The following is a 55,967-nucleotide window of genomic DNA, read 5'->3' as shown; positions in this document are numbered from 1 at the left end:
AAACAGGTAAATTTTCTGTTTTTATTTTTGCTGCTATGTTCCATTACATAATCTTTTAAATGATCCTGTATCTCACTAATACATCTTTCTGTAATTTTGCTAATCATAAATAACCCCCTAATTACTTTTGTGCGGCTTAGATCACTAAGCATTATCTCTAGGATAAATCCCTGAAAAATAACAAGAATTGTGTTTGGATTACACTTTCAGTAAATATATATGCTCTTGTGATAGGTATTTACAGTAGAATCATAAATTATTACTAATTATTTTTAAAAAATAGTAATGTTGTAAATAAATATGAGATATGTAATTAGCTTAGTTCATTGATTTATAAGGCTTTATAAGTGATTTGCTTATTGAATTACAAAATTATCAGAGGGGGTATATAATAGAGTAGAGTTTTAAAAGTTGGAAAATTATTTATAAAGACAATTTTCATTTTATATTAATAAGGTGTTTTTGTTTTTTTGTAATATATATATATATTTATCTTTCAATGTAGATATCTTAGGGGTTTGCGATAATTACAAGAGGTGGTAATAAATTAAAATAAAGTGTAATGGTAGAAAATCAAAGAACATAGAAGGAGGAGGAATTAGTTATGTTAGGAACACATATCAACTTTTATTATTATTCAGGAACCGGAAATACATTGTTGATAGTTAAAGAGATGATAAAAAACTTTTCCGCAAAAGGAATACAGGTTTCGTTATATAAAATTGAAGATACTGATCCAAAGAAAATAGACATTGCTACTCCTTTCGGGATTGCCTTTCCGGTTGCTTTCCAATCTACATTGCCATTCGTATGGAATTTACTTGAAGCGCTTCCAAGGGCTGAGAAAACACCTGTCTTTATGGTGGATACCATGATGGCTTTCTCCGGTGCTGTTGTAGGTCCACTGAAAAAGGTTTTAACAGAAAAGGGATATAACTGTATCGGGGCTTGTGAGATTGTAATGCCTAATAACTGGCTTCCCAAACAGATAAATGAGGAAGAAAATAGAAAAAAAATAAACAGTGGTCTTAGAAAGGCTAGAGAATATGTAGAGAACCTTATTGAGGGTAATACCTCCTGGGGGCGTATCCCATTTCTTTCTAAAGGACTGTATCATGCCTGCTGCAACAATTTTGTGATGCAACATATAAATCTGGCTGAAGGACGAAAAATTACCGTGGATAAGGGAAAATGCATTAAATGTGGTCTATGCTCTAAATTGTGTCCGGTGAACAACATCAATATGAAAGAGTATCCCCAATGGTACGACTCGTGCGAGTTATGCATGCGATGCTTAAGTTTTTGCCCAGTTAATGCAGTAATCATTCCGGGTAAAAAGTTCAAACAATATCGAGCCGTTAAAGCAAAGGAGCTTACGGAGAAAACACTTGGAGAAAATTAAAATCACAGTAAAATGATAGGAAGTAAAAACTTACAGTTTTTGCTAGAACCTCGGAGGTCATTGCATAGTCGCATAAATTGTAAGCACGTGTTTTCTATAGATGATGAAGTATATGAGCAATTATCTGCATCTTGCTAAGAGTGATTTAAAGTATGCGAATTTTGGTCTTACAAATTGCACAGACGAAGTAGAAATTAATTATGCGTTAGCAAATTAATGTTGCACATAAAATTAGACTTACCCTTTAGGGTAAGTCGTTTACTTATAATATCATTAATATTTTTTATACCTAACTTATTTAAGTCACTCCATTTTTTGTTATAAGCTAGACTTTCTAGCGTCTTCTTCCACCAATAAGATCAAAAATAAATATAATTACAGCGATGACAAGCAACGTGTGTATCATGCCCCCACCAATATTAAGTACAAATCCCAATAACCATAAAATTATCATTATTCCTACTATCGTTCTTAAAAGTCCCATATATATCACCTCCTTTTTTGGTATAATAGCTTTCTATGTTAAATTTATTTAAACTATTAACTTCTTTTTCAAATACGCTCATTCTTTCAAATCTAATATAAGATTAAATATCTTCTTATTGGATTAATTTGTTACACATAAATGCATTGGGCCATCAGAATATTGCCATAGATAATATACAAACAGAATGTTATAATTATAGCATGACTAATTAACGTAATAAGCTATCATTTACGACATAATGCGACAAACATATTAAGGAAATGGTTTTATATTATTCCAATAATTAAGGAGAGGTGTGATGCTATGTATAAATTTAAATTTAAACTTGAAGCAGTGAGAAAACTCAAATGTATGACCCAAAAGAGATTAGCATATTTATCAAATTTATCACAAAGCCATATTAGCGAGTTAGAAACAGCGAAGCAAAGTCCCACATTGAAAACCGTAGAAAACTTAGCGGATGCACTAAAAACACATCCAGATAAATTATTAGAGGTAGATACAAATCATTAATAGAAAAGAGAATTCAATAAATGAATTCCCTTTTAATATATATACATATTTAATTTTAAACTAAGTAGAGTATAGTAATTTATTTTAATATAAGTTATTTTTCTTTGTCTTATCACATATCGTAAAGACCTCTTATTTATAAGCTTTTACTACCCTCTAAAAACTCTGAAGATTTAATTTGATGTATTGGACTATCCCCTTTCTATTAGCGATTATTTTTACTTTATCTAATGAAGGTTAACAGTTAATTATGCTTCTTTGTTTATGAGATAATGATACCATGGTAATCGGTATTTGTAAAGAGTTATTTTTAATTAATAATAAATATTGATAAAAATAAAATTAAAAGAAAAATATGGTATAATACTATTAAGTCAGGCGACAATATATTAAGTAAATATATTACTTCACAGTAGTTTTTAAAAAAGCAATTTCCATATGATTTGAAGATAAATAATAATTTATATAATAGAAACAGCAAAGGAGAGTGTAGTATGATTGAATACAAATTTGATACGCAATTATTAATCGAAGGACATAATCTTTCTGAAGATGCAATAAACGAATATATTACAAATAATTTTAAAGGTGATTGTTTGCTTGCTGTTGGTGACGATGAATTAATTAAAATTCATTTTCACACCAATACACCATGGAAGGTGCTTGAGTATTGTACTTCTTTGGGAGAAATTTATGATATCGTTGTAGAAAACATGGAACGTCAAACCCTGGGGCTCAAAGGTTAAATGCATGTTTTATCTAATTAGATAAAGAGAGGTTGAAAATTGTGACGGCAATTTTTCTAAAATAATTCTTTTACTTTTATATGTGGATTATGGTATCTTTCTTTATTTAATGAATCATTTTTATATTCAATTGCTGTATTTGGACACCAGTGAAGGCACGCCAAGCATTGCTCGCAATGTTGTTTCCATAAAGGTTTTTTGTTTAACATCTCTATATTTTTAACAGGGCATACTTTTATGCAAATTCCACAGTTAGTACATTTTGAGTTCGTCCAAAAACCTTTAGAAAAATCTTTTGGATTGAAATTAAGGTGCATTTTTTCTTCAGAGATCTTATCGTTTATAGTATCTATTTTGGTAATTATATTATTATTAATTTTTGAGACTATAGTTAATGTGATTGATTTTTGATCATTTATTCTATTTATAAAATCTTCCTTTGGGTGTGGATAATACATAAACCACATATTACCTGGCATAGCTATGCTGAAATTTGCAGAAAGTTTTGTACCTTTAGAAATAAGAAGTTCATCTATTTGCTCAAAAGTTAGAGCAGCATAACTTCCAAAGTTAGCAACAGCAAAAATGTATGTTTTAGGATTAACTTCGAGGTTTTTTATAAATTCAGCTACAAGACGCGGAAGTCCCCTATAGTATACGGGAAATACGAATCCTATTTTCTCAGATGATGTGTCACTAGTGATTTTCATGTTCTCATTGCATATACGGATAGTTTTACTGTCAGGTAAGTTATCACTTAAATCTTTAGCTATTTTCAAAGAATTACCTGTTCCACTAAAATAGTAAATAGTTGTACTCATTAAATCAACTCCTGATAAGTAAATTTATTATAGTATCATACTTGTGACACACTTATTCTTTCGGTTGGGCTTATTCCCCAAAATGAGCTTTCGCTACTAGCTGGAGTTAAACTTGATCCCCGTACTAAAGGCGCGTAAAATAATATTATTTAATCATTTTTAAGAAATCTTTTTTTAAAAAATTTTCAATATCATCTGAAGCACAATGAAAATAATCAGGATATTCTTCAATTAATGCTTTCTCTTCTTTATTTTGCTGAGTAATGTGTAATTCTATTAATATTTTAAGATCTTCGACATTTTCATCCAGTATCAATTTTAAGAACCGCTCGTGCTGGTCAATTACATAGTTCACTACTAATACATTCGACAAAGCCATAAATCGAACTCGCCGATAATGACCAGACATATTATCTAATGCTTCCCAGCATAGCATCTTATTAGATGCTCTAAAGAAGACTTCGTGAAATTGATCATCATATTCTAAAAATGATTCCATGTCTTTTTTAGAAATACATTCCTTCTGCTTTTCCAAATTGTCCTTTAGCTCAGCCAAATCTGAATCTGAGTGGCATTTTAAAAATAATAATAATACCTTTTCTTCCACGCACAGTCGTAAAAACCGTTCTTCCTCAACTCTGTTTAAATCTATTTTTGAAATAATAGTCCCTTTTTTTGGTATCGTTGTAATGAGCCCTTCCTTTTGTAATTTAATAAGTGAATCTCGTACTGGAGAACGACTAACCCCCAACTGTTCTGCAATTTCTTTTGTATTAATAGATTCACCAGGTTTTAAATTTAAATACATGATATTCTTTCGTAAACTATAATAAACGCTGTCACCAATTGTAACAGCCCGTTTTTCTTCATAAGACATAAGATACCTCCAAAGTATTTGTTATATGCTAATCTAATATTATACCACATAATATTAGATTATTTCAAATATGCAAATATATATTCTGAAGTTTACTAGAGCATTTATTGATAAAGATTTATCAAAATGTTATTAAAAGTTTTATTGACATAAATATATAACCATGGTAACATACTAATATGCTAACATGTTAGCAAACAAAATAAGAATTTAGTTTTTGATAAATTAAATTAGTTATTTTTTTTGACCAACATGTAATGGTTTACTTATATGTAATAGCTCTTTAAAAAATACAAATATTAGGGGGATTAATATGAATCTAGAAGTGAAAACTCAAGTTGACGCTAAAATGGAAAGAAGAAAGAATTTAATTTTACTGTTATTATTTCTAGCAGGTGTAGTGAATTATCTGGATCGTTCTGCGCTTTCTATATCGGCACCGTTCATTCAGAAAGATTTAGCTTTATCATCAATAGAAATGGGTGCTATTTTCAGCTGCTTTTCTATTGGATATGCGTTATTTAACATAATCGGAGGAATTGCGTCTGATAAATATGGTGCAAAAAAAACATTATTAGTAGCTATGATTGTGTGGTCATCTTTTAGTGGAGCTATTTTCTTTGCAGTAGGTTTTCTTAGTTTGATAATCATAAGGATTTTATTTGGAATGGCTGAAGGTCCATTATCAACTACAACTAACAAAATGATAAACACTTGGTTTCCACCAAATAAGAGAGCTAGTACAATGGGAATTGCTAGTAGTGGAACACCACTTGGCGGTGCAATTTCTGGACCTATTATAGGATTTATCTGTATTAAATATGGTTGGAGAATTTCTTTTATTATTATCATGTCTGTTGGGTTTATTTGGGCTATTGCTTGGTGGAAAATCGCTAAGGAGAAATCAAATAATGAATATCAAGATGTGGAAAGTCAAGAAGAAGTTTCAAAAAATATGCAAATCGAACAAGAAAAGCCTATTAATAAGATAAAAACTTCTTTTTACTTAAAACAGAAAACGATTATATTTACTGCCATCGCATTTTTTTCCTATAACTACATTTTGTTTTTCTTTTTAACTTGGTACCCAAGTTACTTAATTAAAGAGAGAGGATTATCTATAGCAACAATGAGTATTGTAAATATAATTCCATGGACGCTAGGGTTTATAGGATTAGCATTTGGAGGGATTCTTTCTGATAAGTTAGTTAAAAAATTTAAAAATAGACATGTTCTATTTTCTAGGAAAATTATTGTAGTTAGTTGTCTGTTTATTGCCGCGGTTTCTATTATTTTAGCAGGAGTAGTGACAAATACAGTAGGATCTATATCAATGTTAGCAATTGCCGTATTTTTCATGTATTTGACAGGTGCTATATATTGGGGAATTGTAGACGATGTAGTAGATTCTAACAATGTAGGTTCAGTAGGTGGATTTATGCATGCAATTGGGAATTGTGCAGGTATTTTAGGACCTTTGGTAACTGGATTTATAGTGCAATACACAGGTGGGTTCACAATAGCATTTATTTTAGCTGGAGTTATTGCTTTGATCGGTTCTTTAGGAGCATTGAGGTTCGTAAAACCTATTTCGAAAGCGGATTATGAAAATGCTCCAAGAGTTGCTATAAAATAGAATCTTTAATACTTATTCAAATAAAATAATTTAGGAGATGTCAAAATGAAAGCAGTTATGATTAGAAAACCTTACGACTTACAAATTGTAGATATGGATGAACCTGTAATTACAGAGCATGATAATGTATTAATTAAAATGAAAGCGGCTGGTATTTGCGGTTCGGATGTGGGCATTTATCATGGTCAAAATGCAGCAGCTACTTATCCAAGGGTTATTGGACATGAGATGGTTGGAGAAGTAATAGAGATTGGTAATAATTGCACGAAAATTAAAGTTGGTGATAGGGTAATTATAGATCAAGTAGTTAACTGTGGTGAATGTTATGCTTGTAAACATGGGAGAGGAAACGTTTGTGCAAACTTAAAGGTAAGAGGAGTGCATATTCATGGTGGATATCGTGAATATATTGCAGTGCCAGAATCTGATGTATATATATTGCCAGATGATTTATCATATGAGGATGCGGTAATGATTGAACCAGCAACGATTGCAGTACAAAGCTGTTCTAGAGCAGAGCTTTGTAAAGAGGATACTTTACTTATACTTGGATGTGGTGCTTTAGGAAGCAGCATATTAAAGATCGCAAGATTAAGTGGAGCTACAATTATAGCAGTAGATGTAGTAGATGAAAGGATTGAAAGAGCAAAGGAAAATGGTGCAACTTATGGAATAAATATTTTAAAGGAAGATGTGGTGGCAAGGGCTAAAGAATTGACTGAAGGATATGGACCAACAGTTTCTATTGATGCAGCTTGTACGAAAGACTCACTTGCAACATTGTTAGAATTAACAGGAAATGCAGGTAGAGTAATTACAATGGGATTTTCTATAGATCCAACAGTTGTTACTCAATTTAAAATTACTTCAAAAGAACTGGATGTAAGAGGTTCTAGATTACAAAATAAAAAGTTTCAAGAAGTTTTAAATTTAGTTAAAGAAGGAAATTTAGATTTGAAAAATAGTATTTCTCATACATTCAATTATCTAGATGCGCAAAAGGCATTTGACTTTGTAGATAGTAAAGATCCTAGTATTAGAAAGATAGTATTAACTTTTGATAAGTAGTTAAAATTTATATAAAAATAAAACTTTATAATTAGAGGAGAAAAAAATTATGGATATGACATTAAGATGGTTTGGAAAAAAATTTGATTCAGTAACTTTGGAACAAATTAGACAAATACCAGGAGTTACTGGAGTAATTACAACACTATATGATACAAAACCTGGAGAAGTATGGGAAACTGAAAAAATTCGTGAAATTAAAAAAGAAATTGAAGATGCAGGATTACAACTAAAAGGAATTGAAAGTGTAAATATCCATGATTCAATTAAAGTAGGAACACCTGATAGGGATAAATATATTGATAATTACATTAAAACTTTAGAGCGATTGGGACAGGAAAGTGTAGATTTGGTATGTTACAATTTCATGCCTGTATTTGATTGGACGCGTTCAGATCTTGCAAAATTAAGAGAGGATGGGTCTACAGTATTATCCTATGATCAAGAGTTAATTGATGCAATCGATCCAGAAAAAATGATGGATTCTATGGATAAAAAGTCTAATGGTTTTGTGCTTCCAGGATGGGAACCAGAACGCATGGCAAAAATCAAAGAATTATTTAATTTATACAAAGATGTAGATGAAGAAAAATTATTTGCTAATTTAAAATATTTTTTAGAAAGAATTATGCCAACTTGCGAAAAATATGGGATTAAGATGGCAATTCACCCTGATGATCCATCTTGGCCAGTGTTTGGTTTGCCAAGGATTATGACATCAAAAGAAAATTTATTAAAATTAGTAACTATGGTTGATAGTCCTTGTAATGGAGTTACTTTATGTACAGGCTCCCTTGGATCCAATCCAGATAATGATATTCCTGATATTATACGTTCTTTAAAAGGAAAAATTCATTTTGGACATCTTAGAAATATTAGACATCTTGCACCAGGTAAGTTTGATGAAGCTGCACATTTGTCTTCTGATGGTTCTCTTGATATGTTTGAAATAATGAAAGCATTATATGATATTGGATTCGATGGAGTTATTAGGCCAGATCATGGAAGGGCAATTTGGGGAGAGGTAGCGATGCCTGGATATGGCTTGTACGATAGGGCTTTAGGAGCTACGTATTTAAATGGTATTTGGGAAAGTATAAAAAAATGTCTAAGTAAGTAAATTTAAGTGATATATAAGTTGAAATAAATAGGAGGAATAGTTTTATGAAATCAGTTTATTTGGAGAAACCAAATGTGATAAGAATTGAGGAAATTAAAGAACCTATTAGAAAAGAAAGTGAAGCATTAATAAAAATTAAATCAGTAGGTATCTGTGGCTCAGATGTAGGAGCATTCAGGGGGTCTAATCCTCTTGTTAGTTATCCAAGAATTATAGGACATGAATTAGCAGGCGAAGTATTGGAAATAGGCGAAAATAAAAGAGGTATAAAAGTTGGAGATAAAGTAATTATTGATCCATATATATATTGTGGCAAATGTTACCCATGTAGTATAGGAAGAACTAATTGCTGCGAAGATTTAAAGGTATTAGGAGTGCATATTGATGGTGGCATGGTTGAAATGTTTACGCATCCTTCGGAAATGTTATATAAGGTTCCAGATAATATACCCTGGGAACAAATTCCAGCAGCTGAGCCTTTAACTATAGCTTTACATGCTATTCATAGAACACATGTTAAAGCAGGAGAACATGTAGTTATCAATGGAGCAGGTGCCATCGGTGTTCTTAGTGCTTTATCAGTAATAGCCTATGATGCAATTCCAATATTAGTTGATATTGTTGATGAGAGATTACAATTTGCAAAAGGATTAGGAGTAAAGTATATTATTAATCCTAATAATGAGGATTCAATCAAGGTAATAAAAAAAATTACTAATGAAAGAATGGCAGAAGTAGTAATTGAGGCTTCAGGTGCTAATTCCGCTATAAGAAATACTATTGATTATGTATCATATGGAGGAAGAATTGCTCTTACAGGATGGCCTAAAAAAGAGACAAGTATTCCGACAGATATGTTAACAAAAAAGGAAATTGATTTTGAAGGATCAAGAAATAGTGCAAATGAATTTGAGGAGGCATTAAGATTAATGTCTAAAGGAACTGTTGATGTTAAATCGGTTATTAGTAAAGTAGTAACATTAGATCAGGTTCCAAAGGCAGTAAAAGAGCTTTCAGAACATCCTGAAAGATATTTTAAAATTAATGCTATATTATAAGAATTAAGAAAATTTTTAAGTTAATAATATAGATTGTCTATGTAACGTTAGACATCTATATTGTTAATTTCAATTAGTACTGGGTTTAAATATAATTAAAAACTATTTATAAGAGAGGATGTTCTTAAATATGAAACAAATAAACTTAGAGTTAAATAAATCAAGTATTAAAAAAGTAGAAGGATGGAAAAAAGCAGGAATAGAACTTCCAGAATTTGATTGTGATAAGATGTCAGATTTAACAACAGAAAATCCTACATGGGTACATTTTGGAGCAGGAAACATATTTCGTGGATTTATTGCAAATTTGCAACAAACGTTATTAAATAATGGAATTGCAGATACGGGTATTATTGCAGTTGAGGGATATGATTATGAAATTATAGATAATATTTATACTCCTTATGATAATCTAAGTTTGCTCGTAACTATGAAACCAGATGGTTGTTTAGATAAAAAAGTCATTGGAAGTATAGGTGAAAGTTTAGTATGTGATTATTCAAGGAAAGATGAATGGAAACGCCTACAAACAATATTTACAAGAGCATCTCTAAGTATGGTAAGTTTCACGATAACTGAAAAAGGTTATAGTTTAAAAAATATTTCACAGGAAGATGTAGCAGATGGACTAAAACATCCGAGGAGCGTTATAGCTAAAGTTGCATCTCTCATGCATGAAAGGTATAAAAGTGGCGAATTGCCTATTGCACTTGTAAGCATGGATAATTGTTCGCACAATGGAGAAAAACTCTATAAAGCAATAAATACAATTGTAGAAAAATGGGTTAACAATGGTTTGGTTGAGAAAAACTTTCTAAAGTATATCAATAATCCAGATAAAGTATCATTTCCATGGAGTATGATAGACAAAATTACACCAAGACCCTCGGATAGTGTTAAAAAAACATTGAATTTATCTGGGTTTGATAGTACCGATATAGTTATTACAAAAGGTAATACTTATATTGCACCTTTTGTTAACGCAGAAGGACCACAATATCTTGTATTAGAAGATAGTTTTCCAAATGGACGTATGCCACTTGAAAAGGCTGGAGTGTTTTTCACTGATAGAGAAACTGTGGAAAGGGTAGAAAAAATGAAGGTGTGTACTTGCTTAAATCCACTTCATACAACACTTGCAATTTTCGGATGTTTACTTGGATTTAATCTTATTGCAGATGAAATGAAAGATCCTGCTTTAAAGAAGCTGGTGGAGAATATTGGATATATTGAAGGGATGCCAGTGGTTGTTAATCCTAAAATATTCAATCCAGAAGATTTCATTAAAGAAGTAATTGAGGTAAGACTTCCTAATCCATATATACCAGATACTCCACAAAGAATAGTATCAGATACTTCTCAAAAAATTGGGATAAGATTTGGCGAAACAATTAAATCTTATATAGAAAGAGAGGACCTAGATCCTAAAAGTCTTAAATATATACCACTTGCTATTGCTGGTTGGTGTAGGTATTTAATGGCTAAAGATGATAATGGTAAGGAAATGGAACTAAGTCCTGATCCTTTACTAAATAAACTTAAAGCTTATGTTTCGGATATAAAGTTAAGTGAAACAGAAAAGGTAGGTAGTAAGTTAAAACCAATACTTTCTAATGAAGAAATATTTGGGTTGAATCTTTATACTATAGGTCTTGGAGAAAAAGTGGAAAATTATTTCAATGAAATGATTGCTGGTGTTGGAACAGTAAGGCTTACATTGAATAAATATGTAAATTGCAAGTAACTTTTAATTTATGTAGTATAAATCAGCATCCGTGCATACAAATGCTGGGGTAACTGTTGCTGTGGCATTAATGTCAATAGGTATTTGTTTCTTATATCTAATTGGATCCATTTATTGGGCAATTGATAAAAAATGACTTTATAGAAGTAGATATTATTAATAAGTGATTTTTAATAACAAAAAGGGAATTCAATAAAATGAATTCCCTTTTAATATATATACATATTTAATTTTAAACTAAGTAGAGTATAGTAATTTATTTTAATATAAGTTATTTTTCTTTGTCTTATCACATATCATAAAGACCTCTTATTTATAAACTTTTACTACCCTCTGAAAACTCTGAAGATTTAATTTGATGCAATGGACTATCCCCTTTCTATTAGTGATTTTCTTACTTTATCTAATGAAGGTTAACAGTTAATTATGCTTCTTTGTTTATAAACTAATAATAACATGGTAATCTGTATTTTTAAAGACTTATTTTTAAGTAATAATAGATATCGAACAATCTGAGCTTGAGATGCTTAAAGCATTCTTTTATTTAAGGGCCTTGATTTATTAAAAAAAAAGGAGTATATTAATACAGTACTATAGTGTACTCAATGGTACTTATGAGTTTTAGTGGGAGATGATTAAGATAGACGAAAAGCAAAAATTGATTATGGATGTAGCAAAAGAGTGTTTTAGTAAGCAGGGACTTCAATTTACTTCAATATATGATATTGTAAAAACATGTAAAATATCTAAAGCCACTTTTTATAAACATTTTTCAACAAAAGAGGATTTAGTTTATGAAATATTGGCTTATTCTAATAAAAATTTTCTAAGTAGAGCGAGAGCTATTGATGAAAATCTTGAAATAAATAATAAAGATAAATTAAAAAAGAAGATAATTCTAGTGTGGGAGTATATGATTTCTAATACTCCTTTTAATTTATTTATAATAGAAAATTTTTCTCAGATCAAAGGACAACCAATGTATAAATTTAAAGAAACTATAAGAGATAATTTATTATCAGAGTATCACAAGAGTTTAACTACGCTATATGGAGATGAAATAGAATCTATTGTGTGGGAAACGGTTTTTTTAATAGACAGTTTAGTACATGAATTTATTTTGATTATGCGGATCAAAAAGGAAGAATTTGAACCGAGCTTTGTTGGTGATTATGTTATACGAATTATAGAAATGACAATAAAAGAGCTAAAAAAAGTTCCATCTGTTATAGATAAATCCTTTTTTTACTCTGGGAATGGTGATGCAAGCGATAATTTATTTTCATCTGAGCAATTGATTATTTATAAAACAATAGGAGAGATAAAGGATCTTATTGTAAAACATGATACTGTTATTGACCCGAAAAAATTAACAGAGGCAATAAACATGGTAGAAAAAGAAGTTGAATTAGGATTGTATAATTCCTTAATTATGGATGCAATGCTATCATTTTTGGAAAAAGAAAAATCGTTAAAAATAGAGATAGCTATATTTAACAAGTTGAAAAGTAAATTAGGGGATGATACTCGTGGAGGTAATAAGTAAAAAAGAAAGAAATATAATTGTATCTATAGTAATAGTAGGGTCGTTTTTAAGTTTGCTTAGTCAGACAGTGCTAACGGCAGCACTACCAAGTATAATGAAAGATTTTAAAGTGGATGCTAACATAGGTCAGTGGTTGACTACAATTTATTTGTTAGTACTCGGTATAACTATTCCAACTACAGGATATTTAGTAAATAGGTTTAGCACAAGAAGATTATATCTTAGCGCTATGGGACTTTTTTTTATAGGATGTATATTTTCTATATTTGCTACAACATTTAATCTTATGGTAGCTTCGCGTATTATTCAGGCAATGGGAGCTGGTATTCTTGTACAATTGGTACAAATTATTGTACTAAAGTTATACCCTATTGAGAGCAGAGGTGCGGCTATGGGTATAATCGGGATCACAGTTGGGTTCGCTCCATCAATTGGGCCTACACTTTCTGGATTTGCAATCGACGCTTTTGGGTGGAGGAGTTTGTTTTATATACTTGCGGGTATATCTATTTTGGATATTGTAACAGCGTTTTTCTTATTAAAAAATGTTGGTCAAACCAGAAAAGACAAATTAGACATAAGATCTCTCATTTTATCTACATTGGGATTTGGAGGACTACTTATTAGTTTTAGTAATCAAGGAAGTTATGGATGGGTAAATCCAATTACATATGTTCCATTAGTTGTTGGCGTTATATCACTTATTATTTTTACACGAATACAAATTAGTTCTGAAACTCCATTTTTAGAGTTAAGAGTGTTTAAAAGTAGTGTGTTTACGGTTAGTACTATTTTAACCTGTATTATTTATGCTGCTATGATGTCAGCTACGATTCTGCTTTCTATTTATATCCAAAGTATTCGTGGGTATTCTGCTGTTAGCTCTGGGCTTATAATGCTTCCTGGTGCTTTGTTTTTAGCTATATTAAGCCCTACGACGGGGAGAATACTAGATAAACATGGCCCACGTATTTTATGTATAGTTGGTATGTCAATGCTAGGTATAGGAACATATGCTTTTTCATATTTAGGTGAAAATACTTCAGTAATCTACGTATCTATTATGTATTCTTTTAGAATGATAGGTCTGGTCATGATCTTATCCCCACTTACCACTTGGGGAATTAACTCACTTGATAATAAGCAGATTGCACATGGTGCTGTAATTAATAACACATTACGTCAAGTATCGGGCGCTATTGGTTCAGCTATTCTGATTACTGTAATGACAAATGCTGTTAAGCATAGTGGACAAACATCAGCTATACTTGCGAGTATTCATGGAATGAATGTATCTTTTAGAATGGCCTCAATTTTAATTGCAATTGGACTTGTAGGTATAGTCCTTTATGTAAAAGATGGAAGGTCAAGAGAAGAAGTTGTGAATTTTGAAAATTGTACAGCGGAGTCAAATGAATAAATAAAATGAAGACTACTTAGCATAAGCTGTCTTTCTAATTTTTAACAACAAAAAGGGAATTCAATAAATGAATTCCCTTTTAATATATATATATACATATTTAATTTTAAACTAAGTAGAGTAATTTATTTTAAACAAAAGTCTATAAAAGTGTTAACAAAGTTCCCCTCTATTAGTGCTAAATTCTATTTCTAAGTTTCTATAAATGCTATCCAATTCAATAGCGTACTTATAAAGAATTTTACCTTCATCAGTTAATTTTATACTTTTCCAACATTTCTTTATAAAAATTACACCATAATATACCTCAAGAAATTTTATATTCTGAGATACTGCCGGTTGAGTTATATTTAAAATTTCACTAGCTTTTGTAAAACTTTTTATTTTTACTACAGTTATAAAGCTTTCGGGCTTTGGGCAGGTACAGCTATAAATGATACGTCTTCCGTAGTTGCTGCTGGATATGTATATAGTAATGCAGCAGGAGTCTATGCTACTATTGTTAAGCTCACAAGAACTACTATGATTATACCGATATCTCTTATTTTTGCCTTTGTTACTGCTTATAAAAAGAAAAAAGAATCCAAAAATCATTCAAAGGTTAATTATAGTTTCAGAAAAATATTTCCCTGGTTTATTGTATGGTTTCAGTAGCTAGCGTTATTATTTTGGTGCAATTTGTTACTGGGCAAATCTAATACATTGAAAAGAGAACATAATGTTCATCTTTAAGCAATATAGTACATTTGTCACTTTCATAGTTAAACTAAAATCTCTTGCTCCAACTGAAGCCTTAACCACAAAATTCGCTCCTATTCCTTAAAATAGACGTAATGAAATCATCAATCATTATTTGAAAACTCGTCTCTAAGTTTACCGGATTTTGAAAATATCCATGTGCACTTAAAGAGACAAAGCCATGCAGAAGGCTCCTCAATTCTCTACTTTTATGAATTGTGAGACTTTCGTCCGTTATATAATAATTTAAAATCTTGCGTATAATAATGTTAATTCCATCGGCTAAACGTTTTACATCATCATCTTGTGTATTTGGAACATTCATATAAACTCCATAAGCAGTCTTATTTTCCAAAGCAAAATCTCTATAAGCGTATGCAAACTCTCTGATAGCAATTTCACCACTTTTACCAACTAACCTTTGCATTAGCTCTAAATTCAAGTTAGTTAAAAGATATACTGTCATTTTTATTTTAAGATTATCTATATTAGCAAAATGATTATATAAAGATTGATATTTTATACCCAGTTTTTCCGCAATCTTTTGGAAAGTAATCTGATTAATTCCAATTTCATCGGCCAACAAAACAGCTGTTTCAATAATTTTTTCCTTGGTTAAGTTTCGCTTTTGCATAATTTAATCGCCCTTTCCAATTTTACTTATTAAAAATAGTTTATCATTATAATCTATTTTTATCAAACTACAAACAGTATTTTTAAACTATGTTTTATAGTTTACAAGCTTTCTAATATAGTTTATTATTATATTAGAAAGCATCATATGATATAACGTTTATTTTATTACAATAAAATAAACATAAATAAGAAGGGATAGATATATTTATGAAAATATGGAAAAGAAATTTAATTGTTTGTTGGTTTGGAACATTTGTTACAATGGTAGGCATCAGTCAAATAGCTCCTATTATGCCTCTTTATATAAAACAGTTAGGAATACATAATACAGAAGCAATTGAGCAGATATCAGGAATTGCTTTTGGAGTTACATATATTTTATCAGCAATTTTTTCACCAATATGGGGTTATGCAGCAGATAAAATTGGAAGAAAACCTATGCTTTTACGTGCAAGTCTTGGAATGTCTATTGTAGTTGGAAGTATGGGACTGGCTCAAAATGTATATCAACTGATAGGATTAAGAATGCTTCAGGGAGTGATAAGTGGGTATTGTACAGCGTGTATCACTCTTATAGCAACTCAGACAGAAAAAAGACATGTAGGATGGGCTCTAGGAGTACTTTCAACAGCATCTGTTTCTGGGTCTCTACTTGGACCTTTAATTGGTGGATCTTTGGATGAAATTTTAGGATTACAATTTACATTTTTTTTAACTGGAATACTAACATTTGTTGCATTCATTGCAACTTTGTTGTTTGTTAAAGAGACATTTATACCAGAAGAAAAAAAGGTCTTAAGTACCAAAGAAGTATGGAGGCAATTACCTGATTCTAGCCTTATTGTAACTATGTTTGTAACTTCATTTGTATTACAACTTGCCTATTTTTCTATTGAACCTATAATAACTGTATATATATCTCAGTTATCAAAAAATACATCGCATATTGCACTAATTTCTGGTATAGTATTTTCCGCAGCGGGACTATCAAGTGTAATAGCTGCTCCTAGGCTTGGAAAATTGTCCGATAAAATTGGACCACAAAAGGTTATGCTTATAGCTCTTATTGTGTCAGGGATTATATTTATACCTCAAGCTTTTGTAAAAAATCCATGGCAACTAATGGGGCTACGTTTTCTACTTGGATTTGCAACGGCCGGATTAGTTCCATCAATTAATTCATTACTTAAAAAGATAACTCCAGATGCTATTGCCGGAAGGGTCTTTGGATTTAATATGTCTGCATTTTACCTAGGCAGTTTTAGTGGTTCTGTGTTTGGAGGACAAATAGCTGCGCATTTTGGTATTAAATATGTGTTTTTTATTACAAGTAGTTTACTTCTTTTAAATGCAATATGGTTTTACAATAAAGGATTTAAAAAATTAAATTTGATTACTAAAGCAAATAGTATTGAGGAAAAAACAATATAAAAACATAGATAAAAGAGATAAAAAAAGCCTAGCAATTACGCTAGGTTAAAAGAAGAAAAGAAATTTTTTTGTTTATTTATTAGCTTCAATAATAGCAATACTTGCACTTGCACCGATCCTATTAGCGCATGCATTTATCATATCCATAGCTAAATTAAAATCCAATTATAGTATCTAGTTTCTTTTGTAATTTCTCTGTAATTTCTACTAAGGGTAATCTAACCTCTGAAGAATCTATAAGCCCTAGCCTTTTCAAACAATATTTTAAAGGAGCTGGATTAGGTTCTTCAAATAAACTTGGTATAAACTTATATAGTTTATTCCAAGTTTCTAATGCTGCTTTACTATTATTGCTTGCAATATCATTATATACTTTAATAAAACATTCAGTATTAATATGTGCAGAGGCTAGAATACCTCCGTCTCCACCTAAACAAAGTGTTGTGTAAAACAAAGCATCCTCGCCGGTTAATATAGAAAAATCTTTAGGTTTATTTAAAATTAATTCTATTGTTTGAGCAATATCTCCGCTTGAATCCTTTATCCCAACTATATTTTTTAGCTCAGCTAATTTTTGAATTGTTGTATTTTCTACATTTCGTCCAGTTCTATAAGGTATATTATATAATATAATATCTAAAAAAGTTGCTTCTGATATACTCTTAAAATGCTGGAAAATCCCTCTTTGATCAGGCCTGGTATAATAAGGTGAAACAGATAATATTCCATCTATTTTATATTTTTCCAATATCTTAAGTTTCTCTACTACTTTTTTTGTATTATTCCCACCTAAACCAACATAAATAGGTACTGATCCATTCGTGTACTCAATAGTTTTTTCAAGTACCTTTTCATATTCTAGTTCTGAAAGTGTATGACTTTCACTAGTTGTGCCCAAAGGAATAAAACCATGAACTCCTTTATTTAAATAAAAATCAACTAAACTTTTATATGAAATATAATCTATTTTGCCTTCTTTAAATGGTGTTACTAATGGAATGAAAACTCCTGATACGGACATATTATGCCTCCTAAAATATTTTTTTACAAAATAAGAGTTTTGGAAAAATCCAAGGCTCTTTCTCCCATATTAATTATTTGCTATTATATACTACTATTTTCATTAAATCAAATTAACGTTTCTACAAAAATTAACAATTCATTTAATTCTGTACTGGCATAGATGGGACTTTTATTTATTGATATATAGGTTAAACTATATTAACCTAATTGTATAGTAAATTTTATTTTAAGGGATTAATTAAATTATATAAATGTGATAAGGGGGTGCTATAAAATATGTATATCGGGTGTAATTGGTCAAAATCTTTGAAATTTCTTCTTGAAAAGGAATCTGTTAGTGTAGATTATATTAAGTCAGGTGCATATGGGACATTTAATGAACAGTTTTCAATTATGCGTTCAATGCGACCACTTCTACTCCATGGTCTAGGATATTTTGAGCGTACGGGAATGGAAAATATAGAAATCATAGATTTTAATTCTGCAAATAATCTTATAAAAAAGTGCAATTCTCCGCATTATGGTATTCATCTTGCAATTAAAAATTCAGATATGTATCCTGGTATGACTGATGAAAATATATATGAACGTATGTCTAAACAGATTCAGATTTTTAAAAACAAATTAACAGTTCCATTATTACTTGAAAATATTGCTGATACGCCGAAAGAGCATTTAACCTTAATAGGCGGAATTCTCCCATCCTCTACAGGTGGGGGATGGACAGCCTTTATTATTTTAGGTTAGATACATAAAATAATAAATCTTTGGCAAACTATTAATAGTAATATGTGGTCAGTAGTAAATTTATAAGGTAGGTGATATATTGGAATTAGATACTAATAATCATTCGGTATTCTTGCTAAATTATCATTTAGTATTGGTTATAAAATATAGAAAAAAAGTAATAAATGATGAAATGTCAAATAGACTAAAGGAAATATTCGAGTATATATGCCCCAAATATAATATTACTTTAGATGAATGGAATCATGATAAAGACCATGTGCATCTATTGTTTCGAGGTTATCCAAATACGGATATATCTAAGTTTATAAACGCATATAAAAGTGCTAGTAGTAGACTTATAAAAAAAGAGTTTTTATCAATCAAAACCCAATTATGGAAAGAGTATTTTTGGAGTAAAAGTTACTGCCTTATAACAACTGGTGGTGCCCCTATAGATATAGTTAGAAAATATATAGAAAACCAAGGATTGAAATGAGGTGAGAAAATGTTAAAGGCTTATAAATTTAGGTTATATCCAAATATTGAGCAAAAAATATATTTAGCCAAGACTTTTGGATGCACTAGGTTTGTATATAACCGAATGCTTGATGAAAGAATTAAATCATATGAAGAAAATAAAGACCTAGATATTAAGGCAATGAAATATCCAACACCAGCACAATACAAATCTGAATTTGAGTGGCTAAAAGAAGTCGATAGTCTTGCTTTAGCTAATGCTCAAATGAATTTAGGTAAAGCGTATAATAATTTCTTTAGAGATAAATCAATTGGTTTTCCTAAGTTCAAGAAGAAAACTAATACCAATAGTTATACAACTAATAATCAAAATGGTACTGTGTATATTGAAAATAAGCATATCAAAGTACCTAAATTAAAGTCTATGATAAAAATAAAGCAGCATAGAGAATTCAATGGGTTAATTAAATCTTGCACTATATCACAAGTTCCAAGTGGAAAATATTATGTATCTATTTTAGTTGACGCTGAAAATATTCAATTGCCTAAAACAGGTAGTAAAATAGGTGTAGATCTGGGAATTAAAGAGTTTGCAATAACAAGTAATGGTGAGGTTTTTCATAATCCTAAATACCTAAAGAAATCAGCTAAAAGGTTAGCTAAACTTCAAAAAGATTTATCAAGAAAACAAAAGGGTAGCAATAACAGAAAAAAAACTAAAATAAAAGTAGCAAAATTACATGAGAAAATATCTAACCAAAGGAAAGATATGTTGCACAAAGTAAGCACTCAATTAATTAACGAAAACCAAGTTATAGTGATTGAGGACTTAAAAGTTAGCAATATGGTAAAAAATCATAAATTAGCAAAATCAATATCTGATGTTAGCTGGTCAGAGTTTAGAAGAATGTTAGAATATAAGGCAAAATGGTATAGTAGAGAAATAATAGTAGCACCATCAAATTATGCAAGTAGTCAATTATGTTCTGAGTGTGGTAATCAATCAAGTCAAACTAAAGACTTATCATGCAGAACTTATATATGCCCAGTATGTGGGATGATAATGGATAGAGATATAAACGCTAGCAAAAATTTACTAAAATTAGCAATATAATAAAAGATATATTGTTAGAGAGGTTGGAATGACCTTGATAGCTTGGATACGTCTCTGCAAGAGACGCACACGGCTCCGGAAGAGACGAACTTGCTACAGTAGTAGTATTGACCAAGAAGCCATCCACTTCTATAAGTGGTGGTAGTTCACTAACGATTGATCATTACCCTTATATTATGCCAGAACAAATTAGTCGATTGTTAACAGATAATGATGTATCATTTTTGCTTGATCTTACCCACGCAAAGATTACTGCACAATATCGTGGCTGGAATATTCATGATTACATTCGAGGATTACCACTTAATCGTGTTGCAGAAATCCATATAAATGGTTCTGGTTATGATAAAAATGGTTTTCCGGAAGATACACATCAAGCTATGAAAAATGAAGATTATAAATTGTTAGAATGGGTTTTAAATTATACAAATCCCAATATAGTTTCATTGGAATACAATGGAGTAGAGTCAGAAAATGAGGAAACAGTTACTTGTTCTTTAGAAAAACAACTAAATAAAGTTCAAAATATATGTAATTCAACAAAAAGGGAATTCAATAAATGAATTCCTTTTTAATATATATACATATTTAATTTTTAATTAATAATAAATAATAAATATCGTTAAGAGTGAGGTTACAAAGTAGCTATTTCAGATTAACATCCACTTGTTCACTACTAGCTATACTCATAACACAAAGTTCTTTTAGTACTTCTGCAAATAACTCGTAAAGCTCTTTAAGTCGTTCAATATCCCTAATTACACCATTTACCACAAAATACAATTCATCTACATTGCTTGGAAAGTCACTAGCAAAAAAACCGTCATCATCTTTAACTTCTAAGTGTATTGAGCTTTGTAGTTCTAATAAATTTCTTATTTTTTCATTTGAAAATAATTGAGTTAGTCTTTCACTGTTAGTACCCTTTATTATAAAGTTCTCATCAAATTCACTATACCCAACACTAACATCCTGCATACCTAAAAGTTTGCCTAAATCACTAAAAAGTCCTTTTCTATAAATTTTAAAATAAAAGCTATCAAAAGTTTTAAAGGGGGCTCTTATTCGTGTATATGTTCTAGAATTGTTCCCACTACCAGAAGAATATGTATCAAACAAGATAATCCAATTACCCACACGCGCCTCTACCATACCGTTTTTAAAGAAACCGCCCTCTATATAATCTGCATTAATCTCCCTAGATAGTTGTTCCCAAACTTCTTTTTTACTTGGTCCAAATAACCCCATTTTATTCCTCCTCATATAATTTGTACTACTATAAATATAAACTATGTTAACATCATATTCTATATATTTTTGTAATTAAATACTTAAAACATAAAACGTCATTATGGCGACATGAAAATACAGAAATATAACTTATAAATGCTGGATTTTTAAAAAGTATTAAAATAATTCAATAAGAAAATAAAAAATTATTTGTATTAACAAGTAAGTTTAATGACAAAAAGGGAATTCAATAAATGAATTCCCTTTTAATATATACATATATTTAATTTTAAATTAGGTAGAGTTAGCAATTTGTTTTAATGTAAGTTATTGTTCTTTGTCTTATCACATATCCTAAAGACATCTTATTTATAAAATTTTACTAACCTCTAAAAACTCTGAAGATTTAATTTGATACATTGGACTATCCCCTTTCTATTAGCGATTTTCTTACTTTATCTAATGAAGGTTAACAGTTAATTATGCTTCTTTGTTTATGAGTTAATAATAACACGGCAATTGGTATTTGTAAAGAGTTATTTTTAATTAATAATAAATACTAATTAAAAAGATCGATTGAAAAAGATTAAGATATAAATATATTGTTATAATAGTACATAGTAAAGTAATATATGGTGAAACTAATTTATATTATAGGAGGAGAAAATGCTTAATTTTATTGGAATGGGAAGTGCTTTTAATACAGAGATTGGTAATACAAGTGCATTTGTAAAGAAAAATGACAGTTTAATTCTTATTGATTGTGGAGGAACAGTTTTTCATAAGTTGCAAGAATTAAGCATGTTTGATGAACTTGAAAATTTGTATATTGTTATAACTCATACACATCCTGACCATGTTGGGAGTCTTGGAGATGTTATATTTTATTCGTATTATATTTTAAAACATAAACCAACTATTTTTTTTCCACAAAAGGAACTAATAGAAAAGTTTTTAACTAGCATAGGGGTAAGTACTGAAATGTACAACCTTAATAGTAATAAAACAGAAGATATAAATGATATGCAACTTGGAGATTTTAGTATAGATTTTATGCCTGTTTCTCATGTTGATACAATACCGGCATATGGATTTATAATGAAATTAAATGGAAGCGCGTTTTATTATAGTGGTGATGCTAATGGTATAAGTAATACAATAGTAGATAAGCTGAAAAATGGACAGATTTGTAGAATTTATCAAGATACATGTGGATTAGATTATGAGGGAAATGCTCACTTATCACTAAGAAAACTTTGTGATACAATTCCTCACGAATTCAGAAATAAGGTTTATTGTATGCATCTAGATAAAAATATAACAGCTGAAGATATAAAGCATAATGGATTTAAGGCTGTAGACATATATAAATAGGAATAAAGATTAGAATAAGATTCTCTATTAGCTTGTTCATCTCTTTTATCCATAATTCCACGCTCCTACAATTTCAAGTACGTTAGCTCTATTTTATTAAGAAAAAAATAATAACAGCCAAAATAGTATTAGTTGATCCTATAACCATCGCAAAATTAGTGATTTTGCTTCTTACCATTTTATCGTCTTCTTTGTCAATGGAGGTAACTGATCTAAACATGTTTTTTCTGATAGAACTACCATTTAATGTTCCTGCTAAACCAAAACATACTAAAGCTATACTTCCACAGATTTTAATAGATAATACCCAATTGCTTAGGACTTTACCTAAAACAATACTAACACACATTATAATAAAACTTGAAATGATTATTTTTTTAATTTCTAACACCCCTTAACAAATGGATTCATTTTAAAACTTATTTAAGAACTAAAATTAAATTTCCTATGTTATTATTTTTCAGTTTTACAAGACTTACTTTAATTAACATCATAGTCTATATAATTTTGTAATTAAATACTAAAAGCATAAAACGTCATTATATTGACATGAAAATACATATATATAACTATAAATGCTCAATTTAAGCAAAGTATTAAAATAAATCAATAAGATAATTACTAATAATAAAATGAAAACCACTTTTATTAATAAGTGAATTTTAGCAACAAAAGGGAATTCAATAAATGAATTCCCTTTTAATATATACGTATATTCAATTTTAAATTAAGTAGAGTATTGTGATTTATTATAGATATATACTAAAATACCTGTAATAGGGAATATAATAATACTCCATTGACTAAAAATACATCCGCGAATAAAGAAAATAGATCCTGAAAGTGACCAAATTGCAGCGACAACTCTAAGGGTAAGTTTATTATGGTGAGTCTTTATTTTTGAAAAGTCTTTTTTATTTAAAAGTATTTTATAGCCCTCATTAATACAACCAACATAGATGAATATAAAAGCAGCAATACAAACTATTGTAAGCATAGCAACTATTCCGTAATTAGATTGGTCATTATAAAACTTGTTCTCCATCCCAATTGCTGAAGGTGACATAATAAAAAGGCATCCAGCAATAAAGGAGGACCAAAAGTAAATTAATACAAAAGCAGAGTCTCTTAGTTCAATAGATAAAGCTACATCAAGAGAATAATCAAAACCATTTCTTAGATATTTGTACTTTTTTAACTTCTTACCGGAATAAATTAAAAAAGGTATAGCGGATAAAAGGATAGCTAATGGTACAATTAGTCCAAGCATATCCTCCCAAATAATGTAGTCGTCTATGAGGGTGTACATTAATATTGACGAAATAACTGCAATATTACATAAAGATACACCAATACTAAGTGCAAGCCCAGATAACTTTTTGGCACAAATAAAGCTATCTACTTCCTCTTGCGAAAGAATTATTGCTGATTTTTTAGTATTACCGATTCCATGATGATTGATTAAATTATTAATATTTTCAGAATCATTTTTGTGTTTATTATATTTTTTCACCATTTTACGTCTTCTCCTTAAGAAATTTTAGAAAAAAATCCTGGACAGTACTTTAATGTAGTACTGTCCAGGATAATCCCAATTTACTTGTAATATGCAAATACATCTTCTATTGATTTTATCCCGAAATTTTGTGGAAGTGGAAGACCTTTTAAATCTTTTCCTATAAAGTTACCATCTACATAATATTCAACCCCGAAAAAGTTCTCAAACCACATAAGAATTTTATCAATAAATGGAGTTTTAACTTCCGCCAATTCGCAAAAACTCTTAATAATGCATAGTCCATATGGAAAATCTTCAAGAAAGTATCTTGAATTAAAATCTGGAATATACCCATTTTCCGTTTTTATAAGTGGAGAGTGTATAGTTTTAAGTGCAGGTTTATTGCTGATTTGCGCAGTCATCTGCTCTACGGAATCCGCTCCGAAATACTCCTTTATAAAACCAAACTTCTTCAAATCAATAGTCCCAAGTTTTAGGCATAAAGTCTGTAACTCTTCATCAGTAGCTATTAACAGCTCTGAGCATTCATCCGTCCACTCGTTATAAAATTGAATCATACTTTCAAAATATACTCCTTCTTTATAATGGTGAAAAATTTCATAAAGCCTTGCAGTATGAAGAATTGGATTGCCTGGTGATAGTGAAACTTGCAGAAAATTTTCTAGTGGATTACACTTCATGCTAAGTATGGATTCTAATGCCGTGCATACTTTTGATGTATTACTAGCAGGAATAGCTCCTATAAAAAGTTCTTCTTTCTTACCTAAGTCATATACAGATTTTCCGTACTCCTTTAATCTAGCTATGCCATAAACTCTCTGAAATCCGAATATTGTACAGCCGTTTTCAATAAGTTCGTTGCAATAGAATTCTCCACCACCATTACCTGGCATCATGCCAATCCAAACTCCCTTTTTAAGAAAAGGCTTTATTCTTTGAAGCGTTTTGCTAAATATATAAGATGGAAGTGTGGATATAATGATGTCAGCATCTTTTATTATTTCCTCTGGGTTATTAGATATAATATCTATCCTTCCCGTGTGTTTAATTGTACCATCATTATCACAAACCTCAATAATATGGTTCCAATCATCTGGTCTGGAAGTCAATAGCCTTACAGAAATATTCTCGTTTCTTCCGATGTCTCCCATTAAAAGTGTACCTATATTTCCACCACCTAATATACATATATTCATTTGTTGTCCTCCTAAATAATATTTTATTTTTCGAGCTATATTAGTATTATATCATATAAGCTCATATAACCCCAGTATAACTCAAATGTAAAATATATCTTAAACAAGCTTCGGTTTTGTCTGTTTTACTTTGAATTGCTTTAGAATTAAGAAAAGTAAGTAAATTTTCTTTGTATTATTACATATATTAAAGACATATTAGTTACAAATTTTAGAGAGTGATAGTTCAGAACTTGGCGGAATCGTACGATAATAAAATATATTTAATATGTAATATATCTCGATTTAGAAAGGACGGTTTTATGGAAACAAGAGGCATTAGAAAATATTCTAGAATTGAATGTAAGACACCAATTTGTACACAAATTTCTATTGTTAAATTTAATAATAAAATTGTCACTACAGGAAAAGGAAATATCTGTGTAGAAAATATCAGCTCTGGTGGACTCAAGTTTCTTTCTAGCTTAAATCTGCCAGTAAGTGATATTATGATTATTGAGTTTAAGTTGATAGTTGAAGAGGAGTGTACTGCTTTTTATGGTTATATTGTGAGGAAAGAAGAAGTCGATGGTGGCATATATAGATATGGAGTTAAGTTTATTAATAAGGCTGGCGATGATGACCATGAACAGTTTATGATAAGGCTTAATGAATTAAATAAAAATGGAACTTTAGAGAATTCGGATAAGTGTTCATATGATGTAGATTGTATTAGAAAATGTACGGTGAATGTTGATAGAAGAACATATAAAAGATATAAACTTAATAATAATTTTGTTGCGAAAATGAAAGTGCACAAAATAAGTAATAAATCGGGCATTTCGCAGTGGGTCACTATACGAATAGATAATATCTCACATGATGGTATTCAATTTATTACTGATATTAATTTAGTAATAGATGAGAATACAATCTTAGAATTTAGTATAGTTATTGCTGATACAAAAATTTATGCTAAAGGTTATATGTCGTGGAGAGAAGAAATTGAAGAAAATAAATATATATATGGAGTGAAATTAGATATTACTGATTCAGAAAAAGAAAAGATAGTTAAAGTTTTAGAGCATGTAGTGGATTTTTCTTCAGAAAAGGGATTACTTACGCGTGAATGTTTTGGACAAAGGTTTAATTATGCTAGGCCTAAAAATCATAATTTTGAGAGACTTATATAAAAAATATTTATAATCCAAATAATTTGATTCAAATCACATTATTATAACTTAAATAAGGATAAAATAAAGACATAGGAAAGCAAGAATATGTGAAAACAAAATATTAGGAGGAAAAAAATATGAACACTAAATTTTTCAAGAATATAGAGGTTGCAAAGGCATTAGGACTAAAAGAAGAGGTATTATATGTAGAAAATCAAGTTGTGAGTAAAACATTAACACAAACTAATAACGTTAGCATAACGCTATTTGCTTTTGATAAGGGTGAAGAAATAAGTACACATTCAGCACCGGGAGACGCTTTAGTATATGTAACAGAGGGTCAAGTTACAATAACAATAGGAGATAATGATCCAGTTATTGTTAATGAAGGCGAAATAATATTAATGCCAGCAAATACACCTCATGGACTCGTGGCTAATGAGAGATTTAAGATGATGTTAGTTATAGTAAATGGTTAAAAGTAATATTTTAATGAAAAGTAGAATTTAATGTAGTATTATCATTATAAAAGAATAAATATATTTATACTAAAGGAGGGTTTAGTTTGTTAGATATAAAAAAAGGAGTAAAGAGTTTTTATGTGGGTGATAATGAAGAAAAACCACTCGCTAAGATGGAATTTGTATATAGTGGAGATGCAATAACTATCGATCATACTTTGGTATCTGATGAGTTAAGAGGCCAAAATGTAGCTAGACAATTGTTAGAAAAGATTGTTAGTTTAGCGAGAGATACAAACAAAAAAATAATTCCTATCTGTCCTTACGCTAAAGCGGAATTGAATAAAAATGACAAGTATTTAGATGTATTAGTGGAGGAAGTAAAATAGAGATTAATAGCAACAATTTATAAAAAACCAGTATGATTATACTGGTTTTTTGTTTTTACGTGACTAAGTTACGTAATTTACAAAATATCATAAACTTCTTCTTGCTCATATTCCATAATTGTATTAAAAACCATAGTTGCTATATCCTCAGACATATCATTATTTAAAAATAATAATCCTATATCGTTATATCTAGTACCAATAACATCTTTTACAATTACTTTTCCAATATTTTCTTGTAGAATATCTGTAATATGTTTTCCAAGTTTATTAGGAATTTCTTTTTGATTCCAGGAAGTAAATCCAATCAATGATTTTGATATTTCTGGATTAATTCCTTTCTTTATTAAAATTTCATGCCAAGTTAAACAAGTTGTATCAGATTTTGTTTCCATAGGACATCTCCTCATAAATTTTAAATTGTTATATATTATATATAATTGATTATATTCATTAAAAATATTCAGTTTTTTATTTTCATATTATCGGATGAATATATAAGGCGAATTTAAAAGATTTTAAAATCAGGAAAGCAATTTATATTTAATTTTGTTAAATATTTGAACAACTATATTACTATATTGTATAATTATATACGGACACAACAGTAATCTTTTGTGAATGAGAGGATTGAAATTATGTTAACACATGTTGGTACTGCGAAAATTGAAACAGAAAGATTAATTTTAAGAAACTTTGAATATACAGATGATGAAAATATGCTAAAATATTGGATTAGTGACCCTGAAATTCAATCACTATATTCTGAACCAGTTTATAGTACAAAGCAGGAGGTTAAAGAACTACTCGATAAGTATCTTAGTTCTTATGAAAAAGATGGTTACTACAGATGGGCTGTTATATTAAAAGAAACAGATGAATGTATAGGTCAAATTGCATATTTTTTAGTAGATAACAATAATCATTTTGCAGAAATTGAATATTGCATTGGAAGTCTTTTTCAGCGAAAAGGTCTTGCAACAGAAGCAACAAAGGCTGTTATCAAATATGGTTTCGATAAAATGAATTTGCATAAAGTTCAAATATGTCATAAATCAATAAATATCCCTTCTCGTAAAGTTATCGAAAAATGTGGATTGGTTTATGAGGGAACATTGCGAGATTTCTTTTATCATGATGGAGAATATATAGATAGATTATATTATTCGATTTTGAAAGATGAATTTATGTCAAAGTAATTAATTTTTGTTACGCGATTTTCTAAAAATTGTAATATTATCAACACTGTTATTAAACATAAGCCAATATTAAGGGATTAGCAGGACTCTGCAATGTTTTGTAGAATCATATAATCACAAAAGAAAATATAGGTGGATAAGATTTAAAATAACATTATGTGCAGGGGGGTAAGGGGGAATAGAATATGACATTACATCATTATAAAAAAGACACAAGAGTAATATTAACTAAAGAAAACTTAATAGATCAATTTACAAATTGTGGATTAGCCAAAGGGCAAACAATATTTGTGCATACTTCATTAAAGAGTTTAGGGTTTGTTGTAGGCGGAGCAGAGACGTTAATAAGAGCGCTTATTGAAATAGTAGGAGAAGAAGGAACATTAATGATGCCATCTCAAACTTGGAAAAATCTTGATCCATCAACTGGAGTACATTGGGAAGAACCAGAGGAATGGTGGCCTATAATTCGTGAAAACTGGCCCGCATATGATAAAGAAGTTACACCTGCAATTGGTATGGGAGTAGTGGCTGAAATGTTTAGAAAGTGGCCAGGGGCGAAAAGAACAGAGCACCCAGCACGCTCAATAGCAGCATTCGGTAAACATGCGCAGTATATTACAAAAGAACATGATTTAAGCAATATTTTTGGCGAAAATTCTCCAATAGATAAATTGTATGAATTAGATGGATATGTATTATTAATTGGTGTTGGATATGAAAAAAATACATCACTACATTTGGCTGAAACTAGAGCAAACTTTTCTAAGAAAAAATTTATGAATGAAAGTAGTGCAATAATGACTAGTGGTAAGAGAGAATGGGTAACATACAATACTCAAGCAGTAGATGATAAAGATTTTGTAAAATTAGGAAATGAATACGATAAAGCAAAAAATATTATAATTCATAAAGTTGGAAATGCCGATGTAAGATTTATGAAGCAAAGACCATTAATCGATTGGACTGTTGAATGGATGGAGAAAAATAGAGATTAATTCCTTTCTTTATTAAGTTTTCTTCGTTAATGGATAAATAATTTTTCTTGTAAATATACCTTTTAATGTTTTCTTGTATAATAAATATCTTTGTAGAGATAATAATAATGATAATAGATATTTATTAAATAAAACAAAAGGGGATATTAAATTATGAAAAACAAACCAGATGATAGAAGAGATAATGTAGATAAAATCCAAGAAAATATTAGTAATACTATTGAAAACTTTAATCTTACACAGGATACTATTGAAATAACAGATAATGATAAAGAGAAGAAGACACTAGAACAAAAGAATGATAGAAGAGAAGATGCAATTGATGGTATGAGATCAGAAATTAGAGATGAGGCAATAGATAAAAAGAACGGATATAGATAAATTATAAAAATCTCGCTGCTATGCAGGGGGATTTTTATAATTTGTTTTATTAGATGTAGAAGCAAATTGCTTTCTCATAGTATAATATAATAAAATGCCACTTGCCACGTTGGTGGCACAAAAGGGAGGGGGGAATGAAGAATATGTCAGAGTATATGCGGTTTATTTCTAAGGCGTGGGAAGAATTTGTGAAGCAAGGGGATATGAATAATGATGTAAGATTAGAAATAGCAGACTCCTGGAAAAGATGCAAAGGGTATGGTGTAGATTTTATGGATGGTCGTGGTAATGATGTTTATGCGGTATCTGTAGAATCTAAAATCAAAGAAAATGCGGAACTTGTTTCCGTAGCCCGTCCTATAATGGAGGATATACATAATATTATAGCGGGTTCTGGATTTGCTTTGTTCTTATCAGATAGAGATGGATATATACTTGATATTATTGGAGAAAGTAATATTATACAAAAGGCAAATGAGTTGAATTTTGTAAAAGGAGCTCTGTGGACGGAAAGGGCAGTGGGCACCAATGCTATAGGAACAGCTATCCACTTAAATAAACCCATACAGACAATAGGGGCTGAACATTATGGCATAAATCAACATTCTTGGACATGTTCTTCAGCGCCTATTCATGATGAAGAGGGAAATATAATAGGGTGTATAAATATGTCAGGTATTTGTCGTGATGCACATTTACATACATTGGGAATTGTTACAGCCGCAGCGGAGTCCATAAAAAAGCAGCTAGCACTTATTATTTCTTATGATTTATTAAACATAACTTTTGATTCAATAGTTGAGGGTATGATTGTAATTGATGAGAATTTTAATATCAAAAGGATAAATGATAGGGCTGAAAATATTTTAGGTATAACACAAAATGAGATATTTAAAATGAATATAAAAGAAACACTAAAAGATTTAAATTTTGATCATATGATATCGAGTTCTAGGCAAGCTTATAATAATATAGAATGTGATTTTCATATAAGAAATAAGAGAATAAAATGTATAATAAATGCAGTTGCTATGAAAGTTAATCATAAATTTATGGGCAGCGTTATAACTTTTAGAGAAACACAATATGTACATAAGTTGGTTAACAAAGTAGTGGGATATAAAGCAACCTATAAATTTGATGATATTATAAGTGATAATGAAAAAATGAAAAGTTTAATAGAATTTGCAAAGAAAGCTGCAAAAAGTGATTGTAATATACTAATTGAAGGTTCAAGTGGTACAGGTAAAGAGCTAGTGGCTCAATCAATACATAATTATAGTAAAAGGCAGCGGGGTCCTTTTGTAGCTATAAATTGCGCATCTATTCCAAGAGAATTGGTAGAAAGTGAACTTTTTGGGTATGATAGAGGCGCATTTACAGGAGCAATTAAAGAGGGACACCCTGGAAAATTTGAACTTGCAGATGGAGGAACTATTTTTTTAGATGAAGTAGGAGAACTTCCTTTAGATATTCAATCTAAACTATTAAGGGTACTCGATAACAATAAAATTGTTAGAGTTGGTGGAACCTATGAGAAGGAGTTAAATGTTAGAATTATATGTGCAACTAATAAGAGGTTAAAGGAAGAGGTAAAAAAGAAAACTTTTAGAGCGGATCTTTATTATAGGTTAAATGTAATGAATATAAAAACTATTCCACTTGTAGAAAGAAAAGAGGACATAGGAGTACTTGCAAAATATTTCATAGACATGCTAAATATGAAAAATAATGATAAAATCAAAGTCATGAATAAAAATTATATCACAAATCTTATGGAATATGAATGGCCGGGTAATGTGAGAGAACTTAGGAATGTTATAGAAAGAGATTATTATTCAAGCGAAGATAATATAATTGGAATAGAGTCTTCAGATATAGTAGAAATAAATAAATGCATAGAAAAAACTAAAGATAAAGAAATTAAAGATATAGATATTATACCTATAGATATTTTAGAGAAAGAGAGTATAATAAAGGCTCTTAAATTTTGTGATGGGAACCTAGTAAAAGCGGCTAAAATGTTGAAAATAAGTAGATCTACTATATATAGAAAAATTAAAAAATATAATATTAACAATGTTTAAAAAAATATTGTATATTTAACTTTTAAATTAAATATAAACAACTATAAAGTGTATCAAAAAGAGAGTTAAAACATGTAAAATGTCAAAAAGACACACTGATTAGTGTGTCTTTTTGACATTGAGGCTATTTTCAATAATTTTTATCAGCCTTTTTATTTTGTGAAATGACAAAAAATAATTGATTTTTAAAGCGGTAGCTATTATACAGCATTTTTTTTTATAATATTATGATGAAATTATTATCTTGGAATGATAATTGCTATATAAGTATGTGAGAAAATTAACAATAAAACATATAAGTATATCATTTAGGAGGGATTTTTATTATGAAAGCAGCATTATGGTATGGAGTAAGAGATGTTAGAGTTGAAGAAATAGAAGAACCAAAGGTTACTAAAGGAAATATTAAAATTAAAGTAAAATGGTGTGGAATATGTGGATCAGATTTACACGAGTACCTAGGGGGGCCAATTTTTATACCAGTTGGAGAACCTCATCCTATAAGTGGTAATGTTGCACCAGTTGTTTTAGGTCATGAATTTTCAGGTGACGTTGTAGAAATTGGAGAAAACGTAACTAATATTAAGGTTGGAGATAGAGTTACAGTGGAACCTATTGTAGCTTGTGGTAAATGCCCAGCATGTAAAGAAGGAAAATATAATCTTTGCTCATCATTAGGATTTCATGGACTTTGTGGAAGTGGCGGTGGACTTGCTGAATATACTGTATTCCCAGAAGAATATGTTCATAAAATACCTGACAATATGTCCTATGAACAAGCAGCATTGATAGAGCCAATAGCAGTTGCTCTTCATTCTATTAGAATGGCTAATTTTAATACAGGAGATACTGCGATTGTACTTGGTTCAGGCCCAATAGGTCTTGCAACAATAGAATGTTTAAAGGCTGCAGGAGCAAGACTTATAATAGTATTACAAAGAAAATCAATAAGACAAGAATATGCAAAAAGAGCAGGTGCAAATGTTGTTCTTGATCCAAATGAAGTTGATATAGCTAAGGAAGTTAAAAAACTTACAGGAGGAGTAGGTGTAGATGCAGCGTTTGAAACTACTGGTGCAAAAATAGGTTTTGATATAGGTATTGATAGTTTAAAATACGAAGGAACTATGGTTATAACAAGCATTTGGGAAGGGGATGTAAGCTTTAATCCAAATGTTTTGGTATTCACTGAAAAGAAAATAGTAGGAACATTAGCATATAGGCATGAATTTCCATCAACAATTGCATTAATGAGTGATGGTAGAATTAAAGCTGAAGGATATATAACTAAAAAGATAGCTCTTGATGATATAGTAGAAGAGGGGTTCGCAGCTTTAACTGGACCGGAAAAGAAGAAACATGTAAAAATACTTGTAACTCCGGATAAGTTGCTTTTATCTGACTGTTAAATAAACAACAAATGACTTTGCATCACTTATGATTTTTAAGTTATGCAGAGAAAAATGTAGATATAAAAGACAAATAAAACATAGGATTAACGACAATATCGTTAATCCTATGTTTTATTTTTTATTAAAGTCAAATTTTAACGATTACACAAGAAAATCATAGTTATTTAGGTCAATTATGACAATAAAATGTTATAATAAAATAATTCTATAAATTAATATGAGTGGATTACGAAGTCAGGGTTAAAGGGGGATAAAATGCAAATATGTTGTACAAAGAAACTACAAGATGAGATGGGAATAGTGCTTCAAAATGAAACTGAAGAGGAAGATTTCTTTTGCTGGAGTGTACATTTGATTACTGTAAATCGAAGAAAGACAATTGTTATGGTAAATGATAGCAATAGATTTGGATTTGTTCTTTATGGGTTAAAAGCAAAACAATTAAAAAATTTAAATGAATTACTCATCATGGGAATTAGAAATTGTTTGAGAGATGAAAAAATTAAAGAAGAAATCGTAGAGAAGTATCTAAAAAGTGCGGGAGGATTTATTTATTCGAAGACAAGAGGTTCGAAATATGTGGCGAGACTTAATAAAGGTTGTGAACTTATAAAAGAATTTGGAGATAGTTTAGAATTAAGTGAACTTTTTCAAACTTCGGCAACTAGAATAATGAATAAAGACATTGTGAAAATTAGTAAGGAATCTGATTATCACTATCCGTATGAACTCCTAAGCAAGGATCTTAAAATATTTGCTGGTGAAGAAATTGTTAGATGTGAGGCAGTAGATTTAATAGTTAAGCTTAAATTATATCCTAAAATAGCATGGAGAAGAATTATAACTCCTATAAATACTACATTTAAGGAACTTCATGAAATACTCCAAGTCGCTTTTGATTGGAAAGACTACCATCTGTATGAATTCAATATTATTGATGATTCAGGTAAATATGTCTTAAATGTTATTAGTGAATTTGAAGAAGTTTATGAAGAATCGCAGGAATGTAAAATACTTTTAGATTCACAGGTTGATATTTCAGAATACACTAATCAGAAATATCGAATAGTTTATTGTTATGACTACGGGGATAACTGGGAGCATGAAATTACTATACAAGGTGTTAATGCGGATTATGATAAAAATTATCCAACCTGTGTAATGGGTGTTGGTAATACTCCGCCAGAAGATGTTGGAGGTATTACTGGATATAAGGAATTTTTAAAAACAATGGCAAATCCTAATCATGCTGAATATGAAAACACGAAAAAGTGGGCGCAGGGTCAAAGGTATAAGGACTATGATTCGGACTCTGTAAATAGACGGTTGAAAAATGTTTTGCGCAGATAAATTAGAAGGAGTGATTTGTGTCCTAGTGGAAGTGGCAATAGGGAGGTAATTTCTTATTACCTCCCTAAGGGATCATGTTTTCTAATATTTATTCTATTCTCCAGATAAACGATCAAATCCTATTCCCTTGCCCCATACTGAGATAACAGGTAAAACATCTACAAAGGCATCTGGGTCAGTTTCTGCTATATACCTCTTAATTAACATAGATTCTCTTGGAGAACAGAGTGTTAGAAGTTTTAAGCGTGGTAAATTTTTATAACCGCCTTTTACTTCATAACTGGTAACTCCTCTTTTAATAGTGTGGATTATATATTGAGTTATAGCTTGATGATGATCGCTTATTATTTCAAGTTTTACCTTCTTTGAACCAAATCCAAACATTACAGCGTCAATCATATTCACCATTATAATTTGTGAAATAATAGCATAAAGTGCGATATTTGAATTATATACTATAACTGATGATGCAATCAGTGTTCCATCAATACAAAGTAGAATCTCGCTTATGCTTACAAAGGTAAAAATCTTATGATGAAGAATTTTTGCAACAGTATCAGTTCCTCCCATTGAAAAACCTCTTTTTAGCACAAGACCAGAGCCAATTCCACAAATAAGTCCAAAATAAACTGAAGCTAGCATCATATCATTTTTTATAAAGCTATAATTAAATCTTTCAAAAATTATTAGTATAATAGGAAATATTATGGAGAGAGTGATTATTTTTATACCTTCTCTTTTCCCCATAGATATCCAAGCAAAGGTTAAAACTGAAATAGATAACATATAATTGATATAGGTATATTTAATATGAATTAATTTTTCTAGTATTATTGATATCCCAGTTATGCCACCAGTTATTAATCCATTTGGTCTTAGTATAGAAGTAATTGAAAATGCAATCAATAAACAACCTATGCTTACAAATAAGAAATCCAATACATTTTTATTAAAGTCAATTTTCTTCACAATATCACCATCCTTGCGATTTATTACATATATAATTATTGTAACAGATATTGTTTCGCACTTATAGGTGGTTTAGATTAATTTAAATAGAATTAAATAAAAATACTGCACTTAGGGGGATCCTAGTGCAGTATTTTTATTTTTTGCTTATTTACCAATTCAATAATAGGTTGGTGTATTTAAATTATTGACAATTTATCAAATTTTATTCACTTTAATTATTTATATAGTAATGTTTTTTTAAGCAAAGAATAATTTACTAGGTTCAAAATATTTTACTATACTTTTTACATTAAAATAATGGTACTATATTAGATAATATTACTAATACTACTAAATTGTAAGCGTTTAAAAAAAATTATGAGGTGAAAAAATGATAAAAAAATTTCCGCTAATAAATGAGAAGTTAAAGCACTTTTATCACGGAGCAGACTATAACCCAGAACAATGGCTTAAATATCCTGGAATTTTTGAAGAAGATATAAGACTTATGAAACTTGCAAAGTGTAATGTAATGTCTATAGGTATATTTTCATGGGTTACAATAGAGCCCGAGGAAGGAGTATTTAATTTTAAGTGGCTTGATTATGTTTTAGATAAACTCTATGAAAACGGTATCTATACAATTTTAGCTACTCCAACAGGAGCACGGCCTGCATGGATGGCAGCTAAGTATACGCAGGTTCTAAGAGTAGGAGCAAACCGTGTTAGAAATCTTTATGGTCAAAGACATAATCACTGTTTTACATCTCCAGTTTATAGGGAAAAGATACAAATAATAAATAGAAAATTGGCAGAGAGATATTCAAATCATCCTGGAATAATCGCTTGGCATATTTCTAATGAATATGGCGGGGAATGTCATTGTGATTTATGTCAGGAGGCTTTTAGAACTTGGCTTAAAAATAAATATACGTCTTTAGATAATTTGAATGATGCTTGGTGGACTACCTTTTGGAGTCATACTTACACGAATTGGTCTCAAATAGAGTCACCAGCTCCTCATGGGGAAGCAGGTGTACATGGATTAAGCCTAGATTGGAAGAGATTCGTTACAGATCAAACAGTTGATTTTTGCAAACAAGAAATAAAACCTTTAAAAGAAATAAATTCTAAGTTGCCAGTTGTAGCAAATCTTATGGAACTATTTGATGGATTAAATTATTGGAAGTTTACAGAGGTACTTGACATAGTTTCGTGGGATAATTATCCAAAGTGGCATGAAAATGCAGATGAATCTTCTTTAGCTTCAAGGATTTCTATGAATCATGATATATTTAGAAGCTTAATGGGTGGTAAACCATTTATGTTAATGGAGAGCACTCCAAGTGCTACAAATTGGCAGGCTACTAGCAAGCTTAAAAAGCCTGGGATGCATCTACTTTCGTCTCTTCAGGCTGTTGCTCATGGATCAGATACAGTGCAGTATTTTCAATGGAGAAAAAGCAGAGGATCAAGTGAAAAATTTCATGGAGCAGTAGTTGATCATTGTGGTCATGAAAATACTAGAGTATTTAAAGATGTTACGCAGGTGGGTGCGGTTCTTGAAAAGTTAGATGAAATTTTAGGCACTAGTGTACAACCAGAAGTTGCTATAATATTTGATTGGGAAAATAGGTGGGCTATAAATGATTCGCAAGGTCCAAGAAATTGTGGAATCAAGTATGAAGACACTGTATACGCGCAGTATAAACCATTTTGGGAAAGTGGCGTGCCGGTTGATATAATTGATATGGAATGTGATTTTTCTAGTTACAAATTGCTTGTAGCACCTATGCTTTATATGGTAAAACCGGGTGTAGGAGAAAGAATCGAAGCATTTGTAAAAAATGGTGGAACGTTTGTAGCAACCTATTGGTCTGGCATAGTAAATGAAAATGATCTATGTTTTCTTGGTGGTTTCCCAGGACCTCTTAGAAAGGTACTCGGAATATGGTCAGAAGAGATAGAGAGTCTTTATGATGGTGAAGTAAATAATATAGTATTTGATAATAACAATAAGTTAGGGCTAAAAGGTGAATATGAAACTGTAGAGTTAATTGATTTGATACATGTGGAAGGTGCACAGGTACTAGCCACTTATAAATCAGATTTCTTTGCTGGGAGACCTGCTCTTACAGTTAATAAATATGGAGACGGCTCAGCTTACTACATTGCATCGAGAAATAAAGATGATTTCAATGAGTTATTCTATGGCGATTTAATAAGGAGACTTGGGATTAAACAAACAGTTAAGACAAAGTTACCACAGGGAGTTACAGCGCAATTACGAACTGATGGTGATAATGATTTTATATTTTTAATGAACTTTAATAATTGCGATGAAAAAGTTTCTTTAGATGAAAATTTATATGAAGATATACTTTCTGGAAATAAAATAGAAGGAGAAATCAACTTAACGCCATATGGTTTTAAAATTATGAAGAGAAAATCTTTGATATAAAATAAGAAACAAAACACAGGACTCGCTTGAATCCTGTGTTTTATTTTTTATGAATTATAATACGAAACCATCTTCATGCACGGTAGCTGGAATTTTAATTTCTACTGTAGTGCCATGTCCGTACTGGCTTTTAAAAGTTAAGCCGTAACCTTCACCATAAGAGAGCTTTAACCGTTTATCAATATTCTTAAGACCATAACCACTTCCAGTTTTGCTACTTATATCATCTGTTAAGATTTTATCTATTTTATCATCAGGGATGCCGATACCGTCATCTTTCACATATAGAGTTATATCATTATTTTCTAATTTACCACTAATTAGTATCTCCCCGCATACATTACCACGGCCAAGAATGCCATGTGAAATAGAATTTTCTAAAATGGGTTGTAGTGTTATTTTTAAAATACTATAACAATAAAGCTCCTCGGGTAAATCTATTATGAGCTTTATTCTATCTGAGTACCTCATGTTTTGAATATCAACATAAAGGGAGGCATGTGTTAATTCATCTTTAATCGAGACTTTAGATTTACCTTTATTTAAACTTATCTTATAAAAACCTGCGAGGCTCTTAACAGCGCTACTGATTTCTTTATTCATATCCTTGAAAGCCATCCAATTTATCATATCCAAAGTATTATACAGAAAGTGTGGATTTATCTGTGCCTGAAGAGCTTTTAATTCTGCATTTTTAACTTCCTTGCCAGATTTATACTGTTCATCAATAAGTATTACCATCTTAGTAATCATAAAATTATAATTATCTATGAGCTCACCGATTTCATCAGAACTTGAATCTTTAATATAAGTTTCAAGGCTTCCCGTGTGGACCTGTCTCATAGACTTATTAAGTTTTGTAATTCTTCTAGTTATTGAATTTGAAAAGTAGTATGCAAGAGTAAAAGCTATTGTTCCAAGTATACTTAATAACAAAATCAAGGTATTTCTTATAAATTTAATTTTAACAAGAATACTATCATAAGGTATAATTGTAGTCATATACCAATCTGTATTATTAATTAATGAGCTTTTCAAAAGGCATTTATTATTATTTATAGTAAGCTTTTGAAAATTTTGTGTATTTGATGAAAGGCTGGTGGTTAAAGTATTGTTAAGATTATATTTAGCAATTAAAGAGTCATCTGTAGAGGATACAATTACTCCTTTGGAATTTTGTATATATGTAAAGCTACCATCTATTGAATTTGTCTTTTTTATAATATCGTCGACCATTGATTTTTTAAAATCTACACGAAGAAACCCAATATCCTTGGAAAAGTCATTTGGATTTTTTATAGCAGATACAAGGGAAAGTTCTTTAGGAGAGCTAGTAGGTTTATCCTCAAGATAGGAACTAGGACACCAGAGATTTCTTGTGTTATTTTCCTTAAATATAGTAAGCCATTTAGAATTCTTGGCCTTATTAAGGCTAAACATATTATAGTCTTCAGTGGAATAAAGAAAATCGTTATTTACATAGAGTTTTAAATTACTTACATCAATATTGTTCTCATAAGAACTAAGATATTTACGCAGAAAAAACATATCTTTAATTTGTTCATTTATAGGATATGTATTAGGGGACTTACCAAGGATAGTAATTAAATTACTATCAATTGTTGTAATATTATTATCATTAGAAATTATATCTGAAACATCATTAATTCTATATAATTTATATGATAAAAAAGAATATGTTTGCTCAAAAGCTTGTTTTGTTGCAGAGGTAATATAGGTCTCTAAAATAGTAGAAACCGTTTTGTATGTTATAGAAGATAAAAGAATTAATGGAATTATTATTAGCATGAAATAAGATAACAGGAATTTTTGCATAAGTTTTAGATTTGAAAATTTTATCCTTCTCATCACAAAAATTTCTTCTTATATTCAGAGGGCGTTAAACCCGTTTCTTTTTTGAATATTTTTGAAAAATAATTTCCATCACCATAACCTACTTTAGTTGTTATATCAATAATTTTCATGTGAGGGTCTTTTAAAAGATCTTTTGCTTTATTAATTCTGTACTTGGTAATATAACTGTTTATAGTTGTCCCAGTTTCTTCTTTAAATATGGAGCACATGTATGCAGTTGATAGATAAGTTTTATTACTAATATTTTGCAGGGACAAATCTACGTCTGAGTAATTATCATGTATATATTTTAGAATAGATGAAACTGGGTTTATATTCGAATTTTTTTCTTCAACAGCGTCAAAAATAGTATGTATTTTTTCTATCATATAACTTTTGATATCCATAAGGGTGTAAGAATTCGCAAGATATTCAAAAGGACTTTTATTATCCAAATCATTTTGATTTATGATTAAGTTTCTGTCATATGAAAACTTTAATAATTGATGTAAAAGTCTATAATAAACATCTTTTGTATAATTTATTGGAGTGGAAGCACTCCCTTTTATTTCAGAAGTAAGCCTGTTAATTAGAAGAATGCTATTTTGCTTATCTTCATTTAATAGATTTTTCGTGAAATTTTCAATAAGATTTTCATCTAAGTTGTAAACAAGGAGGCTAATTTTATCATAATAAATTACAGAGTTATAATCATAAAAAAAAGCTTTGCTCAATGCGTCCACAGCAAAGCTGTAGGAAATCGGTATATTTGTAAGACCTATAACTTTTTTACCTTGGCAGATAAAAAAAGTTGTGAAACTCTTTAGATATTCAGATATTAGGTTATATATATTTTCTAATACTGTATTAACAGATAAAGAGTTTATGTCAGTATGAAAGTATAAGTGCATAAGTATAAGATCGTCTTCTTTATAACATAGAATACAATTGAAATTAGATTTAACTACTATTCTTTTTAGCTCAAGGAGAACAGCCTCCTCTATAATTTTGTTTTTATTTAAAATATTAATCAAAATGGTAATGAAACTAGTCCCTGTAAGTTTACTTTCAGGAATTACATCTATATATTTACCTAAATTATAAAAATCAGCATTTTTTTCAATAAGTTTAAGTGCAATATTATTTTTAATATTCAAAGTATTTTCTGTTTCTTTTAGTTTAAGTGTTATTGCATTTTTAATTGCGGATTGAAGTTCTTCAATATCTATAGGTTTTTCGACGTAACTAACGGCTTTAAGCTCAATAGCTGATTTTAGATACTGCTTATCCGAATAGCCACTCAAAAATATAATCTCACAGGTAGGGTAGGTTTTTCTAAGTTCAAAAGATAATTCTATTCCATTCATTCTAGGCATTTTTACATCAGTTAATAAAATATCAGGCTCAAACTTTTCTGCGACCTCAAGAGCATTTATACCATCATAGGCTTGCTCTATTTCAATAGGACCTAGGTTAGCCCAAGGAATTTCAGCGATTATTCCTTCTCTTGTGAAAATTTCATCATCAACTATTAGTACCTTAATCATCATACCCCCCCTACTAACAAAATTTTTAAATTAACGTTTACATAGTAATTATATAGTTAATTGAAGTTATAATCAAATCACTCCATATAAATATGATTTTACTAATATCGTAAAAAATTGCTAATAAATTCTAAACTTGAAGATGATATACTCATGTCATAGTAATGAAAACGTTTATAAATTGAAAGGATGATGATTATAATGGAAAATACAAGCTTTTTACATAAGGTAAAAAAAAATAAAACCTTATTATTAATGCTTCTACCGGCGGTACTTTTTTTCTTTATATTTAGCTATCTTCCGATTGCGGGAATAGTTGTTGCATTTAAGAGTTACAACTTTAAGGGAGGAATATTTGGAAGTCCATGGGTTGGTCTTGATAATTTTAAGTTCTTCTTTATGTCGGGGCAAGCTTTTATAGTAACTCGTAATACAGTTTTATATAATTTGGCATTTATATTTGTTAATACAGTACTTCAAATTGCAATGGCTATATTTTTATCAGAGATAAAAAACAAATATTTTAAAAAGATAACTCAATCACTTATGTTTCTACCATATTTTATATCTTGGGTTATAGTGGGGGTTATATCTTATAACATATTTAGTTTTGAGCATGGAACATTTAATTCTATACTTAAATTCTTTCATATTGCAGCAATAGATATGTATTCAAAACCACTTGCATGGATTGTCATTATAATTATATTTTGCGCATGGCAAGGGCTTGGATATGGTACTGTGCTTTATCTAGCAGCGATAATGGGCATTGATACAGAAATTTATGAAGCAGCAGAAATAGATGGAGCAAATATATTTGAGCGTATTAGATATATTACACTTCCGTCGCTTGTTCCAACAATAACAATACTTACACTACTTGCGGTTGGTACTATATTTAGAGGAAACTTTGATATGTTCTATCAAATCATTGGAAATAATGGTACGCTTTTCAATGCCACTGATGTTATTGATACATTTACAGTTAGGGCACTACTTCAAACTAACGAAGTTGGTATGGCAGCGGCTGCAGGCCTTTATCAGTCAGTATTTTGTTTCATAACAATAATGGTAGTAAATACTGCAGTTAAAAAACATGATGAGGATAATGCATTATTTTAGAATGGAGGGGTAGGAATATGAAGAAATTATCAAAGGATAGAGCAGCATTTAATATAATAGCTTATCTTGTTATAATAATTATGACATTGTTTTGTATAATTCCATTAATAATTGTAATTTCGGGCTCATTTACATCTGAGTCATATATTTTAAAACATGGGTTTAGTTTAATACCAAAGGAGTTTACAACTTCGGCCTATGCACTTGCTTTTAAGGAACCTATGGTAGTACTTAAAGCATATGGTGTTACTATATTTATAACAATTGTTGGAACATTTGTTGGGCTACTTGTAACTGCGATGACAGCATATGTACTGACTAGGAAGGATTTCGAATGGAGAAATAAATTTTCTTTCTACTTTTATTTTACCACTTTATTTACCGGTGGACTTGTACCATGGTATATATTAATGGTTAGATATTTAGGTATGAAGGATAATTATTTAGCACTTATACTTCCATTACTTTTAAGTGTTTTTAATATATTGATAATGAAGAGTTATATGAGTAGCATACCGGATGCCATATCTGAGTCTGCAAAAATTGATGGCGCTGGGGATTTTACTATATTTATTAAACTAATACTACCATTATCTAAACCAGCTCTTGCTACTGTGGGTTTGTTTATTGCTTTAAGATATTGGAATGATTGGTATAATGCAATGTTATTTATTCAAAATGATAAAATGTATAGTCTTCAATATTTTCTTTATAAAATAGTTAATAATATTGATGCTTACAAAAACATATTAGCAACTTCAGGAGGAAGTGTTAATGTTAAAATGGATTTGCCAAGTGAGTCTTTAAAGATGGCACTTACAGTTATAGTTACAGGGCCGATAATATTCTTGTATCCATTTGTGCAAAAATATTTTGTACAAGGACTTACAATAGGTGCAGTTAAGGGGTAGTACCCGTTAATTAAATATATATTATATTATGAGGGGGAAAATTAGTTATGAATAAATTTATGAAAAAGTTCGGGGTTACATTTTTAGTAGCTGGTATCATTATGTCATCACTTTCGGGTTGTTCAACAAGCAAAAATACAACTTCGACTAAAGCAACTGTTGATACAAAAGATGCGGTAAAACTAAAAATGTATATTCTAGGAGATAAGCCAAAAGATGCTGATGCTGTTTATGGTAAAATGAATGCAATACTTACGCAAAAAATTAACGCAACCATTGATGTTAATTTCATATCGTGGGGAGACCAAGCTACAAAATATCCATTGCTATTCTCTTCAGGGGAAGATTTTGATTTGATTTTCACAGCAACAGGATGGTGTTATTATAACCAAATGGCTACTAGAAATGGATTTCTTGAGTTAACCCCTGAACTACTCCAAAAATATGCGCCTCAAAGCGTTAAAAATGAACCTAAACTTGCATGGGAACAAGCTAAGGTTAATAAAAAAATATATATGATTCCTAACGACCAAGATGAGTATGCATATTCAGTTGTAGGTATTAGAGGGGATTTAAGAGAAAAATATCATATACCCGCAATTACAAGTCAGGCAGGCCTTGAAAAATATTATGAGACTATAGCAAAAAATGAAAAAGATATAGTTCCTATAATTAATGGCGGAGGACAAAATCTTCAATTTCCTTTAGAGCTTCAGGCAAATGGTTTTACTGGAGTAATGGGAACCTATGGTTCTGATCCTATTTTAGGATATAAAATGAATGATACTACTGGAAAAATATTTTCTATAATTGATACACCAGAATACAAAGACTACGCTGTAAAAATGAAAAAATATGCAGACAGTGGGTATTGGTCTAAGAGTTCTATTTCTAGTAAAGAAACAAGAGATGATGGATTTAAAGCTGGAAAGTCAGCATCAATGGTTTGGAATATTGGATCAGTTGCGAATGACCTTAAAACAATGAATGCAGCTCATCCTGAGTGGAAAGTAGAAATAGCAGATATATTACCAGGAAGCAAAAAATTTGCTAATCCTTACACTAATAATGGTATGGCTATAAATGCAAATTCAAAAAATTCTGAGAGAGCATTGATGGCATTAGACCTTTTAAGATATGATAAAGATTTAAATGACATAACATTTAACGGAGTAAAAGGTACTCATTGGGATGCTGTCGGTAATAAAGAATTCAAAACTTTAGGTGCCACAGCTAATTTCCCAGCAGGAAACGTTTGCCCATGGGGATGGCATACATCTATAACTCGTACAGATGTTGCTAGACCAAAGATAGTACCAGAAACTATTGCTAAATGGCAAAAAGAAGATACTATCCACAATCCTTTAGAAACATTTACATTTGATGATAGTCTTGTGAAAAATGAAATGGCAGCAATAAACACTGTAGTTACTCAATACGGTCTTCCTCTTCATCTTGGAATAATAGCAGATCCAGTTAAGGGAGCTGAAATTTACAGTCAAAAATTAAAAGCTGCAGGATTAGATAAGGTAATGAAAGCAGTTCAGGAGCAAGCAGACAAATTTATTAAATCTAAAAAATAAAAAAATTAGTTAAATAAGCAAATTTCTCTTTTAGTATAAGTATATTAAGTTAATGGCATCATAATATAGAATAATTATTAAAGGAGATGTTTTTTATGAGCCAAAATAAAACCATAGCTGAAAATAACCAAAATATTATACCTAATAGTGATAATAGTCTTAGTAAAAATATGAGCATAAAACAAAAGGACCAAAGTCTTGTTGCTAATAGCTTAGATAGTAAAAATGCTAACAATGGATATAAGGTTAATGGAAACGCTAGCGTCCAAGCTGCGAATGAAGGGACTAGAAACAAAAACTAATTAATTAAAAACATTTAAATTTTAAAACACAGTAGATATATATTTTTTATCTACTGTGTTTTTTATAGTGCGCCCAGCATGGGCGCAATCTAAAGGGTGGAAGTCCCTAGCATGGGTTAATAGTGCCAAATGCATAGCTTAAGACAAGGGTGTCCATGGTGACGTGGAATCTGAAGGAAGTCGGCGGCAAAACTCTGGTCTGACGAACAGAAACTACATATAAGGCATATACTTGTGGGTAAGTTTGCTACACAAAACGAAGCCCAAAACTATTCAAAACAAGTGATGTAAATGTAGCAGATAGATGGAGTGAAAGATTGCGTTCTTACCTGGGGAGGTCTTAGATAAATGTTACAGAAATGAATTTTGAAATAACAACCTTTGCAGTGATGTAAAGTTGAAATCTAAGAAGTCAGCAGAGGTCATAGTAGCAGAAGGTTAATGAGCCTTAGGTGAAGGACTGAACGATAGGAGGTTTTGAAACTTTGAAAAACACAAAGAAATGTGATAATAGCAGACAACTTCATAATGAAGGTTACCTACAAAAGGATAGAGTGGAACTCGAAGAGTGTGTAGGAGCGCCTAGCATTTCATTGACGATAGAAAAGCAACAGAACGCCGAAAATAAATACACCAATGGACTGTTTGAAAGGATTATTGACAGAAACAACTTAAATCAAGCATTTAAGAAAGTTAGAGCCAATAAAGGTAGCCATGGAGTTGATGGTATGAAAGTAGATGAACTTCTACAATACTTGAAAGAAAATGGCGCCAGCCTTCGGCAATCATTATTGGAAGGTAGTTATAAACCTAATCCAGTAAGGCGAGTAGAAATACCTAAGCCTGATGGAAAGAAACGACCACTAGGAATACCAACAGCTGTAGACCGAGTAATACAACAAGCTATCGCTCAAGTTCTAAATCCAATATTTGAAGAGAAATTTTCAGATAATAGTTATGGATTTAGACCAAATAGAAGTGCACACCAAGCAATTCGAAAATGCAAAAAATACATGGATAAAGGTTACAGATGGGCAGTAGATATTGATTTGGAGAAATACTTCGATACTGTAAATCATGATAAATTAATAGGATTGGTTTATAAAGAAGTAAAGGATGTTAGGGTAATAGCCCTTATAAGAAAATATCTTCAAGCAGGAGTAATGGAAAGAGGCGTTTTTAATAACTCACAAAAAGGCGTACCGCAAGGTGGCAATCTTTCACCATTACTCAGTAACGTCATGTTAAATGAGCTGGATAAAGAATTAGAAAAGCGTGGATTATACTTTTGTCGTTATGCTGACGATTGTAATATTTATTTAAAATCAAAGAAATCAGCATACCGTGTAATGGCAAGTATAACAAGATTTATAGAAGAGGATTTGAAACTCAAAGTCAATAAAGACAAGAGCAAGGTCGATAGACCGTGGAAGTTGAAGTATTTAGGATTTACATTTTATCCAAAAAAAGGTGAGATGGGAATAAGAGTACATCAAAATTCTTTTAAGAAACTGAAAAGTAAGCTCAAAGAAATAACAGGAAGAAGTAATGCTATGAGTATGGAACTTCGTGCTATTAAACTAAGACAAGTTATAGTTGGATGGGTAAACTATTTTAAATTAGCAGATATGAAAAGTACACTTAAAACCTTAGATGAGTGGTTAAGACGAAGGATTCGGTTATGTTATTGGAAACAATGGAAGAGAATTAAAACAAAACATGATAATCTCAAAAGGCTTGGTATCAATGAATACAAGGCTTGGGAGTATGCGAATACAAGAAAAGGCTATTGGAGAATATCCCATAGCCCAGTTTTAACAAGAACTCTAACTAATAAATACCTTAAAAAACAAGGGTTTATAACATTAACTGAAAAATTTATGATTAGGTAATTCTTATTGAACCGCCGTGTACCGAACGGTATGCACGGTGGTGTGAGAGGTCGCTAAATAAATTAATTATTTAGCTCCTACTCGATTATATTTGCATGATGGTTTGTAGATAGTAGAAGACTATGATAATATATAAACGAATGAGAAACTAACGTATCTTCTGCGAAGCTGTTGCAGCACCGCAGGTGATGATTTAACAATGAAATCTAGAAGGAATTATATGCTAGAAACAATAACGAATGGAGGAAATGAAATTATGGCTGATTTGCCAAATTGCCCAAAATGTAATTCAGAATACACATACGAGGATAGAAGTCTTTTTGTTTGCCCGGAATGTGCAAATGAGTGGACTTTAGGATCAGAAACTGAAAATAGTGAAGAGAAAAAAAATATCAAAGATGCAAATGGAAATGTATTAAACAATGGTGATTCTGTAACACTAATTAAAGATCTTAAAGTAAAGGGAAGTCCAACATCCTTAAAAAAAGGTACAAAAGTAAAAAACATTCGTTTGGTTGATGGAGATCATAATATTGATTGTAAAATTGATGGTTTTGGAGCTATGGAATTAAAATCTGAATTTGTTAAAAAAATATAGATAATATTTTATAAACAAAAAAAATAGAGGAGGTGATTTAATTGGTTGATTTAGCACTTCTAGGATGTGGAGGAGGGATGCCAATTCCAGAAAGATATTTATCTTCACTTCTAATAAGTTATAAAGGAAGAAAAATATTAATGGACTGTGGAGAAGGCACTCAGGTATCTATGAAAATACTTGGGTGGGGATTTAAGTCAATAGATGTGATTTGTTTAACTCATGGACATGCAGATCACATTCTTGGACTTCCAGGGTTGCTTTTAACAATTGGTAACAGTGGCAGAACGCTTCCAATTACTATAATTGGGCCTATAGGTATTACGGCTATTGTGAAAGGGTTAATGGTTATAGCCCCTTATCTTCCTTATGAAATTAATATCTTAGAAAATCCACAAGAACCTGTGAAGATAAAAGCTCCATTAAATGCTACACAAGCTACATTAGGAGAATTTAATGACTTGATAATTTCAACACTGGAGCTTGAGCATTCAACTAATTGTTTAGGTTACAGCCTCTATTTTAATAGAAAACCAAAATTTGATGTTAAAAGTGCAATTGAAAATGAAATACCAAAAGAATTTTGGAATAGACTCCAGAAAAATGAAGTTATAATGGACCACGGGAAAACATACTTGCCAAAGTTGGTTTTTGGAGCTGAAAGAGTAGGAATAAAGATTAGTTTTATAACAGATACAAGACCAATTTCTAAAATAAAAACATTTATTAATGGAAGCGACTTGTTTGTATGTGAAGGTACTTATGGTGATGAAAATGATATTGAAAAAGCTATACGGAATAAACATATGACCTTTAGTGAGGCAGCCAAGCTTGCTGTAGGTGGAGAAGTACAAGAACTTTTATTAACACATTTTAGTCCTTCAATGCTGAGCCAAGAAGAGTATAAAGATAGAGCGGAAGTCATTTTTAAAAATACTTTTATTGGTACGGATAGAAAGATACGGACTCTTTCTTTTAAAGATTAGAAAAATATTATTTACAAAACCACTACTTATGGGAGTAGTGGTTTTTGATATTTCCTAGGAAATTTAAAGGGTAATTGTAGAATGATATTGAAGCATGTAAGCAGAGTGTTTTGCTAAAAAATGTGATAAGATAGTAAAATTAAATTTTTAGGGTTATTTAACGAAATATTTGAATACTATAAATAGGAGCGTAGGTTAAGAGCGATTAGTTAAATTATAAAGGGGAGGGTGAAAACATGCCACAACAAAGTAGCGATTTGAAACGTAGGGCAAGGGAACAGTTAAATGGTAAATGGCTTCAAGCTGGGATCGTGTGTTTTATTGCTTGGTTAGTTACAATGTCATTTTCAGGGGGGAATTTTGTACATTCCTTTCGAAATGTTTGGCAGAATGAAGAATTGGTTAGAGTTCCAATGACGTACTCATACAATGGCTTTGGTAATTTGGTAAGTTTTGTTTTGTCTGGACCAATAACTCTTGGTGTATCAGCTTATTTTCTTAAGCTTATACGGAATGAGGGGCCAGTTATTGAAAATATGTTTAGTGGTTTTAAATTTTTTGTGAAATCATTTGTTCTAAATTTTCTTATTGGACTTTTCACATTTTTATGGATGTTACTTCTTATCATTCCAGGAATTATTGCTTTATTAGGATATTCAATGTCATACTATATTATGATGGATAATCCTGAACTAAGTGCCTCGGAATCATTAGAACGAAGCAAACACATGATGGTTGGCTTCAAATTTAAACTGTTTAGTTTATGGTGTAGTTATATAGGGTGGTTTATATTAGGAATATTAACTTTTGGTATAGGATTTTTATGGATTAATCCTTATTATGAAACGGCTAAAGCCAACTTTTACCAGGATATAAAATTTAATATAATCTAAACGTTTATACCCTAAAAAAACAGAGGGATATTATTCAGTCCTTTGTAGAACATTAGATGTAGTATTTTTAAAATATTATATTATGGTTTAGGGAGGAATATGAATGTCAAAGAAAAATAAAATCTATGAAATTACAATTAGCGAAGATGGTCTAGAAAATTATAAAGGTCAAGATATTAGTGCAAAGGATATGGCTGAAGATTTGGGAATTGATAGCGTAATGACCGATTTTCAATGGGACGAAGATTTAAAAAAAGGTGTAATTCTTACTGGTAGGATTTTAGACAGTATATCTTTAGAAGATGCTTTTGAGGAATTGGAGAACGCTGAGTTTATTGAGGACGTAGTGGAAAGCTAAAGAGTTTATACTATAGCCTTAGTGCAAAATGGTATGACATGATATTTAGATATTAACTGTAAGTCATTAGCTTAGTAATATATAAAATCACCTGTAGTTATTTAAATAATAACTACAGGTGATTTTATTAAGGTAATACCATAAAAGTGGATACTACTTTTCTTTCTCCGGAAATATCACATGGATTATTAATTACTTTACCGTTATAATACATGGTTGATGAACTTCCTCCATCAAGATTTGATGCATATACAGCGCCATGCTGTAAAAGTATATTTTGTACATCGAGTAATGTAGCGCCTAAAGATTTAACACTTCTACCATCAATAGTTAATAAAATTACTGAACCATCTTTTTTCTGACCTATAACTGTTCTTGGAGCAATTCCCCAACAACCATCTCCTTTGGTTATTGTAGGGTTACCATTAACTATAAGTGCAGGTCCAAAACTAACGGCTTCTGTTGTATTAAGCTTATTTAGCTCATTTAAGGAATATTTACCAACTAGAAGGGTGCCTTTATTTGTAAAAGCAACTATATCTCCTTTAATATTATTGTCTGCTATATCATTAAAAATAACCTTTCCATCATGCATTATAAGTCCGGAGGGGGACATTGTTTTGCCAGAAACGTCTTGTGTAAATCCTCCTGCATTGATAGCAACTATTGCATTACTTTCTTTTGCTATTTGACTTGTGGTTTTTGTTACTTTTGAAATATCTTTGTTGAGCCCAACAACAATTTTTTTATCCTTTGGTATTATTAACATTGTACCGTTAAAATGTTTACCTTTAATATCATATTGTGTAATGGAGCTTTTTTTATCTTGCTCACTCAAAGTCTTGTTAGAGTTTATGCTCTGACTATTCTTATTGCCTGCAAGCACTGGTTTATTTTTAGCATTAGTTAGCATTATACCTCCCAATAAGGTTAATGTTACGATAGGAATGATTGACCACTTATAAGAATTTTTCTTAAATAAAGAGATCATAGTAATTCTCCTTTTAATTTGAGATTTATCGTTAATAATGTAGGACATACCATAAACTTGAGGCGTTTTCTTATAGTTTTCTAGCAATTTTATAATAGTTTTACCGTAGTTTATATAGTTTTCACATTTAACATGAGATAAAGCTAAGGCATCACAAGCGAGTTCTTTATCATTAGACATTCTATAAAACGAATACCATATAATTGGATTAAACCAATGTATTATTTGAAGTACTCCTGTTATACAACTAACTATTATATCTTGGCGTTTTACATGAGCTAGTTCATGTAAGATTATAAATTCTAATTCAGTTTTATCTACATAGTCCTCAATTCCAATTGGTAGTAGCAATTTAGGTTTTATAAACCCATAAATGCAGGGGGTTTTAATTTCAGTAGTATTTATAACTTTAATAATAGATTTTATATTTAGTTTATTCTTGCACTGTAACAATAGCAGCATAACTTCCTCATTATCACACACATGACCATTTTTAAACTTAGCATTTAATTTCATCGTCATTACAATTGTATAAACACCAATTATAATAACTACAAGTAACCATATGCTACTTAACAACTGTAAATATAGAGGACTTTGGTCAGCATTATATGTATTACTTGGTAAAATAGAGTTTATAACACCTTGTGTTACATCTGCATTAGTTTTATTAGTATTTACAATTTTGTTGACCTTTAGATTTTGAGTATAAGTTACTTGGGTAACTTGCTTACTGTCAAATTCAATAAGATTAAAAAGACTTAAGGAACTTTGTAATCCGTAGGGAATTAATAATCTAATTACTATAATAAGCCAAATAGCATAGTGCCACCTAACGCCTAATTTATTTTTAAGTAATAATTTAAAAAGAAGAATTATTAAACTTAAAATACTTGCTAAAGCAGTTGAATATAATACCCATTTAAAAATAGATATAAGTAACAACATAAATACACCTATTTAACCTTTCTTCTTATCAAGAATATTTTTAAGTTCTTTAATTTCCTCATCAGACAATTTTGATTCATTCAAAAAGTTTGCAATCATACCATTTAATGAGCCATTAAAGACGCGGTTTATAAAGGATTCACTCTCAGCTTTTATACACTCATTTTCTGATAACAAAGGAAAATAATAATATGTTTTTTTATCTTTTTTATCTATGTTGTAACCTAAAACTTCTTTTTTGACTAAACGATTTATTAAAGTTCTAATAGTATTTGCCTTCCAATCAGTCCTTTTACTTAAAGCATCAACAATCTCATTTGCAGTGCAGGTAGGATTTCCCCAAATGCATTTCATTACTTCCCATTCTGAATTTGATATTTTAGAGGCGTCAGCCATTTCTTCATCACCCTTTATATTAAAATTTATATATTACAGCTGTAATATGTACTATAAATATATATTACATCTGTAATATTAAATTGTCAATATAAGTTATAAATATATTTTTATAGTTATTTAGTTATTTAGTTAATAGGTTAGTAGTTAAGATGATGAAACAAAGTATGAGGGAGCATTGTTATAGAGTATAATTAATTAAAACTATGTGAGAGGAGATACGTTATGTTTGGAGAAAGAATTAAAAATGATGGAGATGGAATACCTAATAAAAAGGTATATAAGGAAATTTGTAAGCAGCTTGGCACAGGACTTTTTGGAGGAATTAGTGTTAAGAGTATGTTAAAAGCTACAGAATTAACTTTAATACATATGGAGATTAGTGATATTTCTTTCTTAAAGTATTTTCCTAACTTAGAAAGTCTTACTTTATGTAATAATAAAATAGATAATTTAGGTCCTGCAAAAGATTTGAAAAAACTTAAGGTGTTAAATATTGGTATCAATAATATCTTTGACCTAGAACCATTAAGTAGTCTAACTACTTTAATAGAAGTTGAGGCAGAGGAAAATCGAATTAGTAATATATATCCATTACGTAATCTATTAAATTTAGAATCACTTGGCATGGGCAATAATAAGATTTCAGATATTTCAGTTATTAGTAATTTAAATAATTTGGTGTATATAAATTTTGAAGGAAATAATGTCAAGGATATTTCTGATATTAGAAATTTAGTAAATCTTGAAGAGATTGATATGAATATGAATGAAATTGAAGACATTTCTACCCTTGTTAAATTATCTAAACTTACATTTGTTTTTTTCAACAACAATAAAATTAAAGACCTATCTCCTTTAATTAATCTTGTTGGACTTAGTGATGCTGATTTTGCTAATAATCCATTAGAGGAAATAGATTGGAAGGCAAAGCTTTCACATATTGATGAATTATTAATTTAATAACGTGTTTTTAATAATTAAGAGCGCTTATACTTATTATCGAATATACTACAGCAGCAGAATTGTTTGGAAGTCGATATAAAGCCAAAGGTGTAACTTATTGTACAGATGCATCCATATTTGTTCCGAGTTTTAAGAAGAAACGCAAGCTCATAAGCCAAATGAATACGTAAAAACAAGTAAATATATTGATTCTATTAAATTATACAAGGAAATAGCATTACGATATTTAAAATAATAAAAAACACAATTTTTTTTGTGAAAAGGTAGAAATACATGATAAATATTAGTATAATAGAGATAAATTAAATTAAATGTAAAAATTCTGAATGTGAGGAATATATATGATTGAACCAATGCTTTTAGCACTTGTTTTTGCAAAGATAAAAGGTTATAAAATAAAACCACTTTTTAAGACCTGGGCGATATACCCTGTATTAACATTTGTACTATTGTATGTAATTTTAGAGGTTATGATATTTAATAATAATTATGAATTTATAAAGTATACTAGTATTTTTCATTATCTTTATCTTTTAACTTTTATAATTTTGATTATCAAATATAAGCTTAATATTAGTGCAATTATAGGGTCAATATTTATTATTATTGGAAGTATCTTAAATAAGATTGTTATAGCTGCTAATAATGGAAAAATGCCAGTATTTCCAACATTATCATACTTAACTGGTTATGTAAAATCAGATTCTTTTATGAAAGTTAAGGATATACACATTTTAGGAAGTGGAGTTACTAAACTGAAGTTTTTAACAGATATAATTGATGTAGGTTATTGCATTATGAGCATTGGCGACATATGTATAAGAGTTTTTGTTTTTATCATTCTATTTAATACTATAAAAGTCATTAACAAAACACAAATAATAAAGAATGAAACCTTGATTGAATAGTATGTAAAATTAGTTAAATTACACTAATAAATATATACTATTTTGTAATATTAATGATATAATTAACAATATATACAAAAATATACACAGGGGTGTTAGGAGAGAAACAAAAGATGTTGAGATTGACGTTATTAGATGTATTCTTAAGAGTTCTGCCAGAGGGGTTTTTAATTGTATTTGCAGTTTATGCATTTTCTAAAACTGTTATTAATATAAAAAAATATATAATATCAAGTATAATATATGTTTTTGCAGTTTATTTAATAAGGTTATTACCAATTCAATATGGGGTACATACTATTCTTAATATTATAGTAATTATGGTATTAACTATTAATATAAATAAAATAAGTATAATTAATTCTATAAAAGCAAGTATTATGGCAATGATTCTTGAATTTATTTGTGAAGGAATTAATGTTTTTATGATTCAGTATGTATTTAAAGCAAATGTGAGGTCTGTGTTAAACGATCCATCATTAAAAACATTATATGGTATTCCATCATTGGTAATTTTCGTAGTAATAGTAGGTGCGTATTACTACTATTTGATTAAAAGAAAAGAACTTATGGAGAGTAATAAATGGAAAAATTAGCTGATAGCATTGCTAATAAAGTAGCCTTAGAATTATCTCTTGATGAGAATAATAAAGAAGTAATTGCCTATGGAATGTTTGCTTTAATACAGATGCTTATTTCTATAATTCTTGTTTTTATATTTGGATTTTTGTTTCATGTAGCGATTGAAGCTTTGATAATATCTTTTACAGCTGCGATTCTTAGAAAATATTCTGGAGGGGTACACGCAAGTTCACCAGGGATTTGTACATTTATAGGAACAATCGTGTCTGTAGGACAAGCAGTAATAATATCACTATTGACAAATTTGGTGGTTAATTTGAAATTAGTTATAATAATAGGAGTTGTAATTTTTATATGGTCCTATTATATAATTTATAAATTA

55 protein-coding genes and 1 pseudogene (1 of these 56 running past the window's edge) are annotated in these 55,967 nt (G+C 30.1%); 40 read left to right on the top strand and 16 right to left on the bottom strand.

The features are described 5' to 3' along the window. Nucleotides 1–604: 604 nt before the first annotated feature. On the top strand, nt 605–1,402 hold the full coding sequence (locus KPL54_RS05700) for an EFR1 family ferrodoxin (RefSeq protein WP_216105658.1): 798 nt from the start codon (nt 605–607) through the stop codon (nt 1,400–1,402). 334 nt (nt 1,403–1,736) lie between these two features. Here the strand turns inward: KPL54_RS05700 and KPL54_RS05695 are convergent, their stop codons facing one another. Next, entirely contained in the window at nt 1,737–1,886 is a 150-nt protein-coding gene (locus KPL54_RS05695) for a lmo0937 family membrane protein (protein ID WP_216105657.1), read from the bottom strand. Nucleotides 1,887–2,192: 306 nt separating this feature from the next. Here KPL54_RS05695 and KPL54_RS05690 point away from each other — a divergent pair, with 306 nt between their 5' ends. Further along, nucleotides 2,193–2,402: a helix-turn-helix domain-containing protein gene (locus tag KPL54_RS05690; RefSeq protein WP_207715017.1), complete on the top strand. Its 210-nt coding sequence runs from the start codon at nt 2,193–2,195 to the stop codon at nt 2,400–2,402. Nucleotides 2,403–2,896: 494 nt separating this feature from the next. After that, entirely contained in the window at nt 2,897–3,148 is a 252-nt protein-coding gene (locus KPL54_RS05685) for a kinase to dihydroxyacetone kinase (protein WP_216105656.1), read from the top strand. A gap of 56 nt (nt 3,149–3,204) precedes the next feature. On the opposite strand, the gene KPL54_RS05680 is transcribed toward KPL54_RS05685, so the two are convergent. Both KPL54_RS05680 and KPL54_RS05675 read right to left on the bottom strand, forming a co-directional pair. After that, nucleotides 3,205–3,969, bottom strand: a complete 765-nt coding sequence (locus KPL54_RS05680) for an EFR1 family ferrodoxin (RefSeq protein ID WP_216105655.1) — start codon at nt 3,967–3,969, stop codon at nt 3,205–3,207. A 145-nt stretch (nt 3,970–4,114) separates the two neighbouring features. Beyond that, nucleotides 4,115–4,846: a GntR family transcriptional regulator gene (locus KPL54_RS05675; protein ID WP_216105654.1), complete on the bottom strand. Its 732-nt coding sequence runs from the start codon at nt 4,844–4,846 to the stop codon at nt 4,115–4,117. 313 nt (nt 4,847–5,159) lie between these two features. On the opposite strand from KPL54_RS05675, the gene KPL54_RS05670 reads away from it, so the two are divergent. From KPL54_RS05670 to KPL54_RS05640, 7 genes are all read left to right on the top strand, one after another. Beyond that, the gene (locus tag KPL54_RS05670; protein ID WP_216105653.1) at nt 5,160–6,482 is read left to right on the top strand and encodes an MFS transporter; all 1,323 of its coding nucleotides are present in this window, start codon (nt 5,160–5,162) and stop codon (nt 6,480–6,482) included. Nucleotides 6,483–6,527: 45 nt separating this feature from the next. Further along, nucleotides 6,528–7,550 carry a zinc-binding alcohol dehydrogenase family protein gene (locus KPL54_RS05665; RefSeq protein ID WP_216105652.1) on the top strand — a complete coding sequence of 341 codons (1,023 nt, stop codon included), beginning with the start codon at nt 6,528–6,530 and terminating at the stop codon, nt 7,548–7,550. A gap of 49 nt (nt 7,551–7,599) precedes the next feature. After that, a complete protein-coding gene (uxuA, locus tag KPL54_RS05660; RefSeq protein ID WP_216105651.1) occupies nt 7,600–8,670 on the top strand; it encodes a mannonate dehydratase in 1,071 nt (356 codons plus the stop codon). 44 nt (nt 8,671–8,714) lie between these two features. Then, a complete protein-coding gene (locus KPL54_RS05655; RefSeq protein WP_216105650.1) occupies nt 8,715–9,728 on the top strand; it encodes a zinc-binding alcohol dehydrogenase family protein in 1,014 nt (337 codons plus the stop codon). Between the two features lie 130 nt (nt 9,729–9,858). Beyond that, the gene (locus KPL54_RS05650) at nt 9,859–11,472 is read left to right on the top strand and encodes a mannitol dehydrogenase family protein (RefSeq protein ID WP_216105649.1); all 1,614 of its coding nucleotides are present in this window, start codon (nt 9,859–9,861) and stop codon (nt 11,470–11,472) included. Nucleotides 11,473–12,103: 631 nt separating this feature from the next. After that, complete coding sequence (locus tag KPL54_RS05645) at nt 12,104–13,018, top strand: TetR/AcrR family transcriptional regulator (RefSeq protein ID WP_216105648.1); 915 nt, start codon at nt 12,104–12,106, stop codon at nt 13,016–13,018. Continuing rightward, nucleotides 13,002–14,438, top strand: a complete 1,437-nt coding sequence (locus KPL54_RS05640; protein ID WP_268038231.1) for an MDR family MFS transporter — start codon at nt 13,002–13,004, stop codon at nt 14,436–14,438. Before KPL54_RS05645 ends, KPL54_RS05640 begins: the two co-directional genes overlap by 17 nt. Before the next feature lie 153 nt (nt 14,439–14,591). On the opposite strand, the gene KPL54_RS05635 is transcribed toward KPL54_RS05640, so the two are convergent. Next, nucleotides 14,592–14,786 carry a hypothetical protein gene (locus KPL54_RS05635; protein WP_268038712.1) on the bottom strand — a complete coding sequence of 65 codons (195 nt, stop codon included), beginning with the start codon at nt 14,784–14,786 and terminating at the stop codon, nt 14,592–14,594. 42 nt (nt 14,787–14,828) lie between these two features. Here KPL54_RS05635 and KPL54_RS05630 point away from each other — a divergent pair. Continuing rightward, a pseudogene (locus KPL54_RS05630) lies at nt 14,829–15,086 on the top strand (putative sulfate exporter family transporter); the annotation flags it as partial. 145 nt (nt 15,087–15,231) lie between these two features. On the opposite strand, the gene KPL54_RS05625 reads toward KPL54_RS05630, so the two are convergent. Next, a complete protein-coding gene (locus tag KPL54_RS05625) occupies nt 15,232–15,810 on the bottom strand; it encodes a TetR/AcrR family transcriptional regulator (protein WP_216105646.1) in 579 nt (192 codons plus the stop codon). A gap of 209 nt (nt 15,811–16,019) precedes the next feature. On the opposite strand from KPL54_RS05625, the gene KPL54_RS05620 reads away from it, so the two are divergent. Then, nucleotides 16,020–17,243: a multidrug efflux MFS transporter gene (locus KPL54_RS05620; protein ID WP_216105645.1), complete on the top strand. Its 1,224-nt coding sequence runs from the start codon at nt 16,020–16,022 to the stop codon at nt 17,241–17,243. Nucleotides 17,244–17,397: 154 nt separating this feature from the next. Here KPL54_RS05620 and dapA read toward each other — a convergent pair whose 3' ends face one another. Next, nucleotides 17,398–18,264: a 4-hydroxy-tetrahydrodipicolinate synthase gene (dapA, locus tag KPL54_RS05615; protein ID WP_216105644.1), complete on the bottom strand. Its 867-nt coding sequence runs from the start codon at nt 18,262–18,264 to the stop codon at nt 17,398–17,400. Nucleotides 18,265–18,542: 278 nt separating this feature from the next. Here dapA and KPL54_RS05610 point away from each other — a divergent pair, with 278 nt between their 5' ends. From KPL54_RS05610 to KPL54_RS05595, 4 genes are all read left to right on the top strand, one after another. Then, nucleotides 18,543–19,013: a hypothetical protein gene (locus KPL54_RS05610; protein WP_216105643.1), complete on the top strand. Its 471-nt coding sequence runs from the start codon at nt 18,543–18,545 to the stop codon at nt 19,011–19,013. A 79-nt stretch (nt 19,014–19,092) separates the two neighbouring features. Beyond that, entirely contained in the window at nt 19,093–19,491 is a 399-nt protein-coding gene (gene tnpA / locus KPL54_RS05605; RefSeq protein WP_216105642.1) for an IS200/IS605 family transposase, read from the top strand. Nucleotides 19,492–19,500: 9 nt separating this feature from the next. Beyond that, a complete protein-coding gene (tnpB, locus tag KPL54_RS05600; RefSeq protein ID WP_216105641.1) occupies nt 19,501–20,586 on the top strand; it encodes an IS200/IS605 family element RNA-guided endonuclease TnpB in 1,086 nt (361 codons plus the stop codon). 107 nt (nt 20,587–20,693) lie between these two features. Then, nucleotides 20,694–21,149: a multinuclear nonheme iron-dependent oxidase gene (locus tag KPL54_RS05595; RefSeq protein WP_253203353.1), complete on the top strand. Its 456-nt coding sequence runs from the start codon at nt 20,694–20,696 to the stop codon at nt 21,147–21,149. Nucleotides 21,150–21,231: 82 nt separating this feature from the next. Here the strand turns inward: KPL54_RS05595 and KPL54_RS05590 are convergent, their stop codons facing one another. Next, on the bottom strand, nt 21,232–21,834 hold the full coding sequence (locus KPL54_RS05590; protein WP_216105640.1) for a DUF3137 domain-containing protein: 603 nt from the start codon (nt 21,832–21,834) through the stop codon (nt 21,232–21,234). Between the two features lie 648 nt (nt 21,835–22,482). On the opposite strand from KPL54_RS05590, the gene KPL54_RS05585 reads away from it, so the two are divergent. Continuing rightward, the gene (locus KPL54_RS05585) at nt 22,483–23,190 is read left to right on the top strand and encodes an MBL fold metallo-hydrolase (protein ID WP_216105639.1); all 708 of its coding nucleotides are present in this window, start codon (nt 22,483–22,485) and stop codon (nt 23,188–23,190) included. 88 nt (nt 23,191–23,278) lie between these two features. On the opposite strand, the gene KPL54_RS05580 is transcribed toward KPL54_RS05585, so the two are convergent. The 3 genes from KPL54_RS05580 to KPL54_RS05570 all read right to left on the bottom strand — a co-directional run bounded on the left by KPL54_RS05580 (nt 23,279) and on the right by KPL54_RS05570 (nt 25,905). After that, on the bottom strand, nt 23,279–23,539 hold the full coding sequence (locus KPL54_RS05580) for a DUF5316 family protein (protein ID WP_216105637.1): 261 nt from the start codon (nt 23,537–23,539) through the stop codon (nt 23,279–23,281). 378 nt (nt 23,540–23,917) lie between these two features. Next, nucleotides 23,918–24,706, bottom strand: a complete 789-nt coding sequence (locus KPL54_RS05575) for a hypothetical protein (protein WP_216105635.1) — start codon at nt 24,704–24,706, stop codon at nt 23,918–23,920. A gap of 80 nt (nt 24,707–24,786) precedes the next feature. Continuing rightward, on the bottom strand, nt 24,787–25,905 hold the full coding sequence (locus KPL54_RS05570; RefSeq protein ID WP_216105633.1) for an NAD/NADP octopine/nopaline dehydrogenase family protein: 1,119 nt from the start codon (nt 25,903–25,905) through the stop codon (nt 24,787–24,789). 302 nt (nt 25,906–26,207) lie between these two features. Between KPL54_RS05570 and KPL54_RS05565 the strand changes: the two genes are divergently transcribed. From KPL54_RS05565 to KPL54_RS05555, 3 genes are all read left to right on the top strand, one after another. Then, complete coding sequence (locus tag KPL54_RS05565; RefSeq protein WP_216105630.1) at nt 26,208–27,077, top strand: PilZ domain-containing protein; 870 nt, start codon at nt 26,208–26,210, stop codon at nt 27,075–27,077. Nucleotides 27,078–27,196: 119 nt separating this feature from the next. Then, nucleotides 27,197–27,538 (top strand): cupin domain-containing protein, encoded by a 342-nt coding sequence (locus KPL54_RS05560; RefSeq protein ID WP_171298148.1) that lies wholly within the window; start codon nt 27,197–27,199, stop codon nt 27,536–27,538. A gap of 86 nt (nt 27,539–27,624) precedes the next feature. After that, nucleotides 27,625–27,909, top strand: coding sequence for a GNAT family N-acetyltransferase (locus KPL54_RS05555; RefSeq protein WP_216105628.1), 285 nt, complete (start codon nt 27,625–27,627; stop codon nt 27,907–27,909). Nucleotides 27,910–27,986: 77 nt separating this feature from the next. Here KPL54_RS05555 and KPL54_RS05550 read toward each other — a convergent pair whose 3' ends face one another. Continuing rightward, a complete protein-coding gene (locus KPL54_RS05550) occupies nt 27,987–28,304 on the bottom strand; it encodes a hypothetical protein (protein ID WP_216105626.1) in 318 nt (105 codons plus the stop codon). A 243-nt stretch (nt 28,305–28,547) separates the two neighbouring features. Between KPL54_RS05550 and KPL54_RS05545 the strand changes: the two genes are divergently transcribed. The 6 genes from KPL54_RS05545 to KPL54_RS05520 all read left to right on the top strand — a co-directional run bounded on the left by KPL54_RS05545 (nt 28,548) and on the right by KPL54_RS05520 (nt 35,336). Further along, nucleotides 28,548–29,108, top strand: a complete 561-nt coding sequence (locus KPL54_RS05545) for a GNAT family N-acetyltransferase (protein WP_216105625.1) — start codon at nt 28,548–28,550, stop codon at nt 29,106–29,108. A gap of 185 nt (nt 29,109–29,293) precedes the next feature. After that, nucleotides 29,294–30,106: an aminoglycoside N(3)-acetyltransferase gene (locus tag KPL54_RS05540; RefSeq protein ID WP_216105623.1), complete on the top strand. Its 813-nt coding sequence runs from the start codon at nt 29,294–29,296 to the stop codon at nt 30,104–30,106. A gap of 153 nt (nt 30,107–30,259) precedes the next feature. Continuing rightward, a complete protein-coding gene (gene tlp, locus KPL54_RS05535) occupies nt 30,260–30,487 on the top strand; it encodes a small acid-soluble spore protein Tlp (protein WP_216105621.1) in 228 nt (75 codons plus the stop codon). A gap of 143 nt (nt 30,488–30,630) precedes the next feature. Then, nucleotides 30,631–32,574, top strand: coding sequence for a sigma-54-dependent Fis family transcriptional regulator (locus tag KPL54_RS05530; protein WP_216105671.1), 1,944 nt, complete (start codon nt 30,631–30,633; stop codon nt 32,572–32,574). Nucleotides 32,575–32,900: 326 nt separating this feature from the next. Further along, entirely contained in the window at nt 32,901–33,983 is a 1,083-nt protein-coding gene (locus KPL54_RS05525; protein ID WP_216105619.1) for a 2,3-butanediol dehydrogenase, read from the top strand. Between the two features lie 258 nt (nt 33,984–34,241). Continuing rightward, nucleotides 34,242–35,336: a plasmid pRiA4b ORF-3 family protein gene (locus KPL54_RS05520; RefSeq protein ID WP_216105617.1), complete on the top strand. Its 1,095-nt coding sequence runs from the start codon at nt 34,242–34,244 to the stop codon at nt 35,334–35,336. Nucleotides 35,337–35,429: 93 nt separating this feature from the next. On the opposite strand, the gene KPL54_RS05515 is transcribed toward KPL54_RS05520, so the two are convergent. Further along, on the bottom strand, nt 35,430–36,305 hold the full coding sequence (locus KPL54_RS05515; RefSeq protein ID WP_216105615.1) for a YitT family protein: 876 nt from the start codon (nt 36,303–36,305) through the stop codon (nt 35,430–35,432). A gap of 373 nt (nt 36,306–36,678) precedes the next feature. On the opposite strand from KPL54_RS05515, the gene KPL54_RS05510 reads away from it, so the two are divergent. After that, nucleotides 36,679–38,748: a beta-galactosidase gene (locus KPL54_RS05510; RefSeq protein WP_216105613.1), complete on the top strand. Its 2,070-nt coding sequence runs from the start codon at nt 36,679–36,681 to the stop codon at nt 38,746–38,748. Nucleotides 38,749–38,802: 54 nt separating this feature from the next. Here the strand turns inward: KPL54_RS05510 and KPL54_RS05505 are convergent, their stop codons facing one another. Both KPL54_RS05505 and KPL54_RS05500 read right to left on the bottom strand, forming a co-directional pair. After that, nucleotides 38,803–40,617 carry a sensor histidine kinase gene (locus KPL54_RS05505; protein WP_216105611.1) on the bottom strand — a complete coding sequence of 605 codons (1,815 nt, stop codon included), beginning with the start codon at nt 40,615–40,617 and terminating at the stop codon, nt 38,803–38,805. Continuing rightward, the gene (locus KPL54_RS05500; RefSeq protein ID WP_216105603.1) at nt 40,617–42,149 is read right to left on the bottom strand and encodes a response regulator transcription factor; all 1,533 of its coding nucleotides are present in this window, start codon (nt 42,147–42,149) and stop codon (nt 40,617–40,619) included. Before KPL54_RS05500 ends, KPL54_RS05505 begins: the two co-directional genes overlap by 1 nt. A gap of 201 nt (nt 42,150–42,350) precedes the next feature. Between KPL54_RS05500 and KPL54_RS05495 the strand changes: the two genes are divergently transcribed. The 9 genes from KPL54_RS05495 to KPL54_RS05455 all read left to right on the top strand — a co-directional run bounded on the left by KPL54_RS05495 (nt 42,351) and on the right by KPL54_RS05455 (nt 50,794). Beyond that, complete coding sequence (locus KPL54_RS05495) at nt 42,351–43,271, top strand: ABC transporter permease (RefSeq protein ID WP_152750687.1); 921 nt, start codon at nt 42,351–42,353, stop codon at nt 43,269–43,271. Nucleotides 43,272–43,288: 17 nt separating this feature from the next. After that, complete coding sequence (locus KPL54_RS05490; protein ID WP_216105601.1) at nt 43,289–44,182, top strand: carbohydrate ABC transporter permease; 894 nt, start codon at nt 43,289–43,291, stop codon at nt 44,180–44,182. 47 nt (nt 44,183–44,229) lie between these two features. Beyond that, a complete protein-coding gene (locus KPL54_RS05485; RefSeq protein ID WP_216105599.1) occupies nt 44,230–45,765 on the top strand; it encodes an ABC transporter substrate-binding protein in 1,536 nt (511 codons plus the stop codon). Between the two features lie 95 nt (nt 45,766–45,860). Continuing rightward, complete coding sequence (locus KPL54_RS05480; protein WP_216105597.1) at nt 45,861–46,067, top strand: hypothetical protein; 207 nt, start codon at nt 45,861–45,863, stop codon at nt 46,065–46,067. 485 nt (nt 46,068–46,552) lie between these two features. Further along, nucleotides 46,553–47,959 (top strand): group II intron reverse transcriptase/maturase, encoded by a 1,407-nt coding sequence (gene ltrA / locus KPL54_RS05475; RefSeq protein WP_216105595.1) that lies wholly within the window; start codon nt 46,553–46,555, stop codon nt 47,957–47,959. A gap of 256 nt (nt 47,960–48,215) precedes the next feature. Beyond that, nucleotides 48,216–48,557, top strand: a complete 342-nt coding sequence (locus tag KPL54_RS05470; protein ID WP_216105670.1) for a zinc ribbon domain-containing protein YjdM — start codon at nt 48,216–48,218, stop codon at nt 48,555–48,557. A 41-nt stretch (nt 48,558–48,598) separates the two neighbouring features. Then, nucleotides 48,599–49,543 carry a ribonuclease Z gene (locus KPL54_RS05465; RefSeq protein WP_216105593.1) on the top strand — a complete coding sequence of 315 codons (945 nt, stop codon included), beginning with the start codon at nt 48,599–48,601 and terminating at the stop codon, nt 49,541–49,543. Nucleotides 49,544–49,779: 236 nt separating this feature from the next. Further along, nucleotides 49,780–50,436, top strand: coding sequence for a DUF975 family protein (locus tag KPL54_RS05460; protein ID WP_216105591.1), 657 nt, complete (start codon nt 49,780–49,782; stop codon nt 50,434–50,436). Nucleotides 50,437–50,539: 103 nt separating this feature from the next. Continuing rightward, nucleotides 50,540–50,794, top strand: coding sequence for a hypothetical protein (locus tag KPL54_RS05455; protein ID WP_071611641.1), 255 nt, complete (start codon nt 50,540–50,542; stop codon nt 50,792–50,794). A 127-nt stretch (nt 50,795–50,921) separates the two neighbouring features. On the opposite strand, the gene KPL54_RS05450 is transcribed toward KPL54_RS05455, so the two are convergent. Continuing rightward, nucleotides 50,922–52,733 (bottom strand): M56 family metallopeptidase, encoded by a 1,812-nt coding sequence (locus tag KPL54_RS05450; protein WP_216105589.1) that lies wholly within the window; start codon nt 52,731–52,733, stop codon nt 50,922–50,924. Nucleotides 52,734–52,745: 12 nt separating this feature from the next. Beyond that, nucleotides 52,746–53,129: a BlaI/MecI/CopY family transcriptional regulator gene (locus KPL54_RS05445; RefSeq protein ID WP_071611643.1), complete on the bottom strand. Its 384-nt coding sequence runs from the start codon at nt 53,127–53,129 to the stop codon at nt 52,746–52,748. A gap of 225 nt (nt 53,130–53,354) precedes the next feature. Between KPL54_RS05445 and KPL54_RS05440 the strand changes: the two genes are divergently transcribed. From KPL54_RS05440 to KPL54_RS05425, 4 genes are all read left to right on the top strand, one after another. Further along, nucleotides 53,355–54,092, top strand: coding sequence for a leucine-rich repeat domain-containing protein (locus tag KPL54_RS05440; RefSeq protein ID WP_216105587.1), 738 nt, complete (start codon nt 53,355–53,357; stop codon nt 54,090–54,092). Between the two features lie 344 nt (nt 54,093–54,436). Continuing rightward, a complete protein-coding gene (locus tag KPL54_RS05435) occupies nt 54,437–55,003 on the top strand; it encodes a DUF5317 family protein (protein WP_216105585.1) in 567 nt (188 codons plus the stop codon). Between the two features lie 113 nt (nt 55,004–55,116). Next, complete coding sequence (locus KPL54_RS05430; RefSeq protein WP_216105583.1) at nt 55,117–55,599, top strand: hypothetical protein; 483 nt, start codon at nt 55,117–55,119, stop codon at nt 55,597–55,599. Further along, nucleotides 55,587–55,967, top strand: the 5' portion of a protein-coding gene (locus KPL54_RS05425) for an accessory gene regulator ArgB-like protein (protein ID WP_216105581.1). The gene runs 273 nt beyond the window's last position; 381 of the gene's 654 nt are visible here — the first part of the coding sequence; it begins with the start codon at nt 55,587–55,589; its stop codon lies off the right edge, out of view. The genes KPL54_RS05430 and KPL54_RS05425 overlap by 13 nt, the downstream gene beginning before the upstream one ends.

The organism is Clostridium estertheticum, from assembly GCF_018861295.1.
GTDB classification, from domain to species: Bacteria; Bacillota; Clostridia; order Clostridiales; family Clostridiaceae; genus Clostridium_AD; species Clostridium_AD estertheticum_D.
Note: the sequence above shows the minus strand (reverse complement) of the source record. Positions and strands in the feature narration are given on the sequence as shown.

Bases quoted from the DNA above. Each gene is read 5' to 3' on its own strand.
- KPL54_RS05700 (WP_216105658.1), top strand. From the start codon at position 605: ATGTTAGGAACACATATCAACTTTTATTATTATTCAGGAACCGGAAAT.
- KPL54_RS05695 (WP_216105657.1), bottom strand. From the start codon at position 1,886: ATGGGACTTTTAAGAACGATAGTAGGAATAATGATAATTTTATGGTTA.
- KPL54_RS05690 (WP_207715017.1), top strand. From the start codon at position 2,193: ATGTATAAATTTAAATTTAAACTTGAAGCAGTGAGAAAACTCAAATGT.
- KPL54_RS05685 (WP_216105656.1), top strand. From the start codon at position 2,897: ATGATTGAATACAAATTTGATACGCAATTATTAATCGAAGGACATAAT.
- KPL54_RS05680 (WP_216105655.1), bottom strand. From the start codon at position 3,969: ATGAGTACAACTATTTACTATTTTAGTGGAACAGGTAATTCTTTGAAA.
- KPL54_RS05675 (WP_216105654.1), bottom strand. From the start codon at position 4,846: ATGTCTTATGAAGAAAAACGGGCTGTTACAATTGGTGACAGCGTTTAT.
- KPL54_RS05670 (WP_216105653.1), top strand. From the start codon at position 5,160: ATGAATCTAGAAGTGAAAACTCAAGTTGACGCTAAAATGGAAAGAAGA.
- KPL54_RS05665 (WP_216105652.1), top strand. From the start codon at position 6,528: ATGAAAGCAGTTATGATTAGAAAACCTTACGACTTACAAATTGTAGAT.
- uxuA (WP_216105651.1), top strand. From the start codon at position 7,600: ATGGATATGACATTAAGATGGTTTGGAAAAAAATTTGATTCAGTAACT.
- KPL54_RS05655 (WP_216105650.1), top strand. From the start codon at position 8,715: ATGAAATCAGTTTATTTGGAGAAACCAAATGTGATAAGAATTGAGGAA.
- KPL54_RS05650 (WP_216105649.1), top strand. From the start codon at position 9,859: ATGAAACAAATAAACTTAGAGTTAAATAAATCAAGTATTAAAAAAGTA.
- KPL54_RS05645 (WP_216105648.1), top strand. From the start codon at position 12,104: ATGATTAAGATAGACGAAAAGCAAAAATTGATTATGGATGTAGCAAAA.
- KPL54_RS05625 (WP_216105646.1), bottom strand. From the start codon at position 15,810: ATGCAAAAGCGAAACTTAACCAAGGAAAAAATTATTGAAACAGCTGTT.
- KPL54_RS05620 (WP_216105645.1), top strand. From the start codon at position 16,020: ATGAAAATATGGAAAAGAAATTTAATTGTTTGTTGGTTTGGAACATTT.
- dapA (WP_216105644.1), bottom strand. From the start codon at position 18,264: ATGTCCGTATCAGGAGTTTTCATTCCATTAGTAACACCATTTAAAGAA.
- KPL54_RS05610 (WP_216105643.1), top strand. From the start codon at position 18,543: ATGTATATCGGGTGTAATTGGTCAAAATCTTTGAAATTTCTTCTTGAA.
- tnpB (WP_216105641.1), top strand. From the start codon at position 19,501: ATGTTAAAGGCTTATAAATTTAGGTTATATCCAAATATTGAGCAAAAA.
- KPL54_RS05590 (WP_216105640.1), bottom strand. From the start codon at position 21,834: ATGGGGTTATTTGGACCAAGTAAAAAAGAAGTTTGGGAACAACTATCT.
- KPL54_RS05585 (WP_216105639.1), top strand. From the start codon at position 22,483: ATGCTTAATTTTATTGGAATGGGAAGTGCTTTTAATACAGAGATTGGT.
- KPL54_RS05580 (WP_216105637.1), bottom strand. From the start codon at position 23,539: ATGTGTGTTAGTATTGTTTTAGGTAAAGTCCTAAGCAATTGGGTATTA.
- KPL54_RS05575 (WP_216105635.1), bottom strand. From the start codon at position 24,706: ATGGTGAAAAAATATAATAAACACAAAAATGATTCTGAAAATATTAAT.
- KPL54_RS05570 (WP_216105633.1), bottom strand. From the start codon at position 25,905: ATGAATATATGTATATTAGGTGGTGGAAATATAGGTACACTTTTAATG.
- KPL54_RS05565 (WP_216105630.1), top strand. From the start codon at position 26,208: ATGGAAACAAGAGGCATTAGAAAATATTCTAGAATTGAATGTAAGACA.
- KPL54_RS05560 (WP_171298148.1), top strand. From the start codon at position 27,197: ATGAACACTAAATTTTTCAAGAATATAGAGGTTGCAAAGGCATTAGGA.
- KPL54_RS05550 (WP_216105626.1), bottom strand. From the start codon at position 28,304: ATGGAAACAAAATCTGATACAACTTGTTTAACTTGGCATGAAATTTTA.
- KPL54_RS05545 (WP_216105625.1), top strand. From the start codon at position 28,548: ATGTTAACACATGTTGGTACTGCGAAAATTGAAACAGAAAGATTAATT.
- KPL54_RS05540 (WP_216105623.1), top strand. From the start codon at position 29,294: ATGACATTACATCATTATAAAAAAGACACAAGAGTAATATTAACTAAA.
- tlp (WP_216105621.1), top strand. From the start codon at position 30,260: ATGAAAAACAAACCAGATGATAGAAGAGATAATGTAGATAAAATCCAA.
- KPL54_RS05530 (WP_216105671.1), top strand. From the start codon at position 30,631: ATGTCAGAGTATATGCGGTTTATTTCTAAGGCGTGGGAAGAATTTGTG.
- KPL54_RS05525 (WP_216105619.1), top strand. From the start codon at position 32,901: ATGAAAGCAGCATTATGGTATGGAGTAAGAGATGTTAGAGTTGAAGAA.
- KPL54_RS05520 (WP_216105617.1), top strand. From the start codon at position 34,242: ATGCAAATATGTTGTACAAAGAAACTACAAGATGAGATGGGAATAGTG.
- KPL54_RS05510 (WP_216105613.1), top strand. From the start codon at position 36,679: ATGATAAAAAAATTTCCGCTAATAAATGAGAAGTTAAAGCACTTTTAT.
- KPL54_RS05505 (WP_216105611.1), bottom strand. From the start codon at position 40,617: ATGAGAAGGATAAAATTTTCAAATCTAAAACTTATGCAAAAATTCCTG.
- KPL54_RS05500 (WP_216105603.1), bottom strand. From the start codon at position 42,149: ATGATTAAGGTACTAATAGTTGATGATGAAATTTTCACAAGAGAAGGA.
- KPL54_RS05495 (WP_152750687.1), top strand. From the start codon at position 42,351: ATGGAAAATACAAGCTTTTTACATAAGGTAAAAAAAAATAAAACCTTA.
- KPL54_RS05490 (WP_216105601.1), top strand. From the start codon at position 43,289: ATGAAGAAATTATCAAAGGATAGAGCAGCATTTAATATAATAGCTTAT.
- KPL54_RS05485 (WP_216105599.1), top strand. From the start codon at position 44,230: ATGAATAAATTTATGAAAAAGTTCGGGGTTACATTTTTAGTAGCTGGT.
- KPL54_RS05480 (WP_216105597.1), top strand. From the start codon at position 45,861: ATGAGCCAAAATAAAACCATAGCTGAAAATAACCAAAATATTATACCT.
- KPL54_RS05470 (WP_216105670.1), top strand. From the start codon at position 48,216: ATGGCTGATTTGCCAAATTGCCCAAAATGTAATTCAGAATACACATAC.
- KPL54_RS05460 (WP_216105591.1), top strand. From the start codon at position 49,780: ATGCCACAACAAAGTAGCGATTTGAAACGTAGGGCAAGGGAACAGTTA.
- KPL54_RS05455 (WP_071611641.1), top strand. From the start codon at position 50,540: ATGTCAAAGAAAAATAAAATCTATGAAATTACAATTAGCGAAGATGGT.
- KPL54_RS05450 (WP_216105589.1), bottom strand. From the start codon at position 52,733: ATGTTGTTACTTATATCTATTTTTAAATGGGTATTATATTCAACTGCT.
- KPL54_RS05445 (WP_071611643.1), bottom strand. From the start codon at position 53,129: ATGGCTGACGCCTCTAAAATATCAAATTCAGAATGGGAAGTAATGAAA.
- KPL54_RS05440 (WP_216105587.1), top strand. From the start codon at position 53,355: ATGTTTGGAGAAAGAATTAAAAATGATGGAGATGGAATACCTAATAAA.
- KPL54_RS05435 (WP_216105585.1), top strand. From the start codon at position 54,437: ATGATTGAACCAATGCTTTTAGCACTTGTTTTTGCAAAGATAAAAGGT.
- KPL54_RS05430 (WP_216105583.1), top strand. From the start codon at position 55,117: ATGTTGAGATTGACGTTATTAGATGTATTCTTAAGAGTTCTGCCAGAG.